The following is a 57,671-nucleotide window of genomic DNA, read 5'->3' as shown; positions in this document are numbered from 1 at the left end:
CGTCTGCTTTGGTGAATATTTATAAATCTTATTCACGGTTGCCTGCAATGACGATAGATTGAACAGTAAAGGTGGCTGAAATTCTTTTCTTTCTGTAGCCATTTCGGCTATTTCCGCTTCCTTGTCCTTGCAGAATGCGGCAATCTTTTCAGCAAGTTCTTTTGTTTTTATTCTTGAATCATTATTCTGCTGCCATTTCCCTTGATATTTCTTGCCATCCATCTTGAAATCAGCGAACACTTCCCAGAACGGTTCAGACTTGAACTGCTCAATCTCCATTTCCCGCTTCACGATCAAAGCAAGAGTGGGAGTCTGAACCCTGCCTGCTGAAAAAACATCCGATACGCCCTTTTGCTTTAACAAAATGCTATACGCCCGGGATGCATTCATGCCCACAACCCAGTCTGCACAAGCTCTCGTATACGCTTCATGATAAAGCGGCCTAGTTTTTTCTTCGCTGATCAGATTTTGGAATCCTTCATAAATGGCTTTCGGGGTCAAAGAGGAAATCCATAAACGCTTCATCGGTTTATGGATGCTGCATAAATGAACGATGTTGCGTACTATCAATTCTCCTTCACGACCGGCATCCCCAGCATGGATGATTTCATCTACATCCTGCTTCCTAAGCAACGTCTTCACGACATTGAATTGCTTCGCCTTTTGCCGGGTCACTTCATATTGAAATCTCTCAGGAATCATAGGTAACGTATCCAGCGACCATTTCTTCCAATTCGAATGATACGTTTCCGGTGATACGAGTTGACATAGATGCCCGACTGCCCAAGTCACATAAGCTCCATCGGGGAAAAGTTCATTTGGCATGATTTCTATATATCCCTGCTGCTTCTTCGTTTTAAATTGAGCTGCTAACGTTGAACCTTGATCTGGTTTCTCCGCAATGATTAGCTTCATGTTCATCTTCACCTAATCCATTAAAAAAATTTCTTTCCCTATTATTATACCTTAATTATTACAATCGGCTAGAGATGAGTGAGTTTTTACGGAACTGTTGTGAGGAAACATGGGATGTTACTTTACTATGATCAGATGTGGGGATTAAAAAAAAAAGTGAATCATGAAATCATGAATTCAGCCGTTTTAGTTGCCGAATACCTATATTCTCGTATTTCAAAATCATCCTTCCTCCTTTATTCACTCAGTGATCGTTCCATAACAAGAATACTACCACATCCTCAATACAGTCTATTCCTTAATAATACAACTGCCGTTGCTGCTTCAAATATGTTCTTCCAAGCTAACGTAGCACTGCTTACAACACGTTCCCCTGGGTCCAATACCATTCTAACAACACTGAAACCTAGTGACATAATTACTGTACGGCCTACTGCAGTAGTGGGTGTTGTTAGCTACGGGAATCCAAACTTAGTTGTTAAGAAAATTTTCTGAAGCCTGGTTTATAGTCATGACGAATTGTATTATTAGCGACATCTAAAATAAGATTGTTTTCGCATACTTTGTTGCTATTCCTGAAGTAATGCAGTGTTGTTGATTTCCCCTCCAATCAACCTTAAATAGTTCGTTTTATAAGGAATTTACCCCTAAGAAAAGGGATCTAGCTCAGATTACAGAAGAAGAATTAGATGTAGTAGTCCTTAAATTAATTAATCATCCCCAAGAAAATGTCGCATATGAGATAACCAGTAATAATCAAATTATTCTATTATGCAACTAGAACCTTAAGGTTTATTTAAGAACATTCGCCCACCGATTAAATAAAAGGCCTGAAGTTACTCGAGGCCTTTTATTTATTGCTATTTAATTTTTTATTTACACCAATCTCTCGTAATTTAAAAAGCATATATTTCTCAATGTTTGTCGTGGATGCTTCAGAAGCGTCTCGTGAAGGATTCACATGTTCATCGTCCGTCCCTTTTTTATTCTCGGACAATAATGTTGTTAAAAAACGCTTCCTTCCTGACTTTGCTACATTTTAATCTAGATCTTGTTCCACTCCAATATCTTCGTTTCAAACGGCTGCAGTTCATTCCCGTCGAAGATTGCTTCCTCGTGGTTGTGGTTCATGACGATCGCATGTCTGCCACGAACGACCACTTCTACGCCCGGTTCGCTTTCAATGAATGAGATGCCTTGATCATTTAAAACAGTCAAAGCTAGATCTGACAGCACGCTTGCATCTGCACCTGTTCCGACATAATAAGCTTGGCCATTTCCATACTCATTGACAGTTAGTGCTGCATAGTTTTTATAAAAACGATCGCTATACGAATAAAGGGCATCTGCTGTCGTTGTGCGGATTAGATCTCTCCAAACCTGTCCTTGTCCGTTTTCATTGCCATCTTTTGAAATGATGGAAACCTGCTGGCCCGCATGAAGCGATTCGGCTTCAACGATTTCGATGCCAAGAAGGTCCTTTAATTGATAAGGTAAATTTTCACCTAAGGGAATGTTGTTGTCTTTGTTTTTCATGCCGGCACGGAAAGAGAAAATCACGGTGCCGCCATTATTCGTGAATGCTTTCAACCTTGCTGCTAGTTCTTCATCAACAAGTGTAAGAACTGGTACAAGTACAACCTTATAATCTGAAAAATCATGGTCATATTTTAGAACGTCCACGGAAACATTCACTTCATGGAACGGCTGGTACAAACGCATTAATTCGTTTGTAAATTCAAGCTGTGAGCTTTGCTGCTGAATGCGCATCGACCAAATGTTATCAAAATCATATATCACGGCCACATCCGATTTAATCGGTATTTGGAACACTTCTTCGTGCTTGCGGACTTCTTTAAACACTTCCTGAACTTCATAAAATTTACGTGAACGGGTATTATTTGCGTCGATGATGCCTAGGCAATACTGCTCTGCCCCTCTGTTCATGCCCCTGAATCGAAAGAACAGCATGTTGCTGCATCCGTGTGCAAATGCGTGGTACGACCATAATTGTGCTTGACCTGGTCTTGGAAGATACCCGATGATATCGTGTCCTTGCGCTCCCATCAGCTGCTCAACGATCCAGAAGTTCTCGCGTTTGATGCCGCGGACAAATCCGAGCGTGAACGATAGGAAGGCTGGAGAAACTGGCTCTGTCAGCCCGCCCCAAACCGGGTAATTGTCATAGGAAACGAAATCTAGGTCTCTTGAAAATTCATTATGGTCAAACCATTTTCCGAAGAATCCTCCCGGTAGATTCGTCGTTACCTCCTGATGATCCCCCTTCAGCTTTTTCACGAGATTTAGGTGCATGTTTGCGAATCCGCTTAAAGACTCGCTTCTAAATCTGGCCCAGTCAAGCATCATCGCCGGATTATGAACCGTGATCGTCGGCTTTGGAACAGGAATTTCATCAAACGCGTTATACGTTTGTCCCCAGAAAATCGTGCCCCAGCGCTTATTCAGTTCATCAACAGATTTGTAATTTATGGAAAGGTAGGTGTGAAACGCTTCTCTACATTGACCGCAGTAGCACATATCACTCCCTTCATGGCCTAGCTCGTTATCAATCTGCCACGATACGATGCCGCTTTCATCCCGATAATGAGTGACCAGCTTTTCGACGATTGCTAAGGAATACGTTTGATAGTTTTTAGAATTGTAGCAATACTGCCTTCTGCCTCCAAACGATTTTGGGTTTCCTTGCTCATCTTCAAGCAGAATATCTGGATGTTTTTTTACGAGCCACGCTGGAAACGTTGCGGTCGGTGTTCCGAACATGACCGCGATGCCTTCTGCCTTAAACCGGTTAATGACTTCATCGAAAAAAGAAAAATCGTATTGGCCTTCTGAGGGCTCCATTAAGTGCCACGCAAATTCGCCGATGCGAATCATATTGACGCCCATTTCTTTCATTTTCTCAATATCTTCGCTTAACATAGATGGATCCCAATGCTCGGGATAGTAATCAACGCCTAAATACATATCTCAATCTCCTTTTTTCGTTAAGTGAAATACGTTTGATTGGAAATCTCCGCCTCGCTCTGCCTGGTTCTTGTTCACACCGTTGTACTCAACCGGAAGCGGCAGTCCTCTTTGCATCAATTCATCTCCGCCATATGCCTGATCGGACCCGTTCACATGATAGGTACTGAACGCATCAAGCCCTGCAAGCTTCAGCACATTTATTTTTTTCGGACTTGGTGCGGCAAGTACTTGGTACCAGCCTGCAAATGCTTCAGTTTGATCCTTTGAGACGACCATCCAGGCTGTTTCATTAGAAGCGAACGGGCTGATCAATCTGTAAAAATCACCAGTTTTAATCAAGGAACGATGCGTTTTATAGGTTTCAATCTGATTTTTCACCTCTGTTTTTTCTTCTTCAGACATTTTGTTTGGATCCAGCTCATAGCCGAACGTACCGAAGTATGCGGTATCAGCGCGTGCCTTTAAGGATGTTCTGCGCAGTGTCTGATGATTGGGAATATCGGAAACATGCGAGCCGATGCTGTAGATCGGATAGACGAAGGAAGATCCGTATTGAATCTTCAATCGTTCCACTGCATCTGTATCATCGCTTGCCCAAGCCTGAGGTGCATAATAAAGCATTCCTGCATCGAAACGGCCACCGCCCCCTGCACATGATTCAAAAAGGACGTCAGGGTATTTCGAAGTCAGTCTTTCATACAAGTCATACACTCCAAGAATGTATCTGTGGAAAAGTTCTCCTTGACGATCCTGGCCTAGCACTGCGGAATACGCTTCAGTGATGTTTCGGTTCATATCCCATTTAATATAACTGAGCTTTGCCGATTCAATAATGGAGGAAATTCTCTCAAACATATAATCCACTACTTCTTCTCTTGTGTAATCGAGCACCCACTGATTGCGCCCGTATGAAATTGGACGCTCGGGATCATGTATGACCCAATCCGGATGCTTTGAAAATAAATCACTTTTCTCAGAAATCATTTCAGGCTCAAACCATAGACCGAACTTCAGCCCTGCGTTACGGACCGACTGTGACAAAGCGTCGATTCCGTCAGGCAATTTATTTTTGTCAACAAGCCAGTCGCCTAATGATGATGTATCATCATTCCGTTTTCCAAACCAGCCATCATCCAAAACAAATAATTCAACACCAAGCTCCTTCGCCTGCTTTGCAATCGCGACGATTTTTTCGGCATTAAAGTCAAAATAAGTAGCTTCCCAGTTATTGATCAGCACTGGACGCTCTCTTTTTTGCCACACGGGTGATATGAGATGCTCTCTGAAAAGAGTGTGAGTGGACTGTGTAAGACCATTCAGCCCCTGATCGGAGTACGTCATGACAACCTCGGGTGTATGGAATGCTTCGCCCTGATCCAGACGCCAGTTAAATTGAAACGGATGAATCCCCATTTGAATACGCACTGCATCATAATGATCGACCTCAGCTTGCGCTAAAAAGTTCCCGCTGTATACAAAATGAAAGCTGTAGGCCTCCCCGCTCATTTCAGTTGTATGCGGACGTCTCAGTGCCATAAACGGGTTATGGTGATGCGAACTCGCTCCGCGAATACTCGATATCGACTGAATGCCTGTTTGAAGCTTTCGTTCTTTCACATGTCTTTCCCTTGACCATGCTCCGGCAAGATGGACCATCGTAAAATCATGATCACTAAGATCAAGTGATACACTCATCATTCGTTCGATGTCGACTGGATGCTCTCCCTCGTTTTCCAGGCTGGCATGACGTGTAATGCAAGCGGTATTCTCAAAAATGGTATAAAAGAGTTTCAGCTTTAAATCTCTTAGTTTATCAAAAAAGACAATGATGAGAGTGCTTGCTTCACCAGCATTGGCAAACGTGGACGGCAGGCCCGGGATACGCTCTTTTCCATCTATCACTTCAAAGCCTTCATATTCAAACTTGCCGACAGAGCTTCCATTTGGATGCCGCAGGGAAATTGCCGGTTCTCTGAAATCACTTGTTCCGTAAACAGGATATTCTTGACAAATGGTTTCAAGTGAAAAGGCAGGATCGGTCTTTTCACCATGGCAGCTTGCAGCAGTCGGAATATGGTAGGCGGCAAAATGAGAGAAATCGGGCCGATGGTTCAATTTTTTTCCGTAGTACAGCTGGCCAAGCTCACCGTTTTTCATGACATGAAAGATATAGCTGACCGTTTTGTTCGTTAGGTGGAATTGGTTGTTCTCTTTATTAATGAAAATAGGCATCGCAGCAAGCTCCTTTAGCCAATATTCGGTTCATTTGTAAGCGTAATGGAATGTGAACCTGTTCCTTCAAGCTCGATAAGCAATAGTTCGTTCTTTCCTTTTTTCAAAAGCGGTCCCGGCAAGTAAAGACGTTTTTGAGGTCCCTCCGTTACCCAGTAACGACCTAGGTTAAAGCCGTTCACCCACACGTTACCTTTCGTCCACCCTTCAAGATCGACAAAAGTATCTGCAGCATCTTCAATTGTGAATTCACCTTTATAAAAGCGGGGAAAGCGATCATCTTTTCCTTCAATGAACGACACGGCTTCCGCATCGGGATCAATCTGATACACTTCCCAATGAAACCAGTATTGGTTGCCTATCCAAAGGTTATCAATGATGCCTTTCCTGTCTTTTAAATGCTTGCCGTAATTGACACGGCCCATATTTTCAATAAAGATTTCAAGGATGTTTTCCTTTTCATTGAATGGTAGCTTAATGGTCTTTTCCGCATCATTGCGGTATATGGTGCGTTCCAGCTTTCCATTTATGTATATAAACGCTCTATCGCGAATTGGCGTAATATCCATGTCAAGCTCGCCTTGTTTTGTAATGGTTGTCTTGTAAAGGATATAGCCGTAGTTCTGATTCAGTTCTTCCATTGATTTCGGAGCAATGAGCGTTTTCGCGGTTTTTTGTTTCAGAAAATCGAACACACTCATTTCGGTTTTCATCTCCACGGCTCCATACCGTTTCTTTTCAGATGGAAGCGGATTTGCATATGGAACGTCCTTATATTTTGAGAGCACTCGTTTAATTGCAACGTATTTCTCAGTCGGATCACCCCACTCTGTCAAAAGCGCGTCGTAATCGTAACTAGTAATGGTAGGAGTGTAAAACTCATAATGATTCGCCCCGTTCATGTACCCGAAATTCGTTCCGCCGTGAAACATATAAAAGTTAACGGAAGCACCTAGAGCCACCATTTTTTCATATTCCTCCGCCACTTCGGCAGCCTCACGCGTATGATGCTTTCCACCCCAATGATCGAACCAGCCAATCCAGAATTCCGCACACATTTTTGGAGAATCCGGTCGGTACATGTCGAGTGATGCAAAAGCTTCCTCAGAGCGGGAGCCGAAGTTCAAGGTTGTTACTGCGTCCTTCATGGAGCCATGCTCCATGAACTCAGGTCCGTCTGAGGTGAATAACAGTACATCAATTCCATACTGTTTAAAAAGCTCTGCTGAAGCTTCTAAATAGGCAAAATCATTCCCGTAAGCGCCATATTCATTCTCAACTTGAACGGCGATAACAGGTCCGCCGTTTGAGGTTAGATGCGGCACAATTTTCGGTAGCAAGATGTTAAAATATGCGCGCAGATGCTCAAAAAAAGCGGGATCCGAACTGCGGAGCGCCATTCCCTGCTCCTTCAGAAGCCATCCTGGAAATCCACCAAACTCCCATTCTGCACAAATGTATGGAGCCGGCCTGAGGATGACGTACAACTGTAATTCTTCGGCTTTTTTTATAAAGCTTTCCAGGTCCGCCAAACCCTCGAAGTTGAATTCACCTTTACTCGGCTCATGAACATTCCAAGGTATATACGTTTCGACCGTGTTCAAACCGAGCTGCTTCAATTTCAACAGCCGATCCTCCCAGTACTCAGGTACGACCCGGAAGTAATGGATGCTGCCTGATAAAATCTGAAACGGCTCATCATGTAAATAAAATTGGTTCCCCTTAGTCTTCAGCATAGTTCCCACCCCTATTTCACTGCACTGCCGAGCATGCCTGATATAAATTGCTTCTGCAGTATTAAGAAGAAGATAATGATTGGGATTGTCGCAATGGACACACCCATCATGACTTGACCGTAATCGATATATGAAAGACCCATTAAGCTTGAAAGAGCAACTGGGAACGTGTACATGCTTGCATCATTTAATACAACAAGCGGCCACATGAAACTGTTCCACTGCGTCATGAACAAGAAAATCGATGCTGCGGCAAGTGCCGGGCGCATGGATGGCGCTACAACTTGTAGGAAGATCTTCAGTTCTCCTGCTCCGTCAAGACGTGCTGCTTCAATCAGCTCTGTCGGAAACGCAAGGAAGTTTTGCCTTAACAAAAAAATGGCAAATGGATAGCAAAGCTGTGGTGCAATAACTGCAAAATACGTATTCAGCAAGTTCAGCTCAGACATCATTCTGAAAAGCGGAATCAGCGTTGCCTGATAAGGGATCATCATCGATAGCAAAAAAGCCGTAAAGATAAAATTTCTGCCCTTGAATTCATATTTCGCAAAAGCGTAGGCAGCAAGCGAACAAACGGCGAGCGCTGCAACTACGTATATAAGCGATACAAACAGGGAATTAAACATAACTTGTGGAATATTAATTGATTCGTTCAAGTTTTGAAAGTTTTTCATAAACTGATCGCCAGGCGTTAGTGTCGGAGGATTCGTGAACATCTTTCCGCTGTCGTTTGTAGCGCCGATAAACATCCAATAAAATGGAAAAATCGAGATGATTAAAAAAATCATCAATATACTGTACATGCCAAGCTTTTGCGGTATTTTTTTGTTTCGTGTCACCTTTGTATCCTTATGGAAATTCGGTTCAATCCGGTTGCTCGTTTTAGCTTCCATTATCTATCACCTGCCACTTTAAATTGAATGAACGTTAGGATGCCTACTAATACAACAACGATATATGCAATGGCTGAGGCGTAGCCGAATTGGAAGAATTCGAATCCGTTTTGATAGATGTACAAGCCAAGTGTCATCGTGGAATCAGCCGGGCCGCCCTTCGTTAAGTTGAATGGTTCATCGAATAACTGCAGCGTTCCGATTGTCGATAATGTACCAGCGAACAAAATAACCGGTTTCAGCTGAGGAATGGTGATGGAGAAAAACTGTCTTATTTTCCCTGCACCATCCAATGAAGCAGCTTCATACATATCGTTTGAAATATTTTGAAGAGCTGCCAAGAAAATGACCATGTTGTATCCGGTCCATCTCCATGTCATCGCAAGGATGATGGAAGCTTTTGCCCAGAAGCTATCTGACAGCCACGGGATTGCTTCAATCCCTAAAAATCCAATCACCGTATTGATGATTCCTTCCTCCTGAAGCATGATGGAGAAAAGGATGGAATAGGCAACAAGTGATGTTACGGTAGGCAGGAAAAATGATACCCTGAAAAACCCTTTTAAGCGGAGCAATCCGCTGTTCAAAACACTTGAAAGCACAAGCGCGAGAATAAGCATGATCGGTACCTGAACGATAAAAATGATAAACGTGTTCATTAAGGCTTTATGGAAAATCTCATCATGGAATAATGTGACGTAATTATCGAATCCAGTAAAGCTGTATTCCCCTGCCTCGAAGGTTTGAAAGCTTAATAAAAGAGAAGAAAAAATCGGATATGCAGTAAAAACTAAAAAGAGTATAACTGCAGGGGCGATGAACAAATAAGGAATTATACGTGTTTGACTCATGCAATATCCCACCTTAAATTAGGAAAGGGCTGAATGAGATTCAGACCCTTTCTTTTCATTTTTCCATGTTATTTAATTCGGTTTTCCAATCGTTTTTCAGCTGCCTTGTAAGCTTCTTTCATCGTTTTCTTGCCGCTTACGGATTCAGACTGCGCTTTAATCGATTCATCCATTGCCAGTGAATAGTTACCTGTATAGTTAACAGATGGAATGCTATCCATTTGCGCTGTGAACGTGCTCCAGATTGGCTGCCCAGAGAAGAACTCCTGCTTTTCAGTGAATATCGGCTCATCATAAATCGTATTCAGAGTCGGGAATAATCCACCTTTCATTGCTTCAAGCTGTGTTTCTTCATCAGTAGAGAAGAATTCAAGGAAGTCATACGCCTCTTGTTTCTTATCTGTGGAATTCATGATGACGTAGTTGCTGCCACCTAAATTAGAAGCACGGTTTCCACCTTCTTCAAATGCCGGGAAAGGTATCACGCCCCACTTGCCTGATGTATCTTTACCTTGTCCTGTGATTGAACCTGTGAGCCATGCGCCGGATGGAGCGGTTGCAACCTCGCCGCTTACCATCGCACTGATCCAAGCATCCCAGCCTACAGTATTCTTCACTAAGCCTTCATCTTTAAGCTGCTTGATGACCTTTGCAGCATTCATTGATTCTTGTGAAGATAAAGTAAGTTCATCTTTTTCATCGAAATAAAGGGAACCCTGCTGATTCATCATCATGCGATAAAGACCGTCATCATTGTTTAAATCCAGTCCAAGCATCGGTTTGCCTGTTTTCTCTTTAATGGCTTTACCTGCTTCAACAAATTGATCCCAAGTTTGAATGTCTTCCGCTTTTACGCCAGCTTCTTCGAAAATATCAGAGCGGTAAAAGACGCCTGTCGGGCCGCCGTCAAATGGGAAGCCTACAACTTTGTTATTCACCGTTAATAGATCCGTTTTACTTGCTGGAAATTTATCTTTATGCTCATCAAAACCGTATTTAGATAAATCTAAGAATGCTTTAGGATAAGATTCAGCATATCCTTGAATGCGATCATCTTCTACAAGAACGATATCAGGTAGACCTTGTCCACCCGCCTGGAGGCCTGTCGTTAGTTTTGAATAAACATCTTCCCTCCCGATTTCGATAACTTCCAGTTCGAAACCAGGATTTTCTTTTTTGAAGCGCTCAGCCGCTGCTTCAAGTACCGGCACGTTAATATTCCAAGCCCAAGCCGTTAATTTCTTATCATCCTTACTTGTCTTCTCAGAAGAACCTCCCGAGCAAGCAGCGAGCATGCTGATGATAAGAACTATACTGATCAAACTCATTACTTTAACCTTTTTCATCGTGTACCCCCCAATTCTTGATAAAAAGATGCAGAAAATTTGAAACCGTTTACAAAATTAACAATAAAATATAAGCAAGAAAATTACAAGTAAATTTTTACTAAAATTTTATTTTATTTTACATTTTTTATTTTACTTAAATAAGTTATATACAAATTAAAAAGCGCGGAACATGCATCCGCGCCAAAAAATGTACATTTTATTCGGTTGTATCATTTTACTAATAAAGCTTTAAGGAAGGATACCTTCCGCTGGCTGTTACCACTATTGCGTGAATTCTCAGACTAAGACACGATGAAACTTTTGAAACTTTTGAAACTTTTTTGTTATACCTAAAATTACGTAAAGTAAATATTTGACTGCTCTTTTTCAGGAATGCAGTGTCACTGAACAGGAGCCAATTTCCTTTCCACCCCATATTAGTGAAAGCTTGTCTTGATCTGAAAGAGGACCAACGCCGCTAGGAGTACCGGTAAAAATAATATCTCCTTTTCCTAGTCCAAAATGCTCACCTGTAAATTCTATAATTGTTTGCAAATCAAAAAGTAAGTCTTTAATATTTCCGACTTGTACAAGCTCTCCGTTTTTAATTAGAGAAAAATCTGATTGTTTACATGCTTCGACGCCCGGAAACGGAATAAACGTACTCACAACAGCTGAATTTTTAAATCCTTTAGCCAAAAGCCACGGATGCTGTTTCAATTTTAGCTGCGCTTGCACATCTCTAAGTGTCAAATCCAAACCAACGGCGATAGCATCTACTATATCATCCACTTTCATTCCTGTTTCGTACTGCTTCGCTATATGTATGACAAGTTCTGTTTCATAATGAATGGTACCCTGATCATTTGGCAAGGTAATGAACTGACCATTTGCTTCTACAAGCGAATGAGTTGGCTTTGAAAATAAAAAAGGAGAAGTCGGCACTTCATTATTTAATTCTTTTGCATGCATCTCATAGTTTCGACCTACACAATAGATATTTTTAATATCTTTCATTAGTAAACTCACTTCTTTCTTTTAAGAAATAATTACATTTTCTAATTTTATTTTATTAAATACTTTTTTATGGCTCGCATGAATTCAATATGAGCATAAGACCATTATGTGCGATGTCTAAGGCTTAATCAAAAAAAGTTGACCCTTTTTTCTAACATTTTATTCTCTTTGTCCAAAATGGCACCTAATAATCTCATCCTAGAAAATACGACAGAAACAAGCAACCCATAACGTTAGCCCCAATTATAGGATGTAGAGGAAATAGATCCAGTACATTTCTGAAAACACAAGGCAATAAAACGTCAATATTAAGAAGACACTCATATTGCGAATCCTGAATCATTTAATGTTACAACATAACTACATAAGGAAGGATACCTTTAAGTGCTGATGTACTAACATATATTCACCGACTTTATCAGTCAATTTATTTAGCGAATTACCACAAGTTACACTTGTCCATTTATTGTAATGAACCTTGTAGTCCATTCAATTACATAAGTAATTGCATATGATGACTTTATCCACTTTTGAAAGGAAAAAGAAATTTTACAAATACAAGCCTATGTTATACCCGTCCTTTTTATCCTGTGTTTTTGATTCATTCATCTTTTTTAATTCTCCTGTATATGTATTCATACAGGAAAAAGTAAAATCATAATAAAGCTCCAATTAAAATAAATCTCATTCTCTATTTTTATTTATGATTTTAATAAAGTTATATAAAAGTATTACGCTCCTTAATTAAAATAAACGTAACCTGTTACAGGAGGATTGATGAAGATACAACCAAAAATAGAATCGAACCCTTTTACTTGTAAATCGTGTGGGGAAATTTATGATGAGTCTCTCATGAAAAGAGAGTGGAATGTTTGTCCTAGGTGCCAATATCACTACCCGATTACAGCTTATGACCGCATCAAAATGATTACCGATCGTAAGTCTTTTTCGGAATTCAATACATGTTTAACCTCCGTTGACCCGTTAAACTTCCCTGAATATAAAGATAAAGTAGTTTCGGATAAAAAAAAGACTTCATTAAATGATGCTGTTATTGCTGGGGAAGCTTCCATAGGCGGCTATCCGGTTGTAATTGGTGTCATGGATTCTCGCTTCCGTATGGGCAGCATGGGATCAGCGGTTGGAGAAATAATCACAAGAGCCATTGAGGAGTCATTAAAAACACGAAAACCATTTATATTCTTTTCAGCAAGCGGTGGAGCCCGCATGCAGGAAGGAATTCTTAGTCTCATGCAGATGGCAAAAACGAGTGGTGCTTTAGAAAAACTAAACTACGAAAAAATTCTTTTCGTATCCGTTTTAACGAACCCAACAACAGGTGGCGTTTCTGCTAGTTTCGCGTCATTAGGCGATATCAATATTGCTGAACCACAAGCCTTAATTGGCTTTGCAGGTAGACGTATTATTGAACAGACGATACGAGAAGAACTCCCTGAAAATTTCCAAACCTCTGAGTTTTTATTGGAACACGGTCAACTGGATATGGTTGTAAATAGGAGGGAACTAAAACACTCATTAACAACCATTCTAAAAATTCATCATCTCAATTTTAGGGAGTGTCTTGAACGGTGAATTTTCAAGAGTTAAAAAAACTAGAAAACCATATTGTTGAACTGAGAGAAATGTCTTTAAAACATGAACTTGACCTTATGGAAGTATTAAAAAATCTTGAGCAAAAAGCGAATGAAATCAAAAGTCATCTTCATGAGAATATGGACATATGGGATAAAATTAAACTATCCAGAATTCAACAGCGTCCTACTACCTTAGATTTTATCCATCATATTTTCGAAGACTTCATTGAACTACATGGTGACAGACTTTATGGGGATGACCCTGCTCTAGTTTCAGGTATAGCTACCTTTGAGGGAGTGCCCATAACCATAATAGGAAATCAAAAAGGGAAAAATACAAAAGATAATATCTATCGCCGCTTTGGCATGTCACAACCAGAAGGCTACAGAAAAGCTCTAAGAATAATGCAACAAGCCAATAAATTCAATCGACCCATCGTAACATTTATTAACACGCCTGGAGCGTTCCCAGGTCGTGAAGCTGAAGAACGAGGACAATCCGAAGCTATTGCCCGCAACCTTCGAGAAATGGCTAGCTTTGGAGTTCCTATCATCTGTATTGTAATCGGAGAAGGTGGGAGTGGTGGCGCGTTGGCCTTAGGTATTGGCAATCGAATCTTCATGCTAGAAAACACATTTTATTCGGTTATATCGCCTGAAGGAGCAGCAGCATTGTTATGGAAGGACGCCACGCAAGCAAAACGCGCAGCTGAAGTATTGAAAATATCGGCTAAGGACTTGTTGGAACTAGGGGTAATTGATGAAATTATAAAAGAACCTGTTGGAGGAGCACATATTGATCTCCCTCTTCAATCGCAGTATATCAAAGCATCTTTACGAAAAGCATTGCAAGAACTTGGGTCTCTAGATAATGGCATGATACGCCAACAACGTTTTGATAAGTTCCGCAAAATTGGTGTGTATATGGAAGAAAAGCTAGATTAAGGGTGATCATTACCAAAATCGTGGTGTCTTCATCTGGGTTTAAATTAAATTTGAAAGGTGAAAAACTTTTGTGACATCGATCCAATATTAAACCTTACCTTATGGTATATACAACAAGGTAATAATATTTTATATCTATCTTTTAAAAACTTCTAGTGCATCAAAAGTGAAAATGTAATTATAATTGTCCATCAAAGAAGTGTTGAAAGTTTTATTCCAAAACTTTTACCACTTTTTTTGTTTTCTTCTTTGGTTGCTGCTGTTTCCAATTCGATATCCGTGGTGTATTCTTGTTTGTGATCCATTTTCTAGGTCAGCAAGATGTTTTCATAATTTCGCAATTAATTATTCTCTAAGCTCTATCTTTTGAGAAGTTGATACCAATTGACAACCACATTGGAAGCAAAATCAAAACAGAAGATAGAGAAAACAATATTATTAGTAAATTAGAAGAACCTTTACATAGTAGTTTTAGGCAATGTACTGAATGACGAAGAATGTGACGAGCTAATTAGATTGTCTAAAGAGCAAAATGCAACGTTCTAAAGTGTGGATACACACAAAATACATAAGATAAGAACAAGTAGTAGTATGTTTTTTCAAGAAATTAAAATGACAGCATTACCACAATAGAAAAAAGAATATCATCAATTATAAACATACCTATAGAGCATGGGGATGGTATTTAAACATTTAGATATACACCTGGTCAAGAGTTTAGACCTCATTTTGATTTTTTCACTAGTAAATTTCCGTATTCCTAAACCGATAAAACGAAAACGGAAGAATCTTAAAGAGAATCCTACATAGTGAAGCGCCACACAAAACGGAAGAAAAATTGGCGGAAACGCAATGGATGAAAATACAAAAATAGTTGATGATATTGCCTATTATAACGAATATGGGAGATGTCATTAGATGTGAGGGATCTCTTACCTTAAACTAAAAAAAACGCCATTTGGCGTTTTTTAATGTAGATATCTGAATCTCTTATCAGAGGTGTCAGTAATCTTCATTACATTCTTTTCGCTCCTAAATATCTTTTTTTCCAATAACTATTATCCATTGAGGTAATGGTTACACCTGAAGATGAGCTGTGGATGAATTGATTGCCCCCAATATATATACCTGCATGTGAGGCACCACGTTTATAGGTTTCATAAAAAACAAGATCGCCAACTTGAGGGTTGGAAACCTTTGTCCCCTTTTTATGAATTTCCGCTACCGTTCTTGGTAAATTGACATTTGCACTTTTTTCGAAAACATAGTTAAGAAACCCACTGCAATCAAAACCTTTAGGAGTGGTTCCACCCCAGACATACCGTACATTCATATGTTTTTTTGCTTCATTCACGATTGCTTTCGTTCTATTGCTTGAATTAGTTACGTTGGCAGACTGCTTTTTCACGCCCAATGCTTTATATGTATTAGGACCAACGATACCGTCCGCCTTCAAGCCTTTATTTTTTTGAAATTTCACTACTGCACTTTTAGTAACTGGACCAAAATATGTCGTTGTACCCTTACTCTTAAAATATTCTTTTTTCTTTAAAACCTCTTGTAATTGTTTGACTTCTGTATGCGTCATTCCGCTTTTCAGTGTCCGGTCTCCTAATGCAGCATTACTGACTAATGGATTTGATAGTAACAACCCCGAGACGACAACTGAAGCTATAATCTTTTTCATTTTCCATTTCCCCCGATTAGGTCTTTTTTATTAGTTTAACACCTTTAAATGACAAACATATTTACCTAAATTTACATTATCATTACAAATAAATGCATAAAGTGCGCTAAACTGACAAAAACCCTATAATACTCCAAGAATATCCCAAAAAACCATAGAACTATTGTCCACCCTGAAATTCATGAATAAGTGCACTAGTTTCGTTTAAATTGGAGCAGCCAACGATTGTGAACAAAAAACACCAACCCCCTTTGGTTAAAATGGGGGTTGGTGTTTTATACGTTTCACCAAAATTCATTCTTCTTTTAATTCATTCATGAGCTTCGCAAGATTCGGATCATTGATATAGTTATCTATTGTAATGATAGTTTTATTCTTATGAGATAATCTCGCTCTTTCTAATAAATCTTTATGCACAACGATTATATCGGAATCCGCTGGTACATCTTCTATTCTATAATGTTTCACTTCAATTTCAGTAATATTTTCCTTTTGCAGTCGCTTCCTAAAGGTTGTAGCACCCAATGCACTGCTACCAGCCCCAGCATCACAGGCAAATGAAATTTTACTGATGTTATTTACTGTTAAGATTTCATCAGATTCCCTTGAAATTTGTTTACCTTCCGACTTCATTAATTTGGATTTTTCGATTGAAGTTGTAAACACTTCATCATCATCTTCAACAGCTTTCTTATCTAATTTTAAAATAATCGAGGTAACAATGAATGAAACTCCGGCGGCAACAAGTACCCCTAAAATAATTCCTAGAAAATTCCCTTTAGGTGTTAACGCTAAATAAGAGAAGATGGAACCGGGACTTGGTCCTGCCACAAGACCGGCATCAAAAATTTTGAATACGGTGATACCAGACATTCCCCCGAGAATCATCCCTATGAGTGTAAGTGGTTTCATTAAAACATACGGGAAGTATAACTCATGAATCCCCCCAAAGAAGTGAATGATAATGGCACCTGGAGCAGTGCGTTTAGCCGCTTTTTTACCAAAAAAGCTAAAGGCCAATAATAACCCTAGTCCTGGCCCAGGGTTTGACGCTACGGTAAAGTAAATTGACTTTCCTGCTTCAAGAGTTTCCTGCATACCTAACGGATAATAAATTCCTTGGTCGATTACGTTGTTTAAAAATAACACCTTAGCCGGTTCATTGATAAGAGACAGCAATGGTAAAAAACCAGTGGATACTAACGCTTTAATGGCTGAGGTTACAAGATTGTTTGCTGATTCAATAACTGGACCTATAAAAAAATAAGATAGAATCATTAATAAGAAACCTAAAATACCAATCGAAAAGTTATTGACGATCATTTCAAATCCTGCTGGAACTTTATTCTCTATCGATTTATCGAATTTCTTTATAACCCAGCCTCCAAGAGGACCAATAATCATGGCGCCTAAAAACATGGGGATATCCGACCCCACTATTAATCCGATTGCACCGATGGCTCCCATTACAGCCCCTCTTTGACCGGCAACCATCCTTCCCCCAGTGCTTGCTAAAAGTAAGGGCAGCAAATACGTAATCGCTGGACCGACGATTGCTTCAAGTTCTTTGTTAGGAATCCAACCAGACGGTATAAACAAAGCGGTGAGTATACCCCAAGCTATAAAAGCTCCTATATTAGGCAGCACCATGTTAGTTAAAAAGCCACCGAAGGCCTGAATCCGAGCGCGGGGGGATGGGGTTTTAACTTGGGTAACATTCACAACATTCTCCATTACCTATCACCTTTTTCCTATTGTTTTTTTTCGAAACCCATTGCAAAAGCAAAGTTTTTCAAGGTATCGAGATGCTTAACTATTCAACCATTTTGATTATTTGAATGAACTCTTCTTCATTCCCGCAATTTTTAAATTGATCCATCACATCTTCGTCAATTAGGATAGAAGATAAATCGGATATCAAATCTAAATGTCCTGTGCTGTCTTCAGCAGCCAAGACTATCAGAATATTCACCTTTTTACCCTCCGGAAAAAGTACAGGATTTTTCAATTTCAATAGTGATAGACCGGTGTTGATTACGCCATCTTCATTTTTTGCATGAGGCATAGCAATTCCTGGAACAATCACGATATAAGGACCATTTACATTTACATTCCTAATCATGTCATCAATATATTTAGGTGTAATACATCCATTGTGTAACAAAGGTTCGGCTGCTAATTTGATGGAATCCTCCCATGAATCTACTTCATCTAAAAAACGGATATTATTTTTCAAGTGATCACTTAACATATTCATTCCCCTTTACTCCATTAGTTGTGTCATTGATTCCCTGCTTTTCGTTTTTAACAGCTCATATTTTTGTTTAATTTTTTCCGTCAATACTTTATTTTTAATTTGTGTAAAGTGCTCTATTGCTAGTTTTATTCCTTTTTCGTTAATATATTTTTGTAAACTGACCGCTTCCTCATCACGAGCATCATCATATAGAAATGCTGCCGCAACAGCCATGGTTAGATATTCAATGGAAAGGCCCCTATCAAAAAGTTCCCTCGTCGGTTTTATCAGCCGTTCATCATACCCTATTTTACGAATGGGAGATCTACCTACTCGTAAAATATCATCACTAACATTTTTATTTTTAAAGCGCTTCATCGTCTTTTCAATAAACACACCCATGTCTCCGGATGGAATATCGAATGTTCGTATAATATATTGTACGGCCTCATTTAATGTTTCCTTAACAAAGCATTCAATGTTAGGGTCCGCCAAAGCACTCTGGATAGTGGATTTTCCTGTTAGGAATCCAATATAAGCAGTCGTAGCATGTCCCATATTGACAATATACAACTTCCGTTCTATATACGGTTTTAAATCCTCAACATAGATAGCGCCTTTTATGACAGGTAAAGCTACATTAACCATTTCGGACTTATTGATGATCCACTCATACATTGGTTCTACTAACGCAATCTCACCCTCTTCACTATCTTTTGAAAGTGATAGCCGATCAATGGCAGAATTGGGAAACCCAACAAAAGAATGAATTTCTAGCATTTCGCTGTTCGTTACATGTTTTTCAATTTCTTGTTTCAAAATCGAAGTGGAATTGATAGCGTTTTCATTTGCGATGATATCAATCTTTCTTTTATTTTCCTTTGCTCGCTTTACAAGACCTTTTGAAACAATGCTTGCTATTCTTGATAAATTATTTACTCCCACAGAGGTCGTAATCAGATCAGCATTTACGATGGCCTCAATGACTTCATCTTCCTGTGACACACTATTCAATGCAGTAACAGGAGAGATGGTTTCCACAGTATGGCTATCATCCAACAATTCAACTACATATGAATTATCTCGGTTAAAACGATCAACCATTTTTTGATTGATATCAACAAAACAGACATCGTAACCGTTTTTGTTGAGCACATATCCGATAAAACCCTTCCCGATATTCCCGGCACCAAAATGCAATGCTTTCATTATACTCCCCCTTTTTATATCACTCTGACAAATTACTATTCTAAATTTGCATGATATTTCCATAGACTGGGCATATCGATATCTTGCTCCCTAATCATCATTAATGCCAATGTGTCTCCAACTAATAATAAGCTTTGTTCGAATAAACTTGTCATTGGCTGTACCGATGCAATTTCATCTGGTAATTGTAATTTTGTGCTTACAGGAATTTTTATGAAAAAGTCCGAAAATTGATTCATTGAGCATTTCGGATTTGCGCCAATGTGAGCAACTGTGGCCTTATATTGTTTTGCCTTTTTTGCAATAATTAACGGGAAAGCCGACTCACCACTCCCTGATCCCACTATCAATAAATCCTTTTCCGTAATGGCCGGCTCGGTGATTTGTCCTACTACATATGTCTTGATACCCAAATGAGCTAATCTTTTAGCGATAGCTTTTAAAGATAATAGCACTCTACCGACCCCTACAAAGAAGACTTTATCAGCTCGTTGGATTTCCAATAGCAACGTATTCATATCGTCTCCATCCATGTTGTTTAATGTGGTAGCCAATTCATTGGTAATTTCCTTTGCAATATCCTTTGCTCGTTCACAGTAATGGCTCATTTTATTTTACCTCCTCATATAATCCTTCTAATATGCATTTTTCCATAACCTTTTTATTTTCTGCTAGACTTTGAGTAGGAATGAACAAACTCGTGCTTCCTGCTACTAGCGTATCCGCCCCAGCTCTTACCAAACTAGCGATTGTCTCCAAAGATACTCTGCCATCGATTTCTATGCTTGTATTCAATCCTTTTTCTTTAATCAATTCATACAGCTCTTCCACTTTTTTCACTGCATAACTTACTTGCTTTTCATTTTTATCTGTTGCAAAACCTGGATTTATTAACATTAATAGAACCGTATCACACTGCGGCAATACATAATCCAAAACAGTTAATGAAGTTGCCGGATTAAGGGCCAATCCGACTTTTGTGTCATTTTTTCTTATCAACTGAATCAAACGATCAATATGTATACTCGTTTCTAGATGGAAAGAAATTTGTTGAACGCCTATGTTTAGCATCTCGTTTATAAAAAACTCATTATCATTAGACATGATGTGTACATCAAAATCCATATCCGTTATCTTTCTTAGTTGTTTAACGGTATCGACCCCCAATGGCATGCTTGGACTAAAAGATCCATCAATAATATCGATGTGTAATGTATCTAATCCTTCTCTTTCAATCTCCCTCACACTTTTTTCTAAATTGCATAAGTCTGCACACATAATGGAAGGTGCAATCGTAATTTTTCTTTTTTGCACGTTTATGCCTCCTATTTCTGCATTTATTTGCCTTTTTTCATATTATAGAACGTAATTTTTGATAAGTAAAGCGCGTTTATGCATTTTTACAATTTTTCTTGCGCGTTTTCTTTGTGTTCTTGAAACAGAATATGCTAAACTGAAAGAAATAAATGAAGGGGTAATATCTATGCTAAAAGAAGAACGTCAACAAAAAATCTTACAAATATTAGATGATGAACATAAAGTGATTGCCAGTGACTTAAGCAAACGCTTATCGGTTTCAGAGGATACCATTCGGAGAGACTTAAAGGAATTGGATCATCAAGGGCATATAAACAGAGTTCATAGCGGTGCGTTAAGGATAGGTCCTCCCGTCGTGGATTTTTCAACGAGACAAAATATTTCTAACGAAATTAAAAGCAACTTAGCAAAAAAAGCCATTGATTTCATTAAAGAAGACATGGTCTTACTGATAGACGGAGGAACTACTAATTTACAATTAGTAAATCAACTGCCCTTGACTTTTCGTGCAACGGTCATAACGAATAGCCCCCCCATTGCGATGGCGCTAATTAGTCATCAAAATATAGAGGTAATCATGATTGGTGGAACCTTATTTAAGCAATCCTTGGTTAACTTGGGAATCGATACTGTTGAAGCGTTACATACAATGCGAGCCGATTTATATATAATGGGCATTTATAAAATTGATCCGCAATTAGGAATCAGTGTCCCAAGTCTATCAGAAGCATTGGTTAAAAGAAAAATGGCTTCTATTTCTAATGAAATACTGGGTATGGTAACTTGTGATAAATTAGCCACCATTTCTAATCAAATTGTTTGCCCGACAAATGAGTTAACATATTTAATCACGGAAAATGTCAAGGAAGATATTAAAAGACTCTATGACAAACAAGGAATACATGTCATTGATTAATAAGCTTCTAATTAATATGGAGAAATGAACAAAGTTAATCGACGTAGCTACTATTTCTGATTTTACTGGAGCGATACTCAACTAGATAATAGCTTACGATCAATCGGGCGCAATAAAACGAAAAACATAATGAGGTATAAACAAAGATAGTTGTTTTCTACTCTAATTGGAGTCAATTTCTGCTGTCATGCGGCGGATTACTGCTGAGTTTGCGCGGTTTAATCTGTATTGGCGATGTTTACTCGTGAGTTTGGGTGGTTTATTCGTGAATTTGGGTTGTTTATTCGTGAGTTTGGGTTGTTTATTCGTGAGTTTGGGCGGTTTATTCGTGAGTTTGGGCGGTTTATTCGTGAATGACAAAATCGTTAGTTACGGCTGAGTTGCTAGTATGCAAACATTCGTTTTTCCTATTGAATTTAAGATATATCGGAAAAACCTGCCTGGAGACCAGGCAGGTTTTTCTATTGTCCACCCGCTGCGCCGTTTCAGCTTGCATCATTTTTCTTTTCTTGCTTCCTGTAAATTCATCGTTTATATAACTTCCTTTTTCCCCATGGTTTTACATAAGAAATTACGACTAAAAAAGTTAAAATCGTTAAGCTGATTCCAATACCCAAAAACAGGATTTGTCGGCTCTGAAGATAAAGGGGGTTTTGTAACGGCTCGACATCACTCGAAAGAATTTTTGGGAATAAGTTATGCACGACATTACCAGTAATCGATGATCCTAATAAAATGGCAAAGATGTTGCCAATCCATTTGGCCATAATCCAATAATAGGTTGTAAGTCCTCCCCAATTGGTTCGTAAAGCGATCCAAATCCCTGTAACCAAGGAACCTATTGCACCTGGAATCGTTAAATAGTCATCAAAGTAACTGATGAATTCAAGTCCTGCATGAATGGACTCTTTCTCCGAAAAGGAAGACATCGAAAGCAAAACCACTAGTTGACCACAAATCCCACTAAAATAAACAATAACAAAAAGGATATGAGCAATGAGCCACCATTGTTTCCGCTTATGCGTTAATTTTCTTGATATTTTATTAGCGATGAATACCATTATAAAAATCAGCATCAATAGTATTGCTGTTATAAGTAGGACAAAAACGACCATATGCCTGCCTCCCAAAGGTTAAAAGCTGCTGCATGATTACTGGTGGAAACAACAAAAATAACTGAACTAAGTAGAAATAGCATGACGAAAACGATTAGCAAAACTGGAAATACTTGCTTCACCGGTGTTGAATATTAACCTAATAGATATAGCATAGAAAGGATGACAGAATTAGTGAACCATATTAAAGCATTTCCAAACTGCTGATGGAAACAAACTAAAGGAAATAGGAAAACCATCTACTAACACTAATTAACTGCCCATCATTTAGCATCATTACGTTCCGCGCTTCTCCTTCAACATACATGAATTAAAATTAACCTGGCTTGTTGAGCTTCCATATAAAGAGTGGATAAAAAAAGCGGAAGGGGAATAGAATTAACTATCAATCGAAGGGAGGAAACAAGAAATGAAAAAAACGAAGATTATCTATTGGATTTTCACTGGGTTGTTGGTGGCATTGATGGGGATTGGTTCCATTCCTGATATCCTGTCTGTTCCCGATGCAGTCGCGTTATTTGAACATTTAGGCTACCCTTCCTACCTCTTGCCCTTTCTTGGAGTTGCCAAATTATTAGGGATCGTAGCGATTCTTGTACCTGGGTTTCCGAGAGTTAAGGAATGGGCTTATGCTGGATTCACATTCGATTTGACGGGTGCCATGTATTCAAGCATATCTGTCGGCGATCCAGCAAGTAGTTGGCTGTTTTTCATCATCGGATATATTTTGATAGCTGGGTCTTATATTTATCATCATAAAAAAAGCAATTCAGCTTCAGTAAGTCATGACGATAGCTTATCGACTTAATCAATCGCCATAACCGTAGACATTTGAAGCAGTCAAAGAAAAAGCACAGTGGTTGGTGTTTTTTCTTTGACTCCAAACATTCAACAATCATAAAAATCATGAATTTCATTAAAGTGGCGGATTTTTCACACCTAGATGGATCCAATCTTCTTTTGGTGGCCCATAAACTCCAGGAGGCTTAATTCCTGCTTGGCGCATTAGAACCGTCATTTGTCCGCGATGATGGACGATATGCTTGATCAACCCCATTAGGATTTCAGCATTTGATTCCTGTCTTCCGAACGCTGTTTGCATTTGTTCGAGTGATTCGTCTGTCCATTGCTGTTCAATGATTCTGGCTGCATGGGAGCTTATGTCCTTAAAGGCCGCAGCAATTTCTTGGGCTGATGCTGGGACGCTTTCTTCATTCTCTCTCCTATCCATCATAAGTCCAAAATGAGTTAAATAATCCGGGATATTGGTAATTACATGCCACGCAATTCTTCCTAAAGTGCGCCCTTTGCCATAAACTTGCTGTTTTAAGGCATCATCTGTCAGGGTATCCAAAACATTTTGAGTCAGAAGGGCTTCTTTATTCCATTCTTTGATAAAATCTGAAATTGAACGATACATAGTAATACCTCCCTTTTCAAGATTTCGGATAGCTCACATTTCATATATCCACATTAAACATTCAGTCTTGAAAAAAACGCTTCAAATGCTTTTGTCGGATTGGCGAACCATTGCGCAATTTGATTTGCTTTGACCTGGTCCTGTGCACCCTGCAGCAACAATTGAACCACATGCTCTGGCAATGGCTCAGTCATGGCGTTTGTCCATTCCGTTACTTCTGTAACATATTGTTTCGTTCGATTCCAATAAGACTTTCCGATTTCTTCGTCCCATTTGGAATGTTTGAATTCAATAAGGGTTTCATACAATTGCTCCGCACAAAAAGAAGAAAGATTACAGCCTTGACCCGTAATCGGATCGTTTAAAAACACGCTGTCCCCGCAGCCAACAACCAGCTTTTCATCAACCATAAGATACGGCTTTCGTATAACTGGGGTTACCGCTGTTTGCAGAAAGCTTTTTTCGTCACTTAACTTAAATGTTTCCACGTCCAGGCGCTTATAAACGTCAGGAAAGAATTTTTGGACTGCATCACTCATTTTACGAGTGAATACTTCGGCATTTGTTATTCCTTTAAATGCGTCCAACTCAGTGTTTTGAATGGCCATGAGAAATAGGATCGTAACAGGGCCCTGTTCTGTTAATGCAGGAATTTCAAACATTTCACCTAACCCAGGCAGTACCGTTACGCTAACTCCTAGAGGGTCGTTTGCTTGTATACCTGTGAAATAGCCAACGATGCACTTTCGCTGCGGAGTTGGAAAAGGTGACAGCTTCGGTTCAATTGGAAACGGAAAAAGGGGTCCATTTTTCCCGGTACAATCAATGACCAAATCAAACGTATCAAGTAACGCTTCCGCCCTCTCTTTATCCACCTTTTCCACTCGGAAGGAAACTCCTTTTTCGGCAAGGTCTTTCATTGAATGAGTATAATACAAGCGTTGATCAACAGATAATGCCGGTTCTTGCAACATTCCTGCAAACAGTTTTTGATTTCCAATCGTAATATGAATGCTTTCAATCAGGGATTGTTCCCCCCAGTTCGGCATGTTAAAGCGGTTTTCTCGTTTCCTCGTCGAGCCGAAATGGACCTGGGTGGACATGATGCGCCCTGATCTGATTTCCTCTGTTGTATGGCGTTCAATGACGGTTACATCAAAATCTTCCTTTAGCGCATAAGCTAGGTGCAGCCCGGCTATACCACTGCCAATTATGCAAATACTCTTTTTCAACGGTACCACTTCCTTATTACGAACTATTTTTTTCTCCGAGCAGGTGCTTTTATGGCTGAAACGCGCTTTCCTTGGCTTAGATTTCCAGCTACCTACTTATTTTATTAGGTGCTGTTTTTCATGTAAATGGTTCTTTAGTGACAATCACACAGACCTGTCTCGCAACATCATTAACGAAACTAGTCCGCGGGATGTCCAGATTCTCGGAAACACCTTTTTCTCTCGTAAGCTAAGTAGGCAAAAAGGTTTATGACAGGAGATTTATGCTATAATTAGCAAGAATGAAAAATTACAGAAAAAAAATATTATTCTGAAATTTATACCTTTTGAGGAGTCGATGAAAGTTGACATTGGATATCAGTAAAGAACAAACCATCTTTAACCACATAGGAAATAAAATCAACACAGAAGATAGAGTAATTAATATAATTGCTAGAATGGAAGAACCGTTAATTTTAATGCTAGGAAATGTGTTGAGTGACGAGGAATGTGACGAACTGATCCGCTTGTCCAAAGACAAACTGCATCGTTCCAAAATTGGCGATACACGCGAAATCAATGAGATGAGAACGAGCAGCAGCATGTTTTTTCAAGAAAACGAAAATGATACCATCGCCAGAGTTGAAAAAAGAATAGCAACCATTATGAATATCCCCCGTGAACATGGGGATGGCATTCAAATCCTTAAATATACACCTGGTCAAGAATATAAAGCTCACTTTGATTTTTTCACAAGTAAAGAGACAAAGAATAATCGGATCAGCACACTCATCATGTATTTAAATGATGTGGAGCATGGGGGGGAAACTTTTTTTCCTGATCTGAATTTGTCTGTATCGCCGCATAAGGGAATGGCGGTGTATTTCGAGTATTTCTATAACGAACGTGAAATGAACGAACGAACTTTGCACGGTGGTGCACCGGTTATAGCGGGTGAAAAATGGGTGGCGACACAATGGATGAGAAAACAAAAGAAGGAGCGTTTTGATACGTTTTCATCTTGAAGGCGAAACGAACTCATCTTCATCATCCCGATTTTTCGGAAAATATCTTGAATTGAAAAGGACCCCAGAGGGTCCTTTTTTACTGCTTTCGCCTTATACATCATTCACTTTTCGAAATGCCAGTGATCGAAATTGCAACATTCATATAATATCACTAAGCTATATTCAACATCATTTTACATGCAATAAAATAAGGGACGTAGCTTTTCCAATATGCCTTATCATTTTCCTTCATTCTGCTTGATATAAGCAACCGAGTATTGCAATGTTTTCAATCAAAATCTCGCTTAAAATTTATTTTCAATTGCATGTATATAACTGTTGACAATATCAAAACCTATTACTAGCAACACATTAAATTATTAGGAGCTGAAAACATGGCTAAAAATAACAACAGCAATCAATTAGTAGTTAGTGGTGCAGAACAAGCTCTAGAACAAATGAAGTACGAAATCGCAAATGAATTTGGTGTTACCCTGGGAGCTGATACAACAGCTCGTGCGAATGGCTCTGTTGGTGGAGAAATCACGAAACGTTTAGTGCAAATGGCTGAACAGCAATTAGGCGGAAGAACTCGTTAATCGAAATCATATGTACTGGTAGGGATAGTGATTACACTATCCCTATTTATATTGCCGTAATTTGATCCAAGTAAATAAATTCAAGCGGCCTTTCCCCGATGAATACCGAGAAAAGGCCGCTGCTTGAATCTTAATTTATATGCTAGCTTATCGTGGTTAAGGTCAGAAAAGCAACATCAAGATGGCATGCCTAGAATGGCTTTTGGCTCCAGGAATTCTTCGATTCCGTAATCGCCCCATTCACGTCCGATTCCAGATTGCTTGAATCCGCCAAACGGTGCTGAATAGTCTATTTTGGCATTGTTGATGGTGATTTGACCAGCCCGGATATTTGTAGCCACTTTTCTCAATTCGTCTGCGTCCTCCCCGAATACATACCCAGCTAAACCATAAATCGTATCATTGGCGATTTCAATCGCTTCATCAATGGTTTCGTACGTAAGAATTGACATTACAGGACCAAAAATTTCTTCTTTGGCTATCGTCATATCGCTTTTCACATTAGTGAAAACCGTAATCTTCGTGAAATAACCTTTATCAAGGCCTTCTGGTTTCCCCGTGCCTCCAGCAACTAGCACCGCCCCTTCATCCATTCCTTTTTCAATGTAAGATTGGACCGTTTCCCACTGCCCTTGTGATACCTGAGGTCCCATAAAGGTAGACTTATCTTGCGGATCTCCTACAGGAAACTCTGGAAGCACCTCTTTTATCGCTTCGATGAACTCATCATGCATCGATTGGGGAATGATGGTCCTCGTGGCAGCGGTACAAACCTGTCCTGTATTCATCGCTACATTCAAAACAGCTGTTCGTGCCGCTTCTTTTACATTGGCGTCTTTTAAAATCACTAATGGTGATTTGCCGCCAAGTTCGAGCGATACTTTCTTAATATCCTGAGCGGCGTTTTCCATGATTTTTGACCCCACGCTTCCAGATCCAGTAAAGGAGACAAAATCTATATCAGGGTGGGAGCTGATCGCTTCCCCAATGGTGGAACCTGAGCCATTCACTAAATTAAATGCACCTTTGGGCATTCCAGCACTTTCAAAGATTTCTGCGAGAATGATCGCTGTAAGTGGCGTCAAGGCAGCAGGTTTCAGTACGACTGTGCTTCCTGCCGCAAATGCACTCGCCAACTTCGTGCATACTTGGTTGGCAGGGAAATTCCACGGTGTAATTAGTCCAGCTACACCGATTGCCTCCTTTTGAATCAAGGTGTCCCCTCGCTGCTCGGTGAATTCGAATGTTTTCAAGTTCTCAGCCGCTTTTTTAAAATGCTGTAAGCCCATCTCATATTGAACCTGCTCACTCCGTGTTACAGGCGAGCCTAACTCTTCCGTCATGACTCTGATAAGGTCTTCTTTTCGATTTTCATATTCTTTTGCGATATCCTCCAAAAGCTTAATTCTCTCTTCTCTTGACATCCTAGAAAATGTAGGGAATGCTGCACGAGCCGCTTCAACAGCACGATCGACATCCTCCTTCGTACCGGAAATGATTTTTCCAATGACTTCTTCCGTAGCTGGATTGATAACATCAATCGTTTCCGACCCTGTGGAATCAACCCATTCTCCATTGATATACTGCTGTGTATAATTACGCATCTTTCCAGCTCCTTTATCTTGGTGGATTTGTTTATATAGTTTATTTTCCCTAAAATATTTTCAGTAAACCGTTATATATACTAGGAATTCCTGAATCAACTTTTACGAATCGATTTTTTTGCAACCATGAGCATATGCCTCGCATGATCACGTTAAAAAACCCCGATCGGTTTTTCCCGAACGGGGTAGTACAAAAAGTACACCTCAATAAACTTCTTCCTTTGATTTTTTAATGTATGTTCAATCGCATTCTTTAACACGGTGTTCACGACATAAATTCCCTAACACCAGAACATGCCTACAGTGTCATCGAACTCGATGTTTCAGCTTTTGCAAATCGCCTTTTTTTCAATAAATCATTCAATTTTTCCGACCCGAAGAACATTCCTGCCACTAAAACGGCAATAAAAAACGGCAATATCCCGATTGAGGTGTGGGATGCGAGAAATCCAAGGAGAGGAGGCATCGACATGCTGCCAGTATAGGCCATGGCCATTTGAAAGCCCATGATGGTCTGGGAATGTTGCTTTCCAAAACGCGCTGGCGTTTCATGTAGCATGCATGGGAATATCGGAGCAAGGCCCAATCCGATCATAATAAAGCCTGCAAGCAGGAATTCTGTCGGCAAAGGTAATAATAAAAGCGATGTTCCCAATAAGGCAGTCACTTGACCGACTCGAATCAGCGTCCGATTACTGACCCTTAATGTAATGAAGCCGGTAATGAACCTTCCGATCGTTATTCCTGCATAGTATAAGGAAACCCATTTTGCCGCTACCTCTACAGGCAAATCCTTTACATTCACGAGAAAGCTGCTTCCCCAAAGGCCGATTGTTGCCTCGGCCCCGCAATAAAACAAGAAGGAGACCAGGGCAAGCTTCACGCCCTTAATTCGCCAAGGTTTTGTTTGGTTAACATCTTCTTCAAGCAAGTCACCTGCCGGTTGGTTCTTCTCTTCAGATGAAGTGGCAGCCACACTGTTTTTTGCGATCTTATTCCATAATGGCAGCGTGAAGAAGAGGATGATGACCAAGGCGAACTGAATGCCGGCAATTGCAAGATAACCACTTCTCCAAGAATTTTGCCCTGAAATGGACTGTGCCATAATGATGGGACCAATAGTCGCCCCGACACCCCAAAAACAATGGAGCCAACTCATGTGGTGAGCTTTGTAATGCGTAGCAACATAATTATTCAAACCCGCATCAACCGACCCTGCACCTAACCCCAATGGTATGGCGAATATGACCAGCCAAACAACCGATGGAGCAAAATGAAAACCTAGCAGACTGCCAGCAGTCGCTAAGCAGCTGACAAGTGTGACTTTGCCCGTCCCAAACCGCTTAAGGACGATGCCACTAGCTAAACTGGAAATGATGGTACCAGCTGCGATCGTCATAAAAAGCCATCCAGCCGTCTCAAGTGGAGCACCATATTCAGCACTCATCACGGGCCAAGCGACTCCTAACAAGGAATCAGGTAATCCTAGGCTGATAAAAGCCAAATAGATGATGACTAAAAAGAATGTAGCCATAGATCCGCCTCCAATTGTTTATTATCGTATTCGTTTTAGTTACTTTCTTCAGCAAGCATCAGCTTAAGTCCAAGGACTTGTAAGCCACATAAATAGTCTTGTTTCCAATCGCTTGCTACAAGCTCTGGAAGATGATTTGCCGGAATATACGTTGAGCTTCTTACTGAAATTCGTGCCAATATTGATTCGTCCACTTCATCATTGCAAAAAATGATTGTTTTTGGATTGATGATGGCTGTAAAAGAAGCCACTAGCCTGCTTATAGCGTCGATTTCATATTCCTCACGTATCGCCTTCTTGTCTGTTTTCTTTCCTTTTCCCAAAGCTCGCAGGAAGTTTCGGTCATCATATTGCGGGACAAAGGAAACCTCTCCTGAAAAGAAAGTGCTTCCTCGCACCACGCCCCCATTAATCATAATGCCTGCGCCTGGCCCGTTTTGACCGGAATATAAATAAATAAGGGAATGATTGTGCTTGATTTTCCCATTATGGTGATAGCCAAGGACCGCAGCATTCATATCATTCTCCACAACCACCGGTAAAGAAAATTGATCTTCAAAGTACCCCTTTAAATCAAAATCTTGTATATGCTTGTATCCTGGAATAAAAAAGATCCGACCATTATCTACGGAACCGGGTACACCAATTGCCATGGAGCTGACGTGCGGATATTTTTCCATGAGTTTTTCAATGTCCTTCGTTAATAAGCTAAAACCATCATCCATTAAAGCAGGTTCCGTTTTCCCCTGCTCCTTCACTTCCCCGAAACAATTAAAGATCACATAATTCGTTTCATTTTCTTCCATAAATAAAGCCAAGCCAAGCTTATACTCCGGATTATATGTATATCTTTTTGCTCTTCGCCCACCACTGGAATGATCGAGCCCTGTTAAGATCAGTTCGCCATCCTTTTCCATCTGGCCAAGAAATTTACTTATGGTCGGGAAACTAATTCCTAATTTATCGCTGAGCTCAACCGTGGTAGCACTTCCAATTTCCAACAGAGCTACACGAATGCCATGAAGAATCGTACTTTTCATGGTTTTTGCTTTTGCACCTACCTCATCCATAAGGATCACCGCCTACTATGATAAACTTTTTAAAGAGGTTTAATAAGTTCCGATTCAATATAACATATCCAGTTATTGAAAACAATGGATACTAGATAGGTATATTAATAAAAGATGAAAACATACACTTAATTATCATGAATGGCAAAGAAGCCTTCGTATAGTACAAAGGCTTTTAAGATATAGTACGTCCGTGTTCTTTTTGATGTTACATGACAGGCAACACGCATGTTGCATCGAAAAGATCTTAAGAAATGCAGCGAATATGAATAGCTCACTATCACTATTTTTTTGTAAAAATCGCAACAGCATTTCCATTTCCTATTGGTGAAGCCTTTTTGTTATGAAATCAGCTCTTCATATGTTCACTTCGTGGGATTTTGGGTGTCTGAATCGTTATGCCTAAAATATGAAAGGACATTTTAGCTAATCTTGAAGCTCCTGAATGAAACGAAAGTATTTCACTCATTTTATTAGGTCAATTCTTCCTATCCTCCCCTTAAGATGACCTCTCCATATCAATCGTCAGCTTATAACGGTCTGCACGGTAGACAGATTGGGCAACCTCAAACGGTTTTTTTGAATCAAGCCTGCTTATTCGTTCAATTAACAAAACTGGGGACCCTTCTGCTATGCCGAGCATTTCAGCCTCGGTCTTTTGAGCGATGGATGCTTCTATGGACTGCCTACCATATTGAATTTTCAGACCGAACGTCTTTTCTATATAGCTATAAAAGGAGGTTTGGGCCATTTCTTCCGTCATCCCCCGTGAAAGGTCTTTTGACAGATAAACCGTTTCAAAGGACATCGGCAATCGATCAGCCAGCCTTACCCGTTTCAGCTCAACAATTGGCGTTCCTGCTTCCACCTCAAGTTTAGCAGCAAGATCACTATCAGCTTTGATTTCCGTTAAACTGATAACACGTGTACTTGGCTCATGTCCCCTTGATTGCATGTCCTCGGAAAAGCTCGTTAAACCTTGAAGGGGCTGTTCGATCTTTTGATGGGCAACGAATGTTCCTATTCCCCGCTGCCTATATAAATATCCATCATTCACGAGATTAGATATGGCTTGTCTTACCGTCATCCTGCTAATTTCGTATTTTTCCGTGTAATCTCTTTCGGAAGGAATCATCTCGCCAGGCAGTAATCGATGGTTTTGAATAGCTTTTTTAATCGCTTCTTCAAGTTGATAGTATATCGGAATCGGTGAATTCTTGTGGATCATTTAGGATACATCATCCTTTCATCGTGATGTAGGTTTGGGAGAACTTGAAGCAACTTGACGAAAAAATAAGCCTCGTCAATCAAATCCCACTAAATGAACGCACGATAAGTCCTTGTTGCAGATTTACATTCACTTTTCGGACGTTTCTTGATTTCTTTTCGTGAATTTCAAGACAGATTCCCTCGAACGCTCAATGCTGTTTTTATATTCATTATAATATTTTGAAACATACGCATAAAAAATTATACTGACCGTTAATAGTTGTGCGAACAGCGAGCTTGTTGCCGCACTTCTGAATTTAGCCTCTGGTGCCCGTACATGATGTAACGACATATCGACTTTTTTAGTTAAACCATTGTTGCCCAACCGCGATAAGCCAATTGTCTTAATACCATATGCATTAGCGATATCAACAAGCTGTAGGACTTCTTCCGTTTCACCACTATTGGAAATACAGAAAAAAACGGTATTTTTTGAAGCTGCCGCAAGAGCTGTTGCGGTAATATGCGGGTCTTGATTAGCACTTACGATTTTCCCCAGCCGTAACCATTTTTGGGTGATGTCTTCAGCTATCAGCCATGAAGCCCCCAGGCCATATACATAAATGACATCGGCTTCCCTCATGGTTTCGACAATTTGATCGAGGACGGCTTCATCCAGATAATGCGCCGTTTCTTGTATGGCCTGAACTGAGTTGGAGACGATTTTATCCATAATGGAAGCGATCGATTCGTTAGGTTCAATGTCATAGAAGCCTTTTTTCTCTGGTTGCGAAATAAGCGATGATAAAGATACCTTTAGTTCTGAAAAGCTGTTAACCTTGATCGAACGGCAAAATCTTGTTACAGCCGAACTGCTGGCCTCGGCATTGGCGGCTAATTCATGAATGGTCATTCTAATGATTTCATTAGGGTTATCCAAAATATATTGTGCGATTTTTCTTTCTGATTTCGGCAATTGATTCAATAAACTTTCGATTCTCAATATAACGTTTTCGACGTACATATCATTGCTCCCTCGATCTTTTATTACCTTATATGCTTCAAAGCCATGTAATAACAGCCCAACGTAGACGAAACTTCATCCACGATAAGTTTCACATCTGGTTTTTCAAGTTTAAGATGATTGATAAAGGAGCTTTGCACCATGGGGATATGGGTCAAGATGCTACCTTTTATTGCAATTGTAACATCATTGCCAACATTTAACTTCTTGCAAACATCAAGGGCATTCTTCGAAAGGTGATAGCCTGCCTGAATAAGAATATTTTTTGAGAACTCATCGCCTGCATCCGCTTGTTCTACAATAATTGGAACGAACGCTGCAACCTCTGCTTTCGTTGCTGAATAAATGAATTTTTTTAATTCTACTGCACTATGATAGCCGAGTTTTGTAAGCATCGCTGTAGTTAATTGGCTATAATTCAGTCCTTCATCTTCTTCTTTTGTCATGTTGATAAAAGCCTGCATGGCAATCCAATAGCCACTGCCTTCATCCCCTAGAATATGTCCCCAGCCGCCAGCAAATTCCTCGGTTCCATTATGGGTCCCGATACTGACAGCCCCTGTTCCCGAAATCGTCATAACGCCATCCTTCCCTTTTAATAGGGCAGCATGAGCAATCATAGCATCATTTACGATCGTAAAAGGAGTATCGAATGCCTCGGTTAATGCACGTTTTATTCCTTCTGGTTTTTCTACTCCTCCAAACCCAGCTAACCCTAAGCATATGTAAAGGCAGCTTCCATTTTGGATGCCAGCTTTGCATAAATCAATCGCCTCAATAATGTTCGTAATCGCCTGCTTTTCATTTATGAGCAAATTCCCATATCCGGATTTGCCTTCTCCTAGTTTATTCCCATCTAGACTATAAGCAACCGCTTCTGTTTTCGTGCCACCACCATCGACACCGATAATAAACTTCATATCATTCTCCTATTCATAAAAAAAGGGAGGAATGTTGATGTTCCTTCCCTTTTTTCCTTCATCCATCTAATTCACACTGAATTGGAATTTACCCCATGGCTCTAAATAATCGAGCAGGAGAATTTCCTCCTCCGCTATTCGGCCAACTACGTTCGTTTTTCCTGAGTTCTTCATATCTTTCAATGCAATCTGCAATTCACCCTTATATTGTCCATAGAGCTCATTTTCAATTAGTATATCACCGCGTCTAATATCAGGCGTATGTGTTGGTTTAAACTCTTCGTGCTTATACTTCACGCGTGATTGAGTCGAGCGAATAAGATAATCAGATACATCTCCGCGGTAAAAATGAAATTCTTCCAGGACAATTTTTTTCTCTAAATCTGTTATGGTGTCGTGTAGATTTACATCGAATGTTAACAACTCGCTGTTTAACATGCTAAGCTGTTTCATTTCTGCTTCAGATGCGTAAGCATTGGCAATTATCACATCATCGATTAATCCTGTAGCAAACAAGTGCTTCGCTTGTGTCGCAATGGACAATTCCCTATGCATTTCCAATGAACATAATCCTTCCGTTATCGGCCAAGGTCCAAACGTTGCTGCATGTGAGCTTACGAAAGCACCTGTGCGGATATTATGCTTTTTAAAAGACTCACAGCATTTTATAAAATGGGGATAGCTTAATCCAGCATAGCGATGAGGATAGAAATTATGCGAGCCCACTAAATTTTCTTTATTCGGTTTATAATCGATGATGTTTTCTAAATATTTCGTTGCATTGCTCATGTTAATCTCAATTTTCAAATCATATGGATTATGTGTCATAATCGACTCTTCATTTCCTGTAAAGCCCATGTCTAACCTAATTCCATACGCACCTAACTCTGCAAAGAATGATAAGTCGCTATAAGATATGCCCAAAGCCCCGAATACTCGAGGAGCAATATCGACCATCACTTCCATATTCAAAGAATTGGCAAACCGTATCGTTTCTTTAAATTCTTTTAAAATCTTCTCTTTATCGCCTTCAACTGATAACAAGCATGTAAAGATTTTTTTGAATCCATATTTATGTGCCAGTGCAATGTATTCCATGTCTTTTTCAACGGTTGAATGTTCTGGGTAGATGGAAATACCAAGTTTGCTCATTGTTTAAACACCTCTTTTTTTTACTGTTGTGGAGCTAGCTTTTTTACAATACGAATCATATGTTCAATTAGTTTTTGTTCACTCAATGCCGTCATCAAATGATCTTGAGCATGAATCATCAATAAAGTCTTTTCACTTGGAACTCCATTCAACTCAGCTTGAATAAGCTTCGTTTGTGTTTTATGAGCCAAGTTCAATTCTTCCTGAACTTGTTTAATCAGTTCATCTGCTTTTTCAAAATTAAATTCTTCCGCTTCCGATAATGCTTCAAATGCCAAGCTTCTCGCATTTCCGCTATGTGATATGATTTCGAAGATTTCCATTTCGTTATTGTTCAGTTCAGTTGACATAGTTACACACTCCTGTTTATGTTTTAATGATGTAAGTCATGTTTTCATGACGCTGTTTTCGCATACTATCTTGCGATTCACCCAGTAATGCGGTGTTGGTTGCTTCCCCGTTCGTAAAGGGTTGAATTTATCCTTGAATGTTCGACAAAACATTTTCAGTGAAGAATTGCGGTAAATATTCCTCATGAGCACTCAACAGTTTCTGCAAAACCGCTTCAGCAAGATCATCACTAGGTATCAGTGGATTGATCGTTAATGCAAGTAACGCTTTATCATAAGAACCAGAAACAGCTGCTTCTGCACCTATTCTTTCAAAGGATTTAATTTGTTGAACCAAGCCTAGTACTTGTACAGGTAATTTACCGATTGTCAGTGGGATCGGCCCATTTTTGGTGACGATACAGCTTACTTCGACTGCTGAATCATAATCTATTTCAGTAAGCGATCCTTTGTTTTGTACATTTAACACTTGAATGTCTTTTTTATCATTATAGATGGAAGAAATGACATTACACGCAGCATCGCTATAGTAAGCCCCGCCACGCTGCTCCAATTGTGGAGGCTTGATGTCAAGGTTTTCATCTTTGTATAGCTCAAACAAGCCATCCTCTAATTTTTTCACGATTTCAGCTCGAGTTTCGCCTGATTTGAATGCTTCCAACTCTTCTTCTAAAATGGTACTAGTTTTGTAATAATATCGATGGTAAGGGCAAGGTACCACTCCTAATGATTTCAAGAACGTTTTGTTCCAAGCAAGAGGAGCAATATTCTTCATCGTTAGTTGAATTTCCGGGTTACTTAGCATATCAAGCACTTTATCTGTTACTTCTTGATCATCAACGTACACATGAATCCCGAATACCATATGATTTAACCCAGCGAAATCTATACGTACCCTCTCCATGTCAACACCCAACATTTTCGCAATCGACATATGCATATTGAATGGAACATTGCATACGCCTATGACTTTTTCATGTTTGCTGTAGCGGAGTAGCGCTTCCGTTACCATCCCGGCTGGGTTTGTGAAGTTAATTAACCATGCATTCGGGCAAAGCTCCTGCATTTCTTCTGCGATTTCCAGCAAAACAGGTATTGTACGCAATGCCTTGGATAATCCTCCTGCACCATTCGTTTCTTGGCCAATTAAGCCCAATTCCAATGGAATGCGCTCATCTTTGACCCGTGCATCGAGTAAACCAACTCTCATTTGCGTCGTGACGAAATCAGCATCCTGCAATGCTTGATGCCTGTCCAATGTTAGATGAATCTCCATAGGAACTCCTGCTTTTTCTACCATTCTTTTTGCCAAGGTACCTACGATTTCAAGTTTTTCTTTTCCTGCTTCAATATCCACCAACCAAAGTTCACTAACGGGCAGCTCATCAAAACGTTTAATGAAACCTTCTATTAATTCTGGTGTATAACTGGAGCCACCACCAATCGTGGCAATTTTCAATCCTTTTTTCATTTCCATTCTCCTCATTAAGCAAGCATTTATTTACAATCTGCAATTTTTCATTTACGCATAGATAATTGCATAACAAACCAGTGCGCTTACTGCCAATAAAGACAAGAATAATAGTGATGCTTGTTTCTTGTTTTTAAACTTACCTTCAACCAAACAGATAACCATCGTCAATCCGGCACTTATTGCAAGCGTATTTCCTAAATACAGCGATAATTGTCTATCAATCTCAAACGCATTCATTACTGTGTTAAAGATAAAATTAAAAACAAGAATAAAACTAAAAAATAGAAAGGCACTTTTGTAACTGAAAAAGTGAATTCTGGATGTTGAATTCATGTTTATCCTCCCTTTCTTTATTATAAAAAAAGGAGTCTGGAGCAATTGATCCAAACTCCCCTTTAGATGGTCTTATAAAGCGATTTTTTTATTATCCGTTGTTTCTACCGAGGTTTCCTGTGCCAAAAGCTTTTTATCGTACATTTTAAAGAATGGCAGATAAATAATAACCGAGATTGTTAAATTGACCATAACTAAAACGATGGCTCTCCAATCACCGCCTGTTGATAGATAGGCACCTATTGGAGCAGGCAATGTCCAAGGAACCATTACATATGTTGGGTTTACTAGCCCCATGGACGTTGCGACATACGCAAGTGTTGCACCAATTAATGGTGTTATGATAAATGGAATGATCAATACTGGGTTCAGTACGATAGGCATCCCAAAAATAACCGGTTCATTGATGTTAAAAATGCTTGGGACTATCGTTGCTTTCCCCATCGCTTTACTGTAAGAAGATTTAGCCGTTAAGAGCATGGCAATGACAAGACCCAATGTTGCACCAGATCCACCAATCCAGATGAACCACTGGAAGAATGTTTCAGGAGCAATGTGAGGAATTGCCTTTCCAGCTGCAACTGCTGCAGAGTTATTTGCTAAGTATACTTCCCAAACTGGACGTGCAACGGCTCCTACTACGGATACACCATGAATACCAAATGACCAGAAGAATGTAATCAAAAACACCGGAACCAATACGCCTGGCAATGTATCGCCTGCACTGATTAATGGTGCAACCGCTTTATCAACAAGTGAATGCATATCAACTCCAAAAACGACTGTAATCACTGTCATAACAAGCAGTACAATGGTAACCGGTATCAATGCTTCAAATGACCTGGCTACTGATGTTGGAACGGAATCAGGCATTTTAATGGTGATGTTTTTGGTTTTACATAGTCTCAAGATTTCAACTGCAAAAATCGATACGAGCATGCCTACAAAAAGACCATGGCCGCCGAGATTTGTCATTGGCAAAACAAACCCAACGCCATCCATCATCTTCACACCTATAGTGAACAAGAAGGCTGCTAAGGATAGTAAACCTCCTGATAGCGGATCAAGTTTATAGCTTTGAGATAAGCTGTAGCCTATACCGAATGTAATATAAAGCGTCATGATAAACATCGTTAACCGATAGGGTATCAATATTTCCGCTATGTGCTTTGCTGCCCATTCACCTACTGCCGAATCTGCTGCAACAGGCGGGAATGCAATGATCAAGAATAAACTTCCAAAGATGATGAATGGCAACGCAGAGACGACTCCATCCCGAATCGCGCGTAAATGTTTTTGCTCAGACAATTTAGCCATCGGTGTTGAAAGATTATTTTCTAAAAAAGCTACAAACTTGTCCATACGTTGTTTTCCCCTTTTACGTTTGATAAATAAGAAATGGTTTTTCGTTTATAGTTTTGCTAGTTCCGTTACTAGCTTTAATAGCTTAGGGCCGCCAAGAGGACTGTATGCTTGAGCAGGAATGGCTTCACATGGGACTCCTGCATCATCGGCAGATTCCTTGAATCCATCAAAACGATGCTTCACTTGAGGTGCTACCATCGCAACATCCCAGCCGTTACGAACCTCTGCATCAAATTCTTGAGAGCCGACTGCTAACACTTCAATATCGATACCTTGTTTTGCTCCCTCTTTCTTTAAAGCGCTTACAACGATTGCACTTGACATTCCGCCTGAACATACGAATAATACTTTCATCATTAACTCCTCCAATTTTTTATTTATAGTAAGCTTTAAATCGTTTTCCTTATGAATCCTTGTGCTTTTTCTAAACGATTTGATGCTTCTTCATATGAAACATTCGTCAAAATCATGACAATCGCAACTTTAGGCTGTGAATGTGCCTTTTTCAAGAATTCATCTGCCACTTCATAACTGCAGTCAGTAGCGTCCATAATAATTCGTTTCGCACGTTCGACCAGTTTTTCATTTGTCAATTGTAAATCCACCATTAAATTCCCATAAACTTTTCCAACACCAACCATTGAAGCTGTGGAAAGCATGTTGCATACTAACTTTTGAGATGTTCCAGCCTTTAAACGTGTAGAACCAGTCAGTACTTCAGGACCATTAACAACTTCAATCGCAACTTCGGCGATTTTCCCGATTTCTGATCCTTTGTTACAGCTGATCGATACCGTGCCTGCGCCAACTTGATTGGCATATTCCAGGCCGGCAATTACATAAGGAGTACGCCCGCTTGCCGCAATGCCGACAACAACGTCTTTGCTTGTTAATTCAATTTTCTTCAAATCTTCAGGACCTAATTCAAAGCTGTCTTCAGCACCCTCAACCGCTTTAATGAAAGCCTTTTCTCCTCCTGCTATAAGACCCACTACTTCACTAGGATCTGTATTGAATGTTGGCGGACACTCCACTGCATCCAATAACCCGATTCGTCCACTCGTTCCGGCACCCATGTAAATTAATCTGCCGTTATTCTTCATTGCTGCAACGATCATATCCACTGCTTTTGAAATTTGAGGAAGTTCTTCTTTTACACATTGTGCAACTTTTATGTCTTCTTCGTTCATCACCTCTAAAAATTCAAGCGTTTCCATTTCATCTAAACTCATGGTCTTTTCATTACGGCGTTCTGTGGTTAAATGTCCTAGCATTCATATCCTCCTTTTTATTTCTGTGTGTGTTTTATTGAAACATCTTTTATCTATAGAGAATATAACATTACTAAAAATTCATTTCAATAATGTGTATACATTTTTAAAAATTAATTTTAAAATAAATGTAATGAACATGATTTTTTTGCTAGATTTTCACTAAAAATTCGTATTATGCTAAAAAACTTTCCATTTCGTAGTTTTTGTTAGACATTCTCATTCTATTGATTTAGACGACACACGTATATTCATTATTTGTTAACGCTTACAAATAATCGTATATAAATTTTGATAGTGAAATGAGGTTATATTTTGAAGAATGGTAGAATGACAAAGAGAAAATTAGGTTCATTGGCACTGACTGCTTTGGTGGGAGGATCTCTTCTCCTTCCATCTAACTTGGTTGCAAGGGCAGAGTCTCAGCCGATCCCTCAACAAACGGCTTATGTAAAGCAGGAACTGCGGGCCACTTGGATTGCAAGTGTGTTGAACATTGACTGGCCGTCGAAACCTGGATTGTCCATTACGACCCAGAAAGAAGAATTCATTAAGTATTTGGATGAGCAAAAAGCGATGGGGATGAATGCGGTCGTCATGCAGATCAAACCGACGGCTGATGCTTTTTATCCTTCTGAATACGGTCTTTGGTCACAATATTTAACAGGGGTTCAAGGAAAAGATCCAGGATATAACCCCCTTGCCTTCATGATTGAAGAAGCTCACAAACGGAATATGGAATTTCACGCTTGGTTCAATCCGTATCGAATCACGATGCCATTAGGGAAAACGGCTGAACTCTCGGACCTTGATAAACTACCACAATCACATCCAGCCAGAAAGCACTCTGATTGGGTCATACCATACGGACAGCAATTGTACTTTAATCCGGGCATTCCTGAAGTACAGAAGTTTGTCATTGACGGGATTATGGAAGTTGTCGAGAATTATGATATCGACGCCGTTCACATGGACGATTATTTCTACCCTTATAAGATTGCTGGAGTCCCTTTCCCAGACGAGGATTCCTATCATAGATATGGTGCAAGTGAATTTTCGAATATAGAAGATTGGCGCAGGGATAATGTAAACGACCTCGTTAAGCATATTAATGAACAAATCAAAGCGGAAAAGTCATATGTGAAGTTTGGTATTAGTCCATTTGGCGTTTGGCGTAACAAAGCAGTCGATCCGACAGGCTCAGACACTGCTGCCGGACAAACCAATTACGATGATTTATATGCGGATACAAGGACATGGATCAATAATGGGTACATTGATTATATTGCACCTCAAATATACTGGAATATAGGTTTGCCGGTAGCCGACTATGCGAAGATTCTTGATTGGTGGACGAAAGAAGTCGAAGGTAAAAACGTTCAGCTCTATATCGGACAAGGAGACTATAAAATCAATACAGAGTCAAACGGTGTCCAAAACTGGTTTAATCCAGAGGAAATTCCAAATCAGTTAAAATTAAATAGAACCTATAAAGAATTTGATGGAAGCATGCATTTCAGTGCCAAAGATTTACGTAAAAATCCGCTTGGGATCGCAGATCGCTTAAGGGAGGATATTTATAAACATCCCGCATTAGTTCCAGCCATGCCATGGATAGATGATCATGCTCCAAAGGCTCCTAAGGTTGGCAAAGTTAAACAAACAGGCGCCGAAATACAGTTCGAAATCCGCGACCACAAGCAATCGGATGCATCGTATTATGCCATTTATCGTTTTGACGGGAAGAACAAAGGCAATATTGAAGATTCAACGAAATTACTGGCTACCGTTCATAAAGAAAACAAGAATCAACTATTTAACGATAGTACCGTCGAAAAAGGAAAAACGTACACGTATGTTGTGACTGCCTTGGACCGTACTCACAATGAAAGTAAGCAAACCAACCAGATTAAAATAAAAGTAAGATAACATTCCCATTGTATTAAAATATCAAAAGTGGAGGACATATCAATGTACATAGTAGGATTAATGTCGGGAACCTCATTGGATGGTATCGATGCAGCTCTCGTTCGTGTGAATGGTAGCGGCCTGAAAACGGAAATGGAACCGATTGAATTCATCACCTACCCTTTTCCCGAAGATGTAGAAAAGGAAATCATTCAGTCTTTATCCGTAGATACATCCAATGTGCAATTGATTTGCAGTTTGAATTTCAAGCTTGGAAAATTATTTGCAGAGGCAACAAAAGAAGTTTGCGCCAAAGCCGGACTGCCTCTAGAGCAATTGGATCTGATAGGATCCCATGGACAAACGATTTACCATCAGCCTTTGCAGGAACAGAACATGGTTCCTTCAACTCTTCAAATTGGCGAATCAGCAGTAATTGCTTACGAAACGAACACACCCGTCATATCGAATTTTCGCACGATGGATATGGCTGCAGGCGGTCAAGGTGCCCCGCTCGTACCTTATACCGAATATGTTCTTTACAGAAGTGAAACGAAGGGAAGATTGCTTCAAAATATCGGGGGAATTGGAAATGTGACGGTTTTGCCCAAGCAAGCCACCCTTGAAGACATGTATGCCTTCGACACTGGGCCAGGGAATATGATCATTGATGAAGTATGCCGCCAGTTGTTTCAGATGAAATATGATGAAGGCGGGAAAATAGCGAAACAAGGACAAATTAACGAAGAGCTATTAAGCCATTGTCTCAGCCACCCATATATAATGAGTCACCCACCAAAATCAACAGGCAGGGAATTGTTTGGCAGTCAATATGTTGAAAACCTTTTGAAGAAGTTTGCCACGCTTCCAAGCCAAGATATCTTGGCGACGGTCACGATGTTTACCGCCAAGTCCATTGTCGAGAACTACCAAGCATTCATCCTGCCAAAAACCGATATAAAAGAAGTGATTATCGGCGGCGGCGGCAGCTACAATAAAACATTGATGGAAATGATTCAGTCCTTGCTTGGACATTCCATTACCGTCCTCACTCAGGAAGATTTGGGATACTCTTCCGAAGCAAAAGAAGCGGTAGCATTTGCCTTACTTGCAAACGAAACTTTCCATGGTAATCCAAGTAACGTCCCCAAGGCTACCGGTGCTGATTACGATGTCATCCTTGGAAACATGACCTTCCCTCCATTGATGAAGTCGTAAACATAAGATTACAAGAAAAAATGACCCGTTCGCAAAAATGCACGATTGCGAACGGGTCTTGAATATTTTGTAAAATATCAGGTTGTGGTTGATCACTCTACATCATTTTTTCATCACTGTTTTCCATTGTCATAGCTGCTGGATTTCTTTTCGCCAACTTTACTTTATAAAATAATATGCATGCTACCAAAAACCCAATTCCATAAAACAAGCCTACCCGTTGAGTCGGATCAAACGCAAGGAATACTAATACCATTAAACAAAAGCCTAAGCAAAACAATGGGACAAATGGATAAAAAGGCACTTTGTATTGTAAATCCTCCGTTTTCCCACCCGCTTTTATAAATTTCCTCCTGAACATATATTGAGATAAGGCAATACCCATCCACGAGATCGTGACGGAAATGCCGGCAATCGACATGAGTAAAACGAACACGGTATCCGCAGCCATAAAGCTAGTACATAACGACAACAGTGAAAACATTATCGTGAATAACAGGGCATTCAAGGGCACTTTCCTTTTTGATAACCTACCAAACACCTTTGGTGCCATTCCATCATGAGCCATCGCCCAAAGCAGGCGTGTTGAGGCATAAAGACATGAATTCCCGACAGAAAGTATCGCTGTCAAAATGATGAAATTCATGATGCCTGCTGCATAAGGAACCCCCGCTATCTTCATTAAGGTAACAAAGGGACTTTCCATTAAACCCAATTCTGAAGAAGGGAATATGGCAGAAAGAATGATGATGGAGGCAATGTAAAAGACGATGATTCTAAAAAGGACGTTGCGAATCGCTTTAGGAATGTTCTCTTCCGGTTTTTCACTCTCCCCTGCTGCTATTCCAATTAATTCCGAGCCTTGATACGAGAAAATGACGTTCATCATCGTGACAAAGATGATCGTTATCCCCCCTGCTGGAAAAAGTCCGGAAGGAGCAAGATTCTCAAAGAATGGGGTTGGTCGATCGGATAATGAGACAAAACCAAAGATGCCAGCGATTCCAATCAAGATGAACAAGATTACGGCAACGATTTTTATTCCGGAGAACCAATATTCAGCCTCTGCAAAACCTCTCGTCGTTAAAGCGTTCAATGAAAATAAAAGGACAATGAACACCCCACACCAAATCCAGGTGGGAATGTGGGGGAACCAGTGCTTCATCAAGATTCCCGCTGCTGTAAACTCAACTCCAGCCGTGGCAGCCGAGCCGACGAAATACATCCAGCCAAGCGAAAAACCTGCGGATGGTCCGATGTATTTAGCCGCGTATTTTTGAAAGGAACCAGTAACCGGCATATGAACGGCCAGTTCTCCTAGACAGACCATGACCATATATAAAATAACGCCGCCCACTAAGTAGCCAATCAATGCCCCGCCTGCACCTGCTTGATTGATCGTATAGCCTGCATTCAGAAAAAGGCCCGTACCTATTACGCCACCAAGCGAAAGCATAAATAAATGGCGCCTTTTCATCGTGCGCTGCAGTTGATTATCGTTACCCAGCCCAATCCCCATATTTTCCACGTCCTTATCTTATCTATTAACGCTCTTCTCTCTGTCTATCTTAGAATCTAAAAACAGAGACACTTGGGAATCTCGGTCAGCTTTAATTCATTCAGCCGTGTTACTCTCATGATGAACAATAGGCACTGTTATAACTCGCCAGGGATTAATGATATACCTGGTTTTCAACCTGTATACAAACTGGAGTGTGAGTTAGGGAGCATGCCACCGCATCTTTCAATGGGTCGTTAATGACCACACAATTTATCGGCTATCCCGACAAAATACCTCACTCCATATTCTAATGCCCTTTCGTCGATTTTAAATTTAGGATGATGTAAAGGGTAAGCTTTTCCAAGCTCCTCACTATGAACCCCCAAGAACTGCATGGAAGCTGGTACGATTTCGGAAAACGCGGAAAAATCCTCTGTCCCAAACATAGGATCATCGACCACTATGATCTGTTTTTCTTCGAATATTTCCTCCATGACCGCTCTCGAAATAGTAACGGCAGCCGCATCATTCACGACGGCTGGATATCCTAAATGCCAAGTTAATTCATACTTTGCTCCATGCGCCTCCGTAACCCCTTTAACGATTTGCTCTAAGTACTCTCTTGCTTTCACGCGGCTACCAGAGTGTAAGGAACGAATCGTTCCACCGATTTCGGCATATTCCGGAATGACATTGAGCGCACTTCCAGCGTGAAACTGAGTGATCGAAATGACGGGTGCTCTAAGGGCGGAAATCTTTCTGGAAACGATGCTTTGAATATTGGTTGTCATTTCTGCACCAATCATTAGCGGGTCAATCGTCAATTCAGGAGTCGAAGCATGCCCGCCCTGACCGATGATCTTGATTTCAAAGTCATCTGCCGCAGCACAGAACACTCCGTCCCTTAAACATATGGTCCCTGTTCGTTCGTAAGGAGTAACATGAAGGGCAAATGTAAAATCGACATCCTTCATGACTCCTTTTTTCACTAACTCTTGAGCTCCCCCTGGCAAAACCTCTTCGGCATGCTGGAAAATGAACCGAATTTCCCCACTGATGTCTGCTTTTTTTTCAGACAGGATTTTAGCCGCACCCAACAACATCGCTGTATGCGCATCATGTCCGCATGCATGCATTACGCCAGGATTTTTTGATTTGCATTGCACTTCTGATTCCTCTTCAATTGGAAGTGCATCAATATCTGCACGAAATGCGATGGTATATGGTTTTTCCACAGCATTCTTCTCTCCTTTGAGTACCGCAATCACGCTTGTTTCAGTCGGTCTCGTCACCTCTAAGCCTGGAAGAGCACTCAATATCTTGTAGATGTAATCCGAAGTCTCGTGCTCCTCGTACGAAAGTTCGGGATTTGCGTGAAAATGGCGCCGCCACGAAATCACCTCATCTACAATCGTATCCTGTATCTGTTTCAACATAAAAGTCCTCCCTCGATTATTTTTTCTGATATTTAAACATCTAAAATGGGCCATATTGAATGCTTTGAGCGATAATCAAAAAGATAATTGCCACGACAACCTGAATCAACAAGTAAGGAAGCACCCATTTAACCCATTTCGTAAATGAAATGCCTGCTACGGCAAGTCCGGCCAATAGTACCCCAGATGTCGGGAATATCATATTCGATATCCCATCCCCCAATTGGAAAGCTAAAACGGAAGTTTGTCTTGTCACTCCCATTATATCTGCCAACGGCGCCATGATCGGCATCGTCAATGCTGCCTGGCCGCTGCCAGACGGAACGATGAAGTTAAGGAACATCTGTACAATGAACATTCCGATTGCGTTAATGGCCGGCGGGAGATGCTCGACCAATCCTGCAGCAAAATATAAAATCGTATCCAGCAGACCTCCACTTGTAATGATGACCAAAATTGTCTGCGCAACTCCTATTATTAAAGCCCCTGAAACCATATCACCCGCTCCCGATATAAACCCATTGGCCATCTTGGAAGATGATAAGCCCCCGATCATTCCCATGATGATCGCGCTTAATAAAAACAAGCCGCCAATTTCGCTTATATACCAACCTAATTTAATGACGCCAAAGATTAAAAAGATGAAATTCAACAATAAAATGAGTAAAGCCGCAAAATGCCGTTTACTCATCTTAAAGTTTTCATCAACGATTGTATGATCATCACGCCTGAATTTCCCGTATTCCCCCAATTCAGGATTTCGTTTCACCTTCATCGCATGAAAATATATATACAAAACGGTGATGATATAAAACACTGCAAGGAGCGCGATACGCAATCCCATTCCCGAGTACATGGGCAGTTCCGCAATGCTTTGGGCAACTCCCACATTAAATGGATTGGTGATGCCGGAAATGAATCCCGTTGCCAATGTACCAAGGATGACGATCGCAAATCCTGTAAGGGCGTCAAAGCCTAAGGCAATCGTCATCGGAATGATGATCGCGATATATACGAGCGCATCTTCGGCTGAGCCAATCAAGGTACCTAATGATGCGAAGATTAATACCATCAGCGGAATGAGCACTTTTTCTTTTGTCCCGAATCGGACCGCTACAAATTTAATGAATGAATCCAGTGCACCTGTTGCCTGCATGATCCCAAGTGCACCACCAAATAAAAACACAAACAAGATAATCGATGACCCTTCGACCATTCCAGCATGAATGCTGCTGAACATTTGCAATGGCCCCACTGGTGTTGAGTCAATAAATTCGAAGGATGTTGGATCGACGACAGTACGGCCATCTTTTTCTATTCTTTCATATTGACCTGCAGGCAAAATATAGGTTAATATCGTCACAATTACAATGACGATGAACATTAACACAAACGGATTAATTCCTTTTTCCGGTAACTCGGTTTGTGGGTTAGCTACATTATTCTTCTGATTAAGCGGCTCGGATGTGAATTGCTCGTTAGGTAGGTTATTCATATTTGATCCTCCAATAAATTTCTCCTTTATGAGCTACACCTTTACCTTTTCGTGAGTAAAATCATCCTTGCATTCTGTTGTTTCTGCATAGGGATTATGGCGTCTCTTTCACTTCTCCATCAGGCACTTTAACCATGCTTCTTATTAATCTTTCCAGCATGAAGGGGGTCTGAATGAAGGCACTATCGATGTGAAGCCGCTCAGTTCGCTGATGTGCATCCTTTCCGAATGGCCCTACATTGAGCACCGGCGCTTGAAGTTGCAGCATATCTGCAAAAGGAATGCTGTAACTATCACCCCAAACTGGCGTGTTTTTCTCAAACGCCGTCCAGCCAGCAGACTCATCCTTATATGAAACATAGCTTAGGTCGCAAAGGCCATTGAAATAATGTATCTGATGCACTTCTTCATTAAACAAGCGCGCCGTTTCCTTTAAAAGTTTAACGGACTCGATGATTTGCGGATCATCCGATGTATTGACGGCAGGATAATAGGGCGGCGCAAACAGCAAGACAATGGCAGGCGCAAGCTCCTGGCATTGTATCATCAGTTTTTCAACGATCCGCAGTGATTTTTCACGCTCATCCCAATCCACATTTGCCTGGGCCTCTCCTTTTATTTGCTCAACAAGATCTTTCCCGAATTTCCCCACGGCATAGGATAACAGCTTTTCGTAGCGCAAAACCTGTACTTTTCCCACCCCTTCAATTCGTTCCCGCCGGCATAAAGCCTTATAGGACTCATTGCACTTTGTCGCTGCTTCCTCTGCAACCTGCTCGAATATTTCCATAATATCCGCAGCACTTTTCTTCATGATGAAAACATTATAAAGTGCTGCTGCGCGGTAAGGCGTTTGGGTTGAATATTGCAGTTTCAGATCTTTTTGCTGAAGCGATACAGGCAAAGGTGTTTCTTCTGAGAGATCACTTTCCAAAAAAGATGGATTCCACTCCATCAGCTGTGTAAGGAACGAGGCCATATAGTTCGCTGTCATACCCTTCAATGGCTCGCCCACATGTGTTTCCTTTCCATAAAAAAGCGCCGCCGGCATGATTTTCCCCATTGTTCCAGAATAAATATAATGTCTCTCATCTCCAGGTTTCTGTGAAAAAGATGGTTCACTATTAAAAAACATTTTGTACGTAAGCCCATATTTATCACGTAAAGCGACAAGCTCCTTGACTGCTGCCCTCATGCCCGCAGAATTCACTTCCTCGTCAGGGACGGTCACCAGCATAAGATTGATCGGCCACCCTTCCAAGCTTGCTTTTTCGATGAGCGCCATGTGAAGGGCTAGCCCCATCTTCATATCCATTGTCCCCCGGCCAAACAGGTATTTACCCGATTCAAGATCGATACGCGCTTCTTCCGGCAGATCATCTTTTCGTTCATGAAGTTTGCTCGTAAGCTGCTCTGGCTGAAAAGCTAGCACTTCAAGATCGCCGTATTCCTCCGTCTGTACCGTATCAAAATGGCTGATCAATACGATCGTTTCCTCTGCTTCAGGATGCTTATATAAGGCATTGACGAAATGCCTCCCTAAATCAACTCCATGAAGTGATAGATTATCCGGATTCTTCTTGAAAAAATCAAGCTCCCCTAATTTCTCCTGGACTTTAAAAGGGAATGTACATTCTCCCTCTGAAAGCGTCCTGCTTTCCCAGCTCACAAGTTCGCATAACAAAGCACGAAGAGTTTCCGGAGTCCCCCAGCGTAGTTGATCCATTGAAATCCCCCTTTCCTTTTTATAACGAATGACAACTTAATAGCTGAAGAAGCATTTACCGTTATTTAAAAACGAAGCGATAAACAGCTCAAACCGCCATCCTGCTTTTGGAACTCAGACATTTCCAGCTCGATCGTTTTATATCCAGCTTCATTCAGTTGACGAGTCGTCTGTTCATATCCGCTCGGTACGATAACATAATCATTGACGAGAATGCAGTTGGCCGAATATTCGTCTTCAGCTGAAACGGTGATTTTCTTAAATGCAGCAAAGCCTGGATGATCAAGGAACTCGCCTGCCGCAACGATCAATTCATTTCCGAGGTACGCAATGCCTGTTTTTAAATGGAAGAACTCTTTTAATGGAACGATTGTCCCTTTATAGCCTTGGGATTCTACGATTCTCTTTAACTGGCGTGCACCATCCTCATTTGTCCGGTCGGAAATGCCAATATAAAAATGGTCATCGACTTGAAGTACATCGCCTCCATCCAAGGTTCCTGGACTGTTAATATGGTGAATAGTTTGGTAAAACCCCTTCAGTATGGGCTCCATTTCTATTATTTCCTTGTTTCTAGTAACATCTCCTGGATTGGAGATGACCGCAAATTCAGGGGCAAGGACAGCCGTATCCTCAACGAATGTCGAATCTGGGAATTCCTCATTTGCAGGCAGGTGCGTCACTTCGACCCCGCATTTTTTTAACGCTTCCACATAAGCGGCATGCTGCTCTAATGCTTTATCATAGTTGGGTGTGCCAAGGTCTGATGTTGTTAATCCGTTTATATAACTTCTTCCTGGTGTTTTTACGATTACATGTTTAAACAAAGCTCATTCCCCCATTATTGACGATTTTTTTCGCACGACCGGGCAAGTTAAACAGGTTGGTCCGCCCGTCCCTTTATAACTGATTTCAATTCCTTTATATTCATGTACCGTGGCTTTAGCATCGAGAAGCTTTTGCTTTGTATAAGTGTTCCCGGCAGTCATCACACAAACCCGTGGGGCTAATGCAAGTACATTACACCCTAAATTCATATACTCGTCTTCCGGTACTTCGATCAGTTGGATGCCCCGTTCGATAAGGAGTTTTCTGAAGAAGACTGGCATAAGGCGTGAATGAACGACTGCCAAATCATGGTCAACCATGCTGATGAATGACATAAGGTGGAGACATTCTGCCTCCCCTTGATCATGGGGAAGCGGGACTACGATGAATTCATCCACTAGATGTGCCGTCATTTCTTTCAATTGCCGGATAGCCTCGGCGTTAGTCCTGTATCCATGTCCTACGACTAGAGTCCTGTCATCAAGCCAAACGAGATCACCGCCATCGGCAACCGCCTCACCTGTTAACTCACCAAGTATCGGTATGTCATTTTGGATGCAAAAATGCTTGTATTCATTGGCCTCAGACTGCCTTATCTCTTTCCCGGACCTTAAAATAATTGCGCCTTCGCTTGTGAACTTGACCGGGTCATGCGCATACAAGGAGTCCATGCCCACTTCCTTCGATGCGGGCAAATAATTGATGTTAGCTACATATTTTTTCAAAATGGAAATGAAGTCACCATACTCCCGAATAGCTTCTTTAAAATCCGGCTCTTCTGAAAAATTGAACGTTCGCCAATCTTCGCGTAATTGCTCCTGACTAATAAAAGCATCTCTCGGATGTTTTACAATGACACTTTCCAAAGGATCGAACATAGACGAACAATAGGACATTTTCTCTCCCCTCCTTTTTTCCACAATGCGGAAAAGTTTTCCGCTAACTGGAATTTTTCTTTTATTATAAAATTAAACATGCTACAATGTCAATATGTTTAGAATATTCAATTTTTTAACTTCGCGAAACTTGTATTGAAAGATAGGTGGAATGTTTATGCAATCGATTGACCGTGCGATGAATGTAATTAACGTCTTAGTTTCCCATTCATCTGAAAATTGGCTCTCCATTACGGATCTCTCTCAAGAATGTGATCTTCCGGTAAGTTCCATGCATCGTTTATTAAAAGCCATGTCCAAGCACGGCTTAATTCAACAAGACGAGCAATCTAAACGCTACGGGTTAGGGAGTATTTGGTTGGAAAATGGTTTGCGGATGTATGACAAAATGGATTATATCAGTCAAATAAGGCCTGAACTAGAAAGACTGATGAATAAAGTAGAGGAAAGCGTTTACCTTAGCCAACCAATAGAAATGGAGTCCCTGATCATTGAACGCATTGATAGCGAAAAAAGCCAAATCCGTGTTTATGATCACCTTGGCTCACGAGTCCCTATGCATATCGGTGCTGCCAATAAGGCGATGCTAGCCTACATGCCCTCTCTTCAAGCGACAGAAATCATAGAGTCTCTTCTTCCTCTACAAGAAAGAGCCGCTTTTTGGGATAAATTGAAAGAAACTAAAAGGAAGGGATATGGAATCAGCCACAATGAAAGAACGGTGGGAACATCTTCTGTAGCCGCTCCGATTTTGAACCACTTTGGGGAAGTCCATGGCGCAGTGAGCATCGGTTTTGTTAGCTTCAATTTAACAGAGACCAGATTGGACTTTCTCATTCAAAATGTAAGGGAAACGGGTAGGCGGGTTTCTTCCAAATTAGGATATAGAGAACCATGATAAATCAGCACCGTTCCTTACGTCGCTGTCTTTAACCAGAATGCTGGACAGAATTAACGGAAAAACAAAAAAAGAAGATGAGCCTTAACATCTTCTTTCACTTGATATTAATCGCTTTCGTTCATGAATATATCTTCTTTAACATAAGCGAGGACCTCGCCAGTCACCACTTCTTCCCCCTGGATATCGTAATTTTCATTTTAGCAAATCAGGTTTACATATGACCCAACTTCCGTTGAATTTAATAACTAATAAAAGAACGCATCATTTTTCGATGCGTTTTTTTCTGTCTATCGCTTCATTTTCAAAAGACTTCCCATACAAATAATTCGCATTCCTAGAAAAGAATCGTTTTCACTTGATTCCCTTTGACACTGACTTGAAAGCTATTTTCTTCTACATTTAATGCCTCTATAGGTTTTTCATTAAGTTTAGCTGCATACGCTTGTTGAATAGAACGATATATTTCAAATGACACATTCTGGTCTTTGTCTGTTGGGTTGTAGAAGCGCATAACAAACTGGTCATCCTTTTCTGATTTTTTCAACGTGCTTAATACTGACCCTGGCTGTAATTCCTTTAGGAAGCTGAAACGAGCTGGCGTCTTGACCTCCGCTCTATTTAACTTCATTGCATTATATGGAATTTTGTTATACAGGGAAACCGGTGTTACATACTCTTTAGCCATACGTGCGACATTTGCTGTTATCGTCGATAATTGATGCGTAACAATTGCAAATTCTAACGTAAGCTTTCCTAGCATTTGAGAATCAGGAGTAAGTAATTTAATACCAGATGGACGACCTGGTCTTCTCAGCAACTCTTCTTTACCAAGTACTCCCACTCCTCTAAACAATGTAATGGCAATCGTATCGTAATCTTCCCCAACAATTTCATACTCTCTTGTGCTATTTGTTAATACACTCATGCCATACGCTTCCGTTGATAGGCCCACAAAACTTAACATTGGAAAAATGGAATCAGGACGTTCATCCCAATCTTCTTGCTCCCAAATATCCATTGCACTATCGTATACATCACGTTTAATATGTCCAAATTGGTTATCCGAAACTGAGAATGCTGATGCTATGCCGGTTGGAATTAATGCTCTTAAACGATGATCTTTAGCATGATTATCCAGCTCGATTCTAACTTCAATAATCGGCTTATGATTTGGAATCGTAAGGATGATATGCACATCTACAGATCCATCTACAATTTGTTCTTTCCGCTTGTCTAAATTCTCTGGGATTTCGAGTGTATATTGAATATCTATTTTAGCTTCGTATTGACTTTGTTTAATTTCAATGTCCGCTTTCACTTTGTCACTATAGATTAACGTTTCATCTCTTAATGGAGAATAATCGTATTCATCTCCATCATCCCCGCCATTTTCAAGTAATAGTATATCGCTGAACAGTTTGTTTACATGCTTATCGTAAATATTTAACGTCCCGTTTGAGTTGACAGTAATTTCGTAAAAATCTGTTTCAACTTGATTTTTGCTTGAAACCGAATTTTTCATTTCCTCATCGTTTTCTACGATAAAATAGGTTTTATAACCTAATGCAGGGATACGATCTTTCAATTGAATCGTATACTTAAAAAATGGGTCATAGTTTCCGTAATGAACGATTTGGCGGTCTATTAAACCAGGATCCATAATCTCACTGTCTATTACGTCAAACTCCACTTCATTAGAAACTTCATCCATTAGCTTAAAGGACTTTAATTTAGTGATTACGTTTGTTGTCACGACTTCTTCTCGTTCATATGGAAGAAGGTTGAAAGCTGAAAGCCTATCGTTACTCAAGTCTGTATCCATTGAATCAACAATTTTTCTCTTATAGAAGCTGATAAGTTGATCTACCATTTCTTCTGCTAGGAAAAATCGATTGTATATTTCTTGATGGACTTTATCTGAGCAGCAGCACCCGATACTGTCATGGGCATGGTTTTTCATAATATGTTTCCAAATGAGTTCAATTAAGCCATGATGATATTCAAAGCCTAAGCAGTATGCAATAGAAGCAAGCGGTTCTAGTATGTTTGTAATCTTATTTTCAATTTTTACATTTGCTGCTTTAATATCCATGCGGGTCGAAAAAATACTTCGGTGAACTCGGGCATATTTTCCGTCTATAAATTCACCATGAAGGGTTGGAAGGTGCTGATTTTTTTTTATTTCAGCAAAGATATTTTCATATTTACTTAAGAAGAATTCACGATCTGGGTATAACGTTTTGAGCTTATCCATAACAGTGAAGATATTTTTTTGGATGGGCATTTGATCATGACCATTGGGCAGAACGATATTTTCAGTCGTAGCACCGTGATCTAACACTTTAAAGTATTTATCCATGCGTTCTTGAAGCTTCTGTTCATCTTCCGGTAAGTACTTTCCAATCGCATAACCTAAAGGAAATAATTGAACAAGCACTTTAGAGCCTTCATCCGTTTCCCAATAGAATTCCGTCTTGTCTGTTCCGTGACGTTCAGTAGTACCTCTCCAAAAAATGGAATAAGTTATATCAAAGCCATTTAAAATTTGTGGCATTTGAGAAGATTGTCCAAAAGAATCGGGAAGATATCCGATTTGCATGTGGCTCCCGAATTCTTCACAATCTTTTATTCCATACAATAAATTTCTTACAATCGATTCTCCACCAACCACCATTTCGTCTGTTTGTGTATACCATGGGCCAATAATCAACTTACCTTCTTGAACCAGTTTTTTGACTCTTTCTTTATTTTCTGGCTTTACCGCAAAATAATCTTCTAAAATGGACGTTTGACCATCTAACACATAGTGAGGGTAGTCCGGATTTGTTTCTAACATCTCCATAATTTCTTCCATGTTATTGACTAATAGTATTCTAGATTCCTCTGTTGAAAAATACCATTCTCTGTCCCAATGCATGTGCGGAACGATATGAACTTTTTTCATGATGTCCTCCAATTATTCTATAGTTTTTATTTTCACTACTCCAAATGACGTTTTTTGTTTTCTTGATTACGCTGCAACACTTGATGACTTTTTATTTTTTTCATTTTCCTTCTTTATTTTTCGAGTTAAAATTAATAAAACCATTGAAACAAACGCACCAAGTACAGCAGCTCCAAGCCATATACTGCCCGCAATTAACATGGGCTTCCCTTGTAATAAGGCTAGCGAGAAAATTCCAGCCCCAGGAACATTTAAACCGATATTGAAATAAGAAACGATAGCTCCAGTAACAGCTGAGCCTGCCACTAGGGAAGGAATCACTCGAATCGGATCATTCATCATAAACGGAATGGCTCCTTCCGTAATACCAGCTAACCCTAATAACCATGTTTGTTTGCCTATTTCTTTTTCCTGCTTGGTGAAGTTCTTTTTGTCAATAAGAGTTGCTCCAGTAATGGAAAAGGCTGATACCATCTTAACTGAAGCAAACGTCGCATAAGGGATGAAATTCCCGCTTGCCATGGCACCAATGCAAAATGTGTAAGCCGCTTTATTAATAGGTCCTCCTAGATCAAATGAAACCATGGCGCCTATAATCGCCCCTAAAACAATCGCATTTGTTCCAGACATGCCTTGCAACCAATCCAGCAGCCCTTCATTTAAAAGGGCTAACGGTTTGCCCACCACAAACAACATAACCGAACCAACAACTAATGTTCCAACTACCGGATACAGCCAAAAACTAATAAATCCAGCAAATGTTCCTTTCGGTTTCACTGCGTGCTTTAAGAATTTCAGGAAGTACCCTGCTAAAATCCCCCCGAGCATCCCACCCAGGAAACCGCTTCCAATTAAATTGGCAGCTACCCCTGCTGCAAAACCTGGTCCTAATGCCGGTTTATCTGCAATTGAATAGGCCATGTATGCTGCTAGTATTGGTACCAATAATGTACCTAATAAAGTTCCGCCTAACTGCCTTAATAACCAAAGCCATGATCCTTCTGTATTGTACAGTTCTTGAAGGTCCAAAGTTTGTGATAAGAGAACAGCTGCAGCTAATGTCATACCGCCAGCCACAATTATTGGAATGATGTAGGATATACCCGTTAAGATGGAATCTTTAATTTCTGTCTTGAAGGATGTAGTTTCTTCTTCCTCTCCTTCATAAGAAACATGTTCTTCCCCAGAGCCCCCCTTGCTGGTAACGCTTTCAGCTTTCTCTAAAGCTTGAGCTATAATCCCTTTTGCATTTTTCAAAGGAGCTGCAACTGGCGTTTTCACTTTTGGAAGATGCCTGTATCTTTCCTCATTTTTTACAGCAACATCTACGGAAAAAATAACTGCATCCGCCTTATTTAGCAGTCCTTTAGTATGTCGGTCTTCAATTCCATTCGCACCTTGTTTTTCTACAAAAACATCCACACCTAATTCTTTCCCAGCTTTCACAAGTGCTTCTGCTGCCATATAAGTGTGCGCAATACCGGCTGGACATGCTGTAACAGCTAAAATGGTTTTAAACGTTTTCTTACCTTCTGGGACTTTTTCTTCTTTATCTTGACGATCCAAATTATCAAATAGCTCTAGATTTGTATCAGATCTCAATATCAGATTTTTATACTCTTCATTCGACAATCTTTTCACTAACTCTGATAATAAGGAAAGGTGCGTTGAACCTGCTTCCGCATCTGGAATCGCCAATAAGATAATTAACTCTACCTGGTTATTAGGATCGATACTTTCCCAAGTTTTCAACGGTTTTTGGAGTGTTGCAACGGCAAAAGCTGCTTCTTTAACTGCTTTTGACTTTCCATGAGGAAGAGCTAATCCGCCCTCAAAACCAGTAGGCGATAATTTTTCTCGCTCAATTACCGCCTGGTAAAACTCATTTTCAGAATGCAGTTTCCCTGCTTGAGCTAATTTTTGAACTAAGAACTTGATTGCTTCATCTTTAGATTCAAAGACTTGTTTAGTACTTATTAAGGTTGGTGATGTAAGATTTTTTAATAACATTTCCTGTACCCCCTTTTCCCTTATATCTCTTTTGTAAGTGCTGTCTTCGCATACTTTGCTGCTATTCAACCAAGTAATGCTTTGTGGTTGATATCCCCCAATGCTCGCTTTACGCGAGGCGGGCGGCGCGCCTCGATCTGTTCCAATCAACCTTAAGTAGTTTCATAATCTTTCCGAATAGAGCCTTTATAATAAATGAATGACCTCATAGTAGCATAATCGAGTAGGAGGAGGCGCCTAGCCTCCGACCTCTCACACCACCGTACGTACCGTTCGGTATACGGC

General features: G+C 40.2%; 47 protein-coding genes (1 of these 47 running past the window's edge). 9 read left to right on the top strand and 38 right to left on the bottom strand.

Annotated elements, in window-relative coordinates; all coding sequences use genetic code 11:
• The 8 genes from ASU00_RS06825 to ASU00_RS06785 all read right to left on the bottom strand — a co-directional run.
• Positions 1-915: the 5' portion of a DNA topoisomerase III gene (locus tag ASU00_RS06825; RefSeq protein WP_057912707.1), read on the bottom strand. Its footprint begins 1,254 nt before the window's first position; the window shows 915 of its 2,169 coding nt (coding positions 1-915); it begins with the start codon at positions 913-915; its stop codon lies off the left edge, out of view.
• 1,044 nt (positions 916-1,959) lie between these two features.
• Positions 1,960-3,900 carry a beta-galactosidase gene (locus tag ASU00_RS06815; protein WP_057912705.1) on the bottom strand — a complete coding sequence of 647 codons (1,941 nt, stop codon included), beginning with the start codon at positions 3,898-3,900 and terminating at the stop codon, positions 1,960-1,962.
• Positions 3,901-3,903: 3 nt separating this feature from the next.
• Positions 3,904-6,135 carry an alpha-galactosidase gene (locus ASU00_RS06810; RefSeq protein ID WP_057912704.1) on the bottom strand — a complete coding sequence of 744 codons (2,232 nt, stop codon included), beginning with the start codon at positions 6,133-6,135 and terminating at the stop codon, positions 3,904-3,906.
• A gap of 14 nt (positions 6,136-6,149) precedes the next feature.
• Positions 6,150-7,871: a glycoside hydrolase family 35 protein gene (locus ASU00_RS06805; RefSeq protein ID WP_057912703.1), complete on the bottom strand. Its 1,722-nt coding sequence runs from the start codon at positions 7,869-7,871 to the stop codon at positions 6,150-6,152.
• An 11-nt stretch (positions 7,872-7,882) separates the two neighbouring features.
• A complete protein-coding gene (locus ASU00_RS06800) occupies positions 7,883-8,674 on the bottom strand; it encodes a carbohydrate ABC transporter permease (protein WP_057912996.1) in 792 nt (263 codons plus the stop codon).
• A gap of 89 nt (positions 8,675-8,763) precedes the next feature.
• The gene (locus tag ASU00_RS06795) at positions 8,764-9,615 is read right to left on the bottom strand and encodes a carbohydrate ABC transporter permease (RefSeq protein WP_057912702.1); all 852 of its coding nucleotides are present in this window, start codon (positions 9,613-9,615) and stop codon (positions 8,764-8,766) included.
• Between the two features lie 68 nt (positions 9,616-9,683).
• Positions 9,684-10,961 (bottom strand): ABC transporter substrate-binding protein, encoded by a 1,278-nt coding sequence (locus ASU00_RS06790; RefSeq protein ID WP_057912701.1) that lies wholly within the window; start codon positions 10,959-10,961, stop codon positions 9,684-9,686.
• A gap of 369 nt (positions 10,962-11,330) precedes the next feature.
• Positions 11,331-11,960, bottom strand: a complete 630-nt coding sequence (locus ASU00_RS06785) for a fumarylacetoacetate hydrolase family protein (protein ID WP_057912700.1) — start codon at positions 11,958-11,960, stop codon at positions 11,331-11,333.
• A 777-nt stretch (positions 11,961-12,737) separates the two neighbouring features.
• Here ASU00_RS06785 and accD point away from each other — a divergent pair.
• Both accD and ASU00_RS06775 read left to right on the top strand, forming a co-directional pair.
• Positions 12,738-13,553: an acetyl-CoA carboxylase, carboxyltransferase subunit beta gene (gene accD / locus ASU00_RS06780; protein WP_057912699.1), complete on the top strand. Its 816-nt coding sequence runs from the start codon at positions 12,738-12,740 to the stop codon at positions 13,551-13,553.
• Positions 13,550-14,500, top strand: a complete 951-nt coding sequence (locus tag ASU00_RS06775) for an acetyl-CoA carboxylase carboxyltransferase subunit alpha (RefSeq protein WP_057912698.1) — start codon at positions 13,550-13,552, stop codon at positions 14,498-14,500. Before accD ends, ASU00_RS06775 begins: the two co-directional genes overlap by 4 nt.
• A gap of 1,015 nt (positions 14,501-15,515) precedes the next feature.
• On the opposite strand, the gene ASU00_RS06770 is transcribed toward ASU00_RS06775, so the two are convergent.
• The 6 genes from ASU00_RS06770 to ASU00_RS06745 all read right to left on the bottom strand — a co-directional run bounded on the left by ASU00_RS06770 (position 15,516) and on the right by ASU00_RS06745 (position 20,946).
• Positions 15,516-16,187 carry a C40 family peptidase gene (locus tag ASU00_RS06770; RefSeq protein ID WP_057912697.1) on the bottom strand — a complete coding sequence of 224 codons (672 nt, stop codon included), beginning with the start codon at positions 16,185-16,187 and terminating at the stop codon, positions 15,516-15,518.
• 294 nt (positions 16,188-16,481) lie between these two features.
• Positions 16,482-17,921, bottom strand: coding sequence for a PTS mannitol transporter subunit IICB (locus ASU00_RS06765; protein WP_057912696.1), 1,440 nt, complete (start codon positions 17,919-17,921; stop codon positions 16,482-16,484).
• Between the two features lie 79 nt (positions 17,922-18,000).
• Positions 18,001-18,444 carry a PTS sugar transporter subunit IIA gene (locus ASU00_RS06760; RefSeq protein WP_236712619.1) on the bottom strand — a complete coding sequence of 148 codons (444 nt, stop codon included), beginning with the start codon at positions 18,442-18,444 and terminating at the stop codon, positions 18,001-18,003.
• Positions 18,445-18,450: 6 nt separating this feature from the next.
• Positions 18,451-19,632 (bottom strand): mannitol-1-phosphate 5-dehydrogenase, encoded by a 1,182-nt coding sequence (locus ASU00_RS06755; RefSeq protein WP_057912694.1) that lies wholly within the window; start codon positions 19,630-19,632, stop codon positions 18,451-18,453.
• Between the two features lie 35 nt (positions 19,633-19,667).
• Positions 19,668-20,240 (bottom strand): 6-phospho-3-hexuloisomerase, encoded by a 573-nt coding sequence (hxlB, locus tag ASU00_RS06750; protein WP_057912693.1) that lies wholly within the window; start codon positions 20,238-20,240, stop codon positions 19,668-19,670.
• Position 20,241: 1 nt separating this feature from the next.
• Positions 20,242-20,946, bottom strand: coding sequence for a ribulose-phosphate 3-epimerase (locus ASU00_RS06745; RefSeq protein WP_082630185.1), 705 nt, complete (start codon positions 20,944-20,946; stop codon positions 20,242-20,244).
• Positions 20,947-21,115: 169 nt separating this feature from the next.
• On the opposite strand from ASU00_RS06745, the gene ASU00_RS06740 reads away from it, so the two are divergent.
• Positions 21,116-21,865 (top strand): DeoR/GlpR family DNA-binding transcription regulator, encoded by a 750-nt coding sequence (locus tag ASU00_RS06740; protein WP_057912692.1) that lies wholly within the window; start codon positions 21,116-21,118, stop codon positions 21,863-21,865.
• 524 nt (positions 21,866-22,389) lie between these two features.
• On the opposite strand, the gene ASU00_RS06735 is transcribed toward ASU00_RS06740, so the two are convergent.
• On the bottom strand, positions 22,390-22,980 hold the full coding sequence (locus tag ASU00_RS06735; protein ID WP_057912691.1) for a DUF2269 family protein: 591 nt from the start codon (positions 22,978-22,980) through the stop codon (positions 22,390-22,392).
• 409 nt (positions 22,981-23,389) lie between these two features.
• Here ASU00_RS06735 and ASU00_RS06730 point away from each other — a divergent pair, with 409 nt between their 5' ends.
• The gene (locus tag ASU00_RS06730; protein ID WP_057912690.1) at positions 23,390-23,788 is read left to right on the top strand and encodes a DoxX family protein; all 399 of its coding nucleotides are present in this window, start codon (positions 23,390-23,392) and stop codon (positions 23,786-23,788) included.
• A gap of 108 nt (positions 23,789-23,896) precedes the next feature.
• Here ASU00_RS06730 and ASU00_RS06725 read toward each other — a convergent pair whose 3' ends face one another.
• Together ASU00_RS06725 and ASU00_RS06720 are read right to left on the bottom strand one after the other, a co-directional pair.
• Positions 23,897-24,400: a DinB family protein gene (locus tag ASU00_RS06725; protein WP_057912689.1), complete on the bottom strand. Its 504-nt coding sequence runs from the start codon at positions 24,398-24,400 to the stop codon at positions 23,897-23,899.
• A gap of 53 nt (positions 24,401-24,453) precedes the next feature.
• A complete protein-coding gene (locus tag ASU00_RS06720; protein WP_405386486.1) occupies positions 24,454-25,641 on the bottom strand; it encodes an FAD-dependent oxidoreductase in 1,188 nt (395 codons plus the stop codon).
• A gap of 335 nt (positions 25,642-25,976) precedes the next feature.
• On the opposite strand from ASU00_RS06720, the gene ASU00_RS06715 reads away from it, so the two are divergent.
• Positions 25,977-26,636: a 2OG-Fe(II) oxygenase gene (locus ASU00_RS06715; protein ID WP_057912687.1), complete on the top strand. Its 660-nt coding sequence runs from the start codon at positions 25,977-25,979 to the stop codon at positions 26,634-26,636.
• 377 nt (positions 26,637-27,013) lie between these two features.
• Complete coding sequence (locus ASU00_RS06710) at positions 27,014-27,217, top strand: alpha/beta-type small acid-soluble spore protein (protein WP_057912686.1); 204 nt, start codon at positions 27,014-27,016, stop codon at positions 27,215-27,217.
• A 176-nt stretch (positions 27,218-27,393) separates the two neighbouring features.
• Here the strand turns inward: ASU00_RS06710 and ASU00_RS06705 are convergent, their stop codons facing one another.
• From ASU00_RS06705 to murQ, 13 genes are all read right to left on the bottom strand, one after another.
• Positions 27,394-28,821 (bottom strand): aldehyde dehydrogenase family protein, encoded by a 1,428-nt coding sequence (locus ASU00_RS06705; protein ID WP_057912685.1) that lies wholly within the window; start codon positions 28,819-28,821, stop codon positions 27,394-27,396.
• A 298-nt stretch (positions 28,822-29,119) separates the two neighbouring features.
• The gene (locus ASU00_RS06700) at positions 29,120-30,355 is read right to left on the bottom strand and encodes an MFS transporter (RefSeq protein ID WP_057912684.1); all 1,236 of its coding nucleotides are present in this window, start codon (positions 30,353-30,355) and stop codon (positions 29,120-29,122) included.
• A gap of 35 nt (positions 30,356-30,390) precedes the next feature.
• Positions 30,391-31,425: an ROK family transcriptional regulator gene (locus tag ASU00_RS06695; RefSeq protein WP_057912683.1), complete on the bottom strand. Its 1,035-nt coding sequence runs from the start codon at positions 31,423-31,425 to the stop codon at positions 30,391-30,393.
• Between the two features lie 499 nt (positions 31,426-31,924).
• Positions 31,925-32,653, bottom strand: a complete 729-nt coding sequence (locus tag ASU00_RS06690) for a GntR family transcriptional regulator (protein ID WP_057912682.1) — start codon at positions 32,651-32,653, stop codon at positions 31,925-31,927.
• Between the two features lie 129 nt (positions 32,654-32,782).
• Positions 32,783-33,658 carry a MurR/RpiR family transcriptional regulator gene (locus ASU00_RS06685; protein WP_057912681.1) on the bottom strand — a complete coding sequence of 292 codons (876 nt, stop codon included), beginning with the start codon at positions 33,656-33,658 and terminating at the stop codon, positions 32,783-32,785.
• Between the two features lie 23 nt (positions 33,659-33,681).
• Positions 33,682-34,578, bottom strand: a complete 897-nt coding sequence (locus ASU00_RS06680; protein WP_057912680.1) for an N-acetylglucosamine kinase — start codon at positions 34,576-34,578, stop codon at positions 33,682-33,684.
• A gap of 66 nt (positions 34,579-34,644) precedes the next feature.
• Complete coding sequence (locus ASU00_RS06675; RefSeq protein ID WP_057912679.1) at positions 34,645-35,730, bottom strand: DUF871 domain-containing protein; 1,086 nt, start codon at positions 35,728-35,730, stop codon at positions 34,645-34,647.
• Between the two features lie 20 nt (positions 35,731-35,750).
• Positions 35,751-36,080 (bottom strand): PTS lactose/cellobiose transporter subunit IIA, encoded by a 330-nt coding sequence (locus tag ASU00_RS06670; protein WP_057912678.1) that lies wholly within the window; start codon positions 36,078-36,080, stop codon positions 35,751-35,753.
• Between the two features lie 127 nt (positions 36,081-36,207).
• Positions 36,208-37,557 carry a 6-phospho-beta-glucosidase gene (locus ASU00_RS06665; protein ID WP_152983697.1) on the bottom strand — a complete coding sequence of 450 codons (1,350 nt, stop codon included), beginning with the start codon at positions 37,555-37,557 and terminating at the stop codon, positions 36,208-36,210.
• 45 nt (positions 37,558-37,602) lie between these two features.
• A complete protein-coding gene (locus tag ASU00_RS06660) occupies positions 37,603-37,887 on the bottom strand; it encodes a hypothetical protein (RefSeq protein WP_057912676.1) in 285 nt (94 codons plus the stop codon).
• A gap of 72 nt (positions 37,888-37,959) precedes the next feature.
• The gene (locus ASU00_RS06655; RefSeq protein WP_057912675.1) at positions 37,960-39,249 is read right to left on the bottom strand and encodes a PTS sugar transporter subunit IIC; all 1,290 of its coding nucleotides are present in this window, start codon (positions 39,247-39,249) and stop codon (positions 37,960-37,962) included.
• Between the two features lie 48 nt (positions 39,250-39,297).
• Positions 39,298-39,606, bottom strand: a complete 309-nt coding sequence (locus ASU00_RS06650) for a PTS sugar transporter subunit IIB (RefSeq protein WP_057912674.1) — start codon at positions 39,604-39,606, stop codon at positions 39,298-39,300.
• Between the two features lie 35 nt (positions 39,607-39,641).
• Positions 39,642-40,526 (bottom strand): N-acetylmuramic acid 6-phosphate etherase, encoded by an 885-nt coding sequence (gene murQ / locus ASU00_RS06645; RefSeq protein WP_057912673.1) that lies wholly within the window; start codon positions 40,524-40,526, stop codon positions 39,642-39,644.
• A gap of 327 nt (positions 40,527-40,853) precedes the next feature.
• Here murQ and ASU00_RS06640 point away from each other — a divergent pair, with 327 nt between their 5' ends.
• Together ASU00_RS06640 and anmK are read left to right on the top strand one after the other, a co-directional pair.
• A complete protein-coding gene (locus ASU00_RS06640) occupies positions 40,854-42,452 on the top strand; it encodes a glycoside hydrolase family 10 protein (protein ID WP_082630207.1) in 1,599 nt (532 codons plus the stop codon).
• A 42-nt stretch (positions 42,453-42,494) separates the two neighbouring features.
• Complete coding sequence (anmK, locus tag ASU00_RS06635; RefSeq protein ID WP_057912672.1) at positions 42,495-43,649, top strand: anhydro-N-acetylmuramic acid kinase AnmK; 1,155 nt, start codon at positions 42,495-42,497, stop codon at positions 43,647-43,649.
• 97 nt (positions 43,650-43,746) lie between these two features.
• On the opposite strand, the gene ASU00_RS06630 is transcribed toward anmK, so the two are convergent.
• The 6 genes from ASU00_RS06630 to ASU00_RS06605 form a co-directional block, all read right to left on the bottom strand.
• Positions 43,747-45,168 carry an amino acid permease gene (locus tag ASU00_RS06630; protein ID WP_057912671.1) on the bottom strand — a complete coding sequence of 474 codons (1,422 nt, stop codon included), beginning with the start codon at positions 45,166-45,168 and terminating at the stop codon, positions 43,747-43,749.
• A gap of 236 nt (positions 45,169-45,404) precedes the next feature.
• Complete coding sequence (locus tag ASU00_RS06625) at positions 45,405-46,586, bottom strand: amidohydrolase (protein ID WP_057912670.1); 1,182 nt, start codon at positions 46,584-46,586, stop codon at positions 45,405-45,407.
• Positions 46,587-46,626: 40 nt separating this feature from the next.
• A complete protein-coding gene (locus ASU00_RS06620; protein WP_082630184.1) occupies positions 46,627-48,081 on the bottom strand; it encodes a YfcC family protein in 1,455 nt (484 codons plus the stop codon).
• A 94-nt stretch (positions 48,082-48,175) separates the two neighbouring features.
• A complete protein-coding gene (locus ASU00_RS06615) occupies positions 48,176-49,807 on the bottom strand; it encodes a M20/M25/M40 family metallo-hydrolase (RefSeq protein WP_057912669.1) in 1,632 nt (543 codons plus the stop codon).
• Positions 49,808-49,872: 65 nt separating this feature from the next.
• Complete coding sequence (locus ASU00_RS06610; protein ID WP_057912668.1) at positions 49,873-50,634, bottom strand: dimethylarginine dimethylaminohydrolase family protein; 762 nt, start codon at positions 50,632-50,634, stop codon at positions 49,873-49,875.
• A gap of 3 nt (positions 50,635-50,637) precedes the next feature.
• Entirely contained in the window at positions 50,638-51,531 is an 894-nt protein-coding gene (locus tag ASU00_RS06605) for a dimethylarginine dimethylaminohydrolase family protein (RefSeq protein WP_057912667.1), read from the bottom strand.
• A 157-nt stretch (positions 51,532-51,688) separates the two neighbouring features.
• Here ASU00_RS06605 and ASU00_RS06600 point away from each other — a divergent pair, with 157 nt between their 5' ends.
• Positions 51,689-52,429 carry an IclR family transcriptional regulator gene (locus ASU00_RS06600; RefSeq protein ID WP_057912666.1) on the top strand — a complete coding sequence of 247 codons (741 nt, stop codon included), beginning with the start codon at positions 51,689-51,691 and terminating at the stop codon, positions 52,427-52,429.
• Between the two features lie 337 nt (positions 52,430-52,766).
• Here the strand turns inward: ASU00_RS06600 and mngB are convergent, their stop codons facing one another.
• Positions 52,767-55,376 (bottom strand): mannosylglycerate hydrolase, encoded by a 2,610-nt coding sequence (gene mngB / locus ASU00_RS06595; RefSeq protein ID WP_057912665.1) that lies wholly within the window; start codon positions 55,374-55,376, stop codon positions 52,767-52,769.
• Between the two features lie 66 nt (positions 55,377-55,442).
• Entirely contained in the window at positions 55,443-57,386 is a 1,944-nt protein-coding gene (mngA, locus tag ASU00_RS06590; protein ID WP_057912664.1) for a PTS 2-O-a-mannosyl-D-glycerate transporter subunit IIABC, read from the bottom strand.
• Between the last annotated feature and the right edge of the window lie 285 nt (positions 57,387-57,671).

The organism is Peribacillus muralis, assembly GCF_001439925.1.
Classification (GTDB): Bacteria; Bacillota; Bacilli; order Bacillales; family DSM-1321; genus Peribacillus; species Peribacillus muralis.
This window is presented reverse-complemented; position numbering and strand designations above follow the sequence as displayed.

Excerpts from the sequence above, each read along its gene's own strand:
- ASU00_RS06730 (WP_057912690.1), top strand. The coding sequence starts at position 23,390 with ATGAAAAAAACGAAGATTATCTATTGGATTTTCACTGGGTTGTTGGTG.
- ASU00_RS06725 (WP_057912689.1), bottom strand. The coding sequence starts at position 24,400 with ATGTATCGTTCAATTTCAGATTTTATCAAAGAATGGAATAAAGAAGCC.
- ASU00_RS06760 (WP_236712619.1), bottom strand. The coding sequence starts at position 18,444 with ATGAATATGTTAAGTGATCACTTGAAAAATAATATCCGTTTTTTAGAT.
- ASU00_RS06675 (WP_057912679.1), bottom strand. The coding sequence starts at position 35,730 with ATGAGCAAACTTGGTATTTCCATCTACCCAGAACATTCAACCGTTGAA.
- murQ (WP_057912673.1), bottom strand. The coding sequence starts at position 40,526 with ATGCTAGGACATTTAACCACAGAACGCCGTAATGAAAAGACCATGAGT.
- ASU00_RS06660 (WP_057912676.1), bottom strand. The coding sequence starts at position 37,887 with ATGAATTCAACATCCAGAATTCACTTTTTCAGTTACAAAAGTGCCTTT.
- ASU00_RS06695 (WP_057912683.1), bottom strand. The coding sequence starts at position 31,425 with ATGGATGAGGTAGGTGCAAAAGCAAAAACCATGAAAAGTACGATTCTT.
- ASU00_RS06615 (WP_057912669.1), bottom strand. The coding sequence starts at position 49,807 with ATGGATCAACTACGCTGGGGGACTCCGGAAACTCTTCGTGCTTTGTTA.
- ASU00_RS06770 (WP_057912697.1), bottom strand. The coding sequence starts at position 16,187 with ATGAAAAAGATTATAGCTTCAGTTGTCGTCTCGGGGTTGTTACTATCA.
- ASU00_RS06655 (WP_057912675.1), bottom strand. The coding sequence starts at position 39,249 with ATGGACAAGTTTGTAGCTTTTTTAGAAAATAATCTTTCAACACCGATG.
- ASU00_RS06755 (WP_057912694.1), bottom strand. The coding sequence starts at position 19,632 with ATGAAAGCATTGCATTTTGGTGCCGGGAATATCGGGAAGGGTTTTATC.
- hxlB (WP_057912693.1), bottom strand. The coding sequence starts at position 20,240 with ATGAGCCATTACTGTGAACGAGCAAAGGATATTGCAAAGGAAATTACC.
- ASU00_RS06710 (WP_057912686.1), top strand. The coding sequence starts at position 27,014 with ATGGCTAAAAATAACAACAGCAATCAATTAGTAGTTAGTGGTGCAGAA.
- ASU00_RS06740 (WP_057912692.1), top strand. The coding sequence starts at position 21,116 with ATGCTAAAAGAAGAACGTCAACAAAAAATCTTACAAATATTAGATGAT.
- ASU00_RS06800 (WP_057912996.1), bottom strand. The coding sequence starts at position 8,674 with ATGTACAGTATATTGATGATTTTTTTAATCATCTCGATTTTTCCATTT.
- ASU00_RS06685 (WP_057912681.1), bottom strand. The coding sequence starts at position 33,658 with ATGTACGTCGAAAACGTTATATTGAGAATCGAAAGTTTATTGAATCAA.
- ASU00_RS06735 (WP_057912691.1), bottom strand. The coding sequence starts at position 22,980 with ATGGTCGTTTTTGTCCTACTTATAACAGCAATACTATTGATGCTGATT.
- accD (WP_057912699.1), top strand. The coding sequence starts at position 12,738 with ATGAAGATACAACCAAAAATAGAATCGAACCCTTTTACTTGTAAATCG.
- ASU00_RS06665 (WP_152983697.1), bottom strand. The coding sequence starts at position 37,557 with ATGGAAATGAAAAAAGGATTGAAAATTGCCACGATTGGTGGTGGCTCC.
- ASU00_RS06785 (WP_057912700.1), bottom strand. The coding sequence starts at position 11,960 with ATGAAAGATATTAAAAATATCTATTGTGTAGGTCGAAACTATGAGATG.
- mngB (WP_057912665.1), bottom strand. The coding sequence starts at position 55,376 with ATGAAAAAAGTTCATATCGTTCCGCACATGCATTGGGACAGAGAATGG.
- ASU00_RS06805 (WP_057912703.1), bottom strand. The coding sequence starts at position 7,871 with ATGCTGAAGACTAAGGGGAACCAATTTTATTTACATGATGAGCCGTTT.
- ASU00_RS06625 (WP_057912670.1), bottom strand. The coding sequence starts at position 46,586 with ATGTTGAAACAGATACAGGATACGATTGTAGATGAGGTGATTTCGTGG.
- ASU00_RS06630 (WP_057912671.1), bottom strand. The coding sequence starts at position 45,168 with ATGGGGATTGGGCTGGGTAACGATAATCAACTGCAGCGCACGATGAAA.
- anmK (WP_057912672.1), top strand. The coding sequence starts at position 42,495 with ATGTACATAGTAGGATTAATGTCGGGAACCTCATTGGATGGTATCGAT.
- ASU00_RS06605 (WP_057912667.1), bottom strand. The coding sequence starts at position 51,531 with ATGTCCTATTGTTCGTCTATGTTCGATCCTTTGGAAAGTGTCATTGTA.
- ASU00_RS06795 (WP_057912702.1), bottom strand. The coding sequence starts at position 9,615 with ATGAGTCAAACACGTATAATTCCTTATTTGTTCATCGCCCCTGCAGTT.
- ASU00_RS06690 (WP_057912682.1), bottom strand. The coding sequence starts at position 32,653 with ATGATCCACAAGAATTCACCGATTCCGATATACTATCAACTTGAAGAA.
- ASU00_RS06600 (WP_057912666.1), top strand. The coding sequence starts at position 51,689 with ATGCAATCGATTGACCGTGCGATGAATGTAATTAACGTCTTAGTTTCC.
- ASU00_RS06810 (WP_057912704.1), bottom strand. The coding sequence starts at position 6,135 with ATGCCTATTTTCATTAATAAAGAGAACAACCAATTCCACCTAACGAAC.
- ASU00_RS06650 (WP_057912674.1), bottom strand. The coding sequence starts at position 39,606 with ATGAAAGTATTATTCGTATGTTCAGGCGGAATGTCAAGTGCAATCGTT.
- ASU00_RS06700 (WP_057912684.1), bottom strand. The coding sequence starts at position 30,355 with ATGGCTACATTCTTTTTAGTCATCATCTATTTGGCTTTTATCAGCCTA.
- ASU00_RS06640 (WP_082630207.1), top strand. The coding sequence starts at position 40,854 with ATGACAAAGAGAAAATTAGGTTCATTGGCACTGACTGCTTTGGTGGGA.
- ASU00_RS06790 (WP_057912701.1), bottom strand. The coding sequence starts at position 10,961 with ATGAAAAAGGTTAAAGTAATGAGTTTGATCAGTATAGTTCTTATCATC.
- ASU00_RS06815 (WP_057912705.1), bottom strand. The coding sequence starts at position 3,900 with ATGTATTTAGGCGTTGATTACTATCCCGAGCATTGGGATCCATCTATG.
- ASU00_RS06680 (WP_057912680.1), bottom strand. The coding sequence starts at position 34,578 with ATGAAGTTTATTATCGGTGTCGATGGTGGTGGCACGAAAACAGAAGCG.
- mngA (WP_057912664.1), bottom strand. The coding sequence starts at position 57,386 with ATGTTATTAAAAAATCTTACATCACCAACCTTAATAAGTACTAAACAA.
- ASU00_RS06620 (WP_082630184.1), bottom strand. The coding sequence starts at position 48,081 with ATGAATAACCTACCTAACGAGCAATTCACATCCGAGCCGCTTAATCAG.
- ASU00_RS06670 (WP_057912678.1), bottom strand. The coding sequence starts at position 36,080 with ATGTCAACTGAACTGAACAATAACGAAATGGAAATCTTCGAAATCATA.
- ASU00_RS06705 (WP_057912685.1), bottom strand. The coding sequence starts at position 28,821 with ATGCGTAATTATACACAGCAGTATATCAATGGAGAATGGGTTGATTCC.
- ASU00_RS06765 (WP_057912696.1), bottom strand. The coding sequence starts at position 17,921 with ATGGAGAATGTTGTGAATGTTACCCAAGTTAAAACCCCATCCCCCCGC.